Raw genomic sequence first — 52463 nt, 5'->3', positions numbered from 1 at the left:
GCGCAAGGCGGTCACCACGCTTGCCGCCTGGACCGTCGCCCTGCTGATCTTCTTCCCCGTCCTCTGGATGGTCCTGACCAGCTTCAAGACCGAGGCTTCCGCCGTCGCCATGCCGCCGCAGTTCCTGTCGGCCGACTGGACCACCGCCAATTATGCCGAGGTCTGGGCGCGCTCCGACTATCCGCGCTTCTTCCTGAACTCGGTGATCATCTCGCTCGGCTCCACCCTCCTCGGCCTCGCCGTGGCGATCCCCGCCGCCTGGGCCATGGCCTTCGTGCCCGGCAAGCGCACCAAGGACCTGCTGATGTGGATGCTGTCCACCAAGATGATGCCCGCGGTGGCGGTGATGATCCCGCTCTACTTGGTGTTCCAGCGGCTCGGCCTGTTCGACACCCGCATCGGCCTTGTGATGGCACTGATGCTGATGAATCTGCCGATCATCATCTGGATGCTCTACACCTATTTCAAGGAAATCCCGGCCGAGATCCTGGAGGCCGCCCGGATGGACGGCGCCTCGCTCTGGAACGAGATCGTCCATGTCCTGACGCCGATGGCGATCCCCGGCATCGCCTCGACGCTGCTCCTGAACGTCATCCTCGCCTGGAACGAGGCGTTCTGGACCATCACCCTGACCACCACCAAGGCGGCGCCCCTTTCGGCCTTCATCGCCAGCTTCTCGGCGCCGCAGGGGTTGTTCTACGCAAAACTCTCGGCGGCCAGCACCATGGCGATCGCGCCGATCCTGATCCTCGGCTGGTTCAGCCAGAAGCAATTGGTCCGCGGCCTGACCTTCGGCGCGGTGAAGTGAGGTAAAGATGGGCAAGATCCAGCTCCGCGCGGTCCGCAAGTCCTTCGGCGACGTGCATGTCATCCCCGGCATCGACCTCGACATCGAGGATGGCGAATTCGTGGTCTTCGTCGGCCCCTCCGGCTGCGGCAAGTCCACCCTGCTGCGCCTGATCGCCGGGCTGGAGGACACCACTTCCGGCACCATCGACATCGACGGCAAGGACGCCACCAACCTGCCGCCGGCGAAACGCGGCCTCGCCATGGTGTTCCAGAGCTACGCGCTTTACCCGCACATGACCGTGCGCAAGAACATCGCCTTCCCGCTGAAGATGGCGGGCATGGACCAGGCCGAGCAGGACCGCCGGGTGGAGCGCGCCGCCAAGGTGCTGAACCTCGCCTCCTACCTCGACCGCCGGCCGGGGCAATTGTCCGGCGGCCAGCGCCAGCGCGTCGCCATCGGCCGCGCCATCGTCCGCGAGCCGGCGGCCTTCCTGTTCGACGAACCGCTCTCCAACCTCGATGCCGCCCTGCGGGTGGGGATGCGGCAGGAGATTTCCGAACTGCACCAGTCTCTTAAGACGACGATGATCTACGTCACCCACGACCAGGTCGAAGCCATGACCATGGCCGACAAGATCGTGGTGCTGCACGCGGGCCGGATCGAGCAGGTGGGCTCGCCGCTGGAGCTTTACCGCAACCCGCGCAACATCTTCGTCGCCGGCTTCATCGGCAGCCCGAAGATGAACTTCATCGAAGGGCCCGAGGCCGAGAAGCACGGCGCCTATACCATCGGCATCCGCCCCGAGCATATCACCGTGGGAGACGGCCCTTGGGAAGGCACGGTCGGCCTGTCCGAACACCTCGGCTCGGACAGCTTCATCAAGGTGAACGTCGAGGGCCTGGGCGTGATCAACGTCCGCGGCACCGGCGAGCTGGACGTGCACCACGGCGACCGGATCCGGCTGGCGCCCGCCGGCAAGATCCACCGCTTCGACAAGGAAGGGCTGGCGCTGTGAGGCTTTCCGGCAAGACAGCCCTGATCACCGGCGCCGCCCGCGGCATCGGCCTTACCTTCGCCCGCGCCTATGCGGCCGAAGGGGCGCAGGTGACCATCGCCGACATCAACCTCGACGCGGCCCGCAAGGCGGCAGAGAGCATCGGCCCGCAGGCCCATGCCGTCGAGATGGACGTGACCCGGCAGGACAGCATAGACGCCGGTTTCGCCGAGGCCATCGCGCGGGTGGGCCACCTCGACATCCTGATCAACAACGCCGCCCTGTTCTCCGCCGCCCCCATCGCCGAAATCGCCCGCACCGACTACGACCGGCTCTTCGCCGTCAATGTCGCCGGCACGCTGTTCTCCATGCAGGCCGCCGCCCGCCACATGATCCCGCGCGGGCAGGGCTGCATCATCAACATGGCGTCCCAGGCCGGCCGCCGCGGCGAATCCCTCGTGGCCGTCTACTGCGCCACCAAGGCCGCGGTGATCAGCCTGACCCAATCCGCCGGGCTGAACCTGATCCGCCACGGCATCAACGTCAACGCCATCGCCCCCGGCGTGGTGGAGGGCGAGCATTGGGACGGCGTGGACGCCCTCTTTGCCCGCTACGAGGGTAAACCCTTGGGGCAGAAGAAGCAGGAGGTCGGCGCCGCCGTTCCCTTCGGCCGGATGGGCAGGGCGGAGGACCTGACCGGCATGGCGGTCTTCCTCGCCACGCCGGAAGCGAAATACATCGTCGCCCAATGCTTCGGCGTGGACGGCGGCAACTGGATGGCCTGATCCGATGACCCCTTCCCCGACCGTCGACCTGCCCCGCTACGACCGCGCCCGGCTTACCCCCGGCATCGTCCATATCGGCCTCGGCAATTTCCACCGTGCCCATATGGCGGTCTATCTGGACGACCTGTTCAACCTGGGCCTCGGGCACGACTGGGCGATCCTCGGCGCCGGCGTCCGCGCCCCCGACGCCGCCATGCGCGACGCGCTGAAGGCGCAGGACTGCCTGTCGACGATCATTGAACTGGACCCGACCGGCAAGCGCGCCCGCCGCGTCGGCGCGATGATCGACTTCCTGCCGGTGGAGGAGAACAACGCCGCGCTGATCGCCGCCATGGCGCGGCCGGAGATCCGCATCGTCAGCCTGACCGTCACCGAGGGCGGCTATTTCATCGACCCCGCCACCGGCAAATTCGACCCGACGGACCCGGCCATCGTAGCGGATGCCAGGGACCCGCACCGCACCGCCTTCGGCGCCATCCTCGCCGCGCTGAAGGCCCGCCGCGCCGCCGGCATCCCGCCCTTCACCGTGATGTCCTGCGACAACCTTCCCGGCAATGGCGAGGTGACCCGCGCCGCCGTGGCCGGCCTCGCCCGGCTGTCGGACCCGGCGCTGGCCGACTGGGTGGAGGCGCAGGTCGCCTTCCCCAACGGCATGGTCGACCGCATCACCCCCGCCACCGGCCCGCGCGAGCGCGACATGGCGGCAGGCTTCGGCCTGGCCGACGACCCGGTCCCGGTGACCTGCGAGCCGTTCCGGCAATGGGTGGTGGAGGACCATTTCCCGCAGGGGCGGCCCCCGCTGGAAAAGGTGGGGGTGACCTTCACTCCGCATGTCTATGCCTTCGAGAAGATGAAGATCCGCATCCTCAACGGCGGCCACGCCACCATCGCCTATCCCGGCGGGCTGATGGGGATCGAATACGTCCACCAGGCGATGGCGCATCCGCTGATCCTGGGCTTCCTGAACAAGGTGGAGACCGAGGAGATCATCCCCTATGTCCCCCCGGTCCCGGACACGGCGCTCCCGGATTATTACCGGCTGATCGTGCAGCGCTTCTCCAACCCCGAGGTGGCGGATACCGAACGCCGGCTCTGCCTCGACGGGTCGAACCGGCAGCCGAAGTTCATCCTGCCCTCGCTCCGCGACGCGCTGGCGGCGGGTGGGCGGATCGAGGGGCTGGCGCTGGTCTCGGCGCTGTGGTGCCGCTACTGCGCCGGGACCGAGGACGACGGCGCCCCGATCCCGCCGAACGACCCGAACTGGGACCGGCTGCAGCCGCTGGCGCTGGCGGCGCGGACCAATCCCGCCGCCTGGCTGGACGGGCTGACCACCGTCTATGGCGAGACCGCCGCCGACCCGCGCTTCCGGGCCGCCTTCGGCCGCTGGCTGCCCCGGCTCTGGTCCGAAGGCACCGCCGCCTGCCTTTCGGCTTATGTCGAGGGGAAAAGCTGAGCGGCGCAAGACCCGGATTTTTCGTCGAAAAATCGCCATGAGCAACCGCAGGACCTTGCGCGGGGTCATGCCTGCACCGCCCGCCCGCGCCCGGCGTTTTTCGCCGCATAGAGCGCACGGTCGGCCTCTGCCAGCACCCGCGCCGGGTCGGCCCCCGCCCCCGGCGGCATCAGCGCGAAACCGATGCTGGCAGAAACCCGGCATTCGCCGCCCTCCCAGGCGATCGGCTGCGACAGTTGGGCGATCATCCGCTCCGCCACCGCCCGCACCGCCCGCGCCTCCGCCGCGCCGGGCAGCAGCATGACGAATTCGTCGCCGCCGACCCGCGCCAGGCAATCGTCGGCCCGGCTGGCCGCCTTCATCACCCCCGCGGCATGGACCAGCACATGGTCGCCCGCGGCATGGCCCAGCCGGTCGTTCACCGCCTTGAAATGGTCGAGGTCCATGTGCAGCAGCGCGAAGGCCTCGCCGTCGCGGCAGAGCCGCGCCAGCACGGAATCGCAGGCCCGCCGGTTGCGCAGCCCGGTCAGCGGATCGGTCTCCGCCTCCTCGCGCGCCTGCCGGCGGGCGCCGTCCAGCCGCTGCGCCAGCGCACGCAACTCCCCCGTCACCGCCTCGTTCGCCTCGGCCAGGCAGAGCAGTTCCATCGCCAGGTCGGTCGGCGCGAAATCGGCGTCGGTCAGGTGCAGCAGCACCACCGCGCGCGGCAGGTCGATGCCGAAGGAGAGGTTGACCACCCAGCCCTTCGCCACTGGCAGCATCACCCCGCGCAGGCGCAGGCCCCAGGCTTCGCCCCGCAGCGCCATCCGCAGCTTCTGCCCGGCGATCCCCGGAAAATCCGCGGCCGAGCGCAGGCCAGGCGGACTGCGCAGGTCGAAGAGGTCCAGGAACGCCCGCCCCTTCAGCCCGCCGGGGACCAGCCGCGCCAGCGTCGGCCCGTGCGACAGCACCCTGCCGCCGGCATCCAGCAGCAGGTGCATCGGCATCAGCCGGTCCATCACGTTGACGCAACCCGCCTCAGCGCCCATCGGCGGGCCCTCCGGCCAGCGCGAAACCCCGCCCCGCGCCATGCGCGGCCTCCAGCAGCTGCACGGTCAGCGTGGCTCGATCCCCTTCCGCGGCGAGGTCGATCAGCACCAGCGCGCCATAGTCGTCCGCCATCGCCCGCAGCGCGCCGAGGGCGACCGGGAACAAGGCCGGCAGGGGGCTGGCGATCGCCAGCCGGAACCGGCCGGGCGCGGCCTCGGTCAGGGCGATCTGCGGCAGGTCCAGCCCGGGCAGCGACAGCCGGGCGCGGTCGGGCAGTTCCTCCAGCGAATGCAGGAAATCGGCGAAACTGGCACCGCCGAAGCGCAAGAGCCGGCGCAGGGCGCGGTGGCCGGGATCGGCGACGAGGAAGGTGCCGACATCCTCCAGCATCGCCTCGGCCGGGCGGTGCAGCTCCTGCGCGGCGGCGGCGAGGACCCGGTCCACCACCGCGGCGTCATAGGGCAGCATCGGCTCGAACCCCTCGGGCGGCTGGCCGGCGGCGCGCAGCACCCGCGCCCAGAGGGCCGGGCCGAAGGTCCCGCGCAGATAGGCCTGGATCGAGCGCAGCAGCAAGCCGAACATGGATGGCGCATCCCCTGATTCCGCGCCAGCCTGACAGACAATCCTTAACGACTGCCTGCGCCGTTCCGTTCGACGGGCCGGCTCAGAAGTCGGTGGGCGCCCCGCCCTCCTGCTTGCGCCGCGCGACGAAGCGGCGCAGTTCCTCCTGGTGGTCGCCGTTCATCTCGGGCGGCTCGAATTCGGCGATGATCTGCTTGTAGAGCCGGTGCGCGCGTTCCTGCGTCCAGACCGCGCCGTCCAGGTTCCAGGCCTCGTAGTTGCGCCAGTCGCTGACGAAGGGGGCGTAGAAGGCGGTCTGATAGCGGTCCTGGGTGTGCTGGACGCCGAAGTAATGGCCGTTCGGGCCCACCTCGCGGATGGCGTCGATGGCGATGTCCTCGGGGCCGGTGGCGAAGGTCGCCTCCTCGAAATAGCGCTGGATCATCTGCAGGACCTCGCAATCCATCACGAATTTCTCGGGGCTGGCGATCAGCCCGCCCTCCAGCCAGCCGGCGGCGTGATAGACCATATTGGTGCCCGACATCACCGCCGACCACAGCGAGTTGCAGGTCTCCCACATCGACTGCCCGTCCGGCACGTTGGCGGCGCAGACGCCCGAGGCCCGCATCGGCACGCCGTAGAAGCGCACCAATTGCCCGGTCATCTGGGTCGCCCGCATGTATTCCGGGGTGCCGAAGGCGGGGGCGCCCGACTTCATGTCGACGTTGGAGGTGAAGGTGCCGATGGCCACCGGGCAACCGGGGGCGATCCATTGCAGCAGCACCACCGCCGCCAGCGCCTCGGCGATGGACAGCGTGACCGCCCCCGCCATCGTCACCGGGGCCATGGCGCCGGCCAGGGTGAAGGGCGTCACCACCACCGGCTGGCCGCGTTTCGCCAGCCGCATTGCGCCGTCGAGCATCGGGTAGTCGTGCTTCAGCGGGCTGACCGAGTTGATGTTGGTATACATCCGCGGCTTGGCCCGGAACTCCTCTTCCGACAGGCCGCCGGCGATGCGGACCATCTCCATCACGTCCTCGACCCGCTCGGCCCCCAGCGAATAGGCGTGGCAGACCTTGTCGGTCAGCGTCAGCTTCTCGTAGAGGCAGTCGAGGTGGCGGACAGAAGGATGCACGTCCACCGGCTCCACCGGGTAGCCGCCGGCGACGTGGATGCAGTTGAAATACTGCGTCAGCTTGACGAATTCCCTGAAGGTCTCGAAATCGCCGGTGCGCTTGCCGCGCTCCATGTCCCAGGCGTTGGGGGGCGAGGAGACGTTGACGAAGACCATGTGCTTGCCGCCGATCACGATCTCGCGCTCGGGGTTGCGGGGGGTAATGGTGAAGGAAGACGGCGCGCGGCGCACCATCTCCATCACGAAATCCTCGTCCATGCGGACATTGGTGCCGTTCACCCGGCAGCCGGCGGCCTTCAGATGCTCCACCGCCTCAGGGTTCAGGAATTCGATGCCGATCTCGGACAGGATGCGCATCGCGCCCCTGTGGATGCGCTGCACGCCCTCGGCATCCAGCGGCTCGGTCGGCCGGTCGGGGTTCACCGGGATCCGCCAGGGCATCTGGTCGATCGCCGCGGTCCCCGCCCGGATCTTCATCCCGGCCCGGCCGCCCGCCCGCTTGCGGCTGCGTTCCTGTTCGCTCATGGCACTCTCCCGTCCTTTGCCCCAAAATGGCGAAGGATGGCGGGGATGCGCCCTGCGCCAGCGACATGAAAGCGTCGTTTTTGGCCTTGGGCCGGTTTATCCTGCCGTTTGCGCGTCCAGCCAGGCCGGAAGCGCGCCGATGTCGGGCAGCACCGCCTCGGCATGGGGGGCAAGGTCGCCCGCGCGGGCGATCCCGGTCAGCACGGCGACGGGGCGCATTCCGGCCGCCCGCCCGGCATCGAGGTCGTGCAGGCTGTCGCCCACCATCAGCACCTGCGCGGGTTCGAGCCCGGCGGCGGCGGCGAAGGCCAGGCACATGCCGGGCGCGGGCTTGGCGCCATGGCCGGAATCCCAGCCGGCGATGAAATCCAGCAGACCGGTCAGCCCGTGCCGGTCCAGATGCGCCCGCGCCGGCACCTCGCTGTCGTTGGTGGCGATGCCCAGCTTCAGCCCGCGCGCCTTCAGCGCGGTGAACAGCGGCACCAGCGGCACCGCCTCGGCCATGGCGACGCCGGCGGCGGCCTCGTCGATGGCCTCGGTCAGGCTGGCTTGGGTCTGGCCCTCGACATGGGGCAGCAGCGCGGCGGCGATGTCGACCGCGGTGGCGGCGATCACCGGGCTGTCGGCGGCGAAGCCGTTGGTCTGCGGCAGGTAGCCGATGGCATCGGCCAGCAGGCGGGCATGGTCCTCGTCCCGCGCCAGCTGGGCGAGGAAGCCCTGCGCCCACCGGCCCCAGCTGGCCCGGAAGTCGAACAGCGTGCCATCCTTGTCGAAGACGATGCCCCGGATCATCCCTGTCCCCGCGAAACCCCTGCGCGCCAGTCTTGGCGCGGCGCGGGGCAAAAGTCCATCACGTCCAGTCGGGCACCGCGCCGCCCGGCAGCAGGGCGCGGGCGCGCATCGGCTCCTCGGGCGCGAAGCCCGCCTCGGCGCAGAAGCGCAGCAGGAGCTGCTCGTCCGACAGCAGGAAATCCAGCACCGCCCCCAGCATCTCCGGGTCGCCTGCGCGGGCGCGAAGGGTGGCGGCGTCGCTGCCGCTCTGCGCCAGGAAGGCCCCGAAGGCCTCGTCCTGCCCCGCCAGCCAGGCCAGCCCCTGCAGGGCCAGGCTCTCGGCGGATTCCTGCCGGTTTTTCATCCTTTTCTCCCGTCCTTGCCCGTTATCCCCCGAACCGGGCGGTTTACCCACAAATAATCCGAGTCCTTCAGGCATATTGCAGCTATCAGGGAAAGGAATTCTTAACTTTCTCGGTAACACTCTACTTACGAACCGCAAGGGCGAACGGCCGTTGTAATCGGTGCAGGAAGCGGCAGTTTTCGGAATGCATGGACGTATTCTCATCGCGGATGACGTGGCGGCCAACCGCATCATCTACAAGGTCAAGTTCGGTGACGCCTTCTACGAGCCGCTGCTGGCGGCCGACGCCCGGACCTGCCTTGCGATGGCGCGGACGGAGCGGCCGGACCTGATCCTGCTGGACCTGGCGCTGCCCGACATGCCCGGCCCGCAGGTGCTGCGCGAGCTGCGGGCCGATCCGGCGACGCGGGCGATTCCGGTGGTGGTGCTGACCTCCTCGCGCGATGCCGAGGAACGGCTGACGGCGCTGTCAGCCGGCGCGGACGAGGTGATGTCGAAGCCGGTGCTGGACCAGGTGCTGCTGGCGCGGGTGCGCAACCTGCTGCGGGCGCGGGGCGAGCAGGGCTTCGTCGCCTCGGCCTGGGGGATGCCGGCGCATTCCGTCCTGGGCCTGTCGGAGGCGCAGGCGGGGTTCGAGACGCTGGGAACCGTGGCGCTGGTCTCGGCCCGGCCGGAGACCGCGCTGCGCTGGAAGACCGCGCTGAAGCCGGTGCTGCGCGACACGCTGGCGGTGATGACGCCGGACCAGGCGATGAAGGTGCAGCCGTCGGAGGCCGGCGCGGTGCCGGATGTCTTCGTGATCGAGGCCGATCTGGACGGCAGCGGCGGCGGCCTGCGGCTGATGTCGGAACTGGCCAGCCGCCCCGCCACCCGCCATGCCGCCGCCTGCATCGTCACCCCGATGCAGGAGGGCGAGGCGACCGCCACCGCCTTCGACCTCGGCGCCGACGACGTGGTGGCCCGCGGCGTGGGCGCGCGCGAACTGGCGCTGCGGCTGCGCATCCTGATCCGCCGCAAGCGCCAGGCCGACCGGCTGCGCGCCACGGTGGAGGACGGGCTGAAGCTCGCCGTGATCGACCCGCTGACCGGCATCTACAACCGCCGCTACGCCATTCCCCGCATGGCCGGCATCGCCGCGCAGGCGGCGGCCGAGGGCAGCGATTTCGCGGTGATGGTGGTGGACCTCGACCGCTTCAAGTCGGTGAACGACCGCTTCGGCCATGCCGCGGGCGACCGGGTGCTGGCCGAGGTGGCCCGCCGCCTGTCCGAGAACCTGCGGATGAGCGACCTTCTCGCCCGCATCGGCGGCGAGGAATTCCTGGTGGCCCTGCCGCAGACCGCGCTGGAGGATGCCGAGCGGGTGGCCGACCGGCTGTGCCAGGTGATCGCCGAGCATCCCGTCACCCTGCCCTCCGGCCGCGCGCTGCGCGTCACCGCCTCGATCGGGGTGGCGATGGGGCAGCGGGCCGGGGACGGGCCGGAGGACGTGGCGGCGCTGATCGACCGCGCCGACCGGGCGCTGTTGCGGTCCAAGTCCGCCGGCCGCAACCAGGTGACCTTCGCCTGCCGCAGCGCCGCCTGAGGCGTCAGCCCTTCGACTTGTGCCCCACCCGCTTCTCCAGCCGGTCGGCAAAGGCCGCGCGTTCCTCCGCGGTCATCGCCTTCAGCCGCTCGGCCACCAGTTCGCGCCCGGTGTCCAGGAGCGACTGGTTGCGCGCGGCGATGGCGGCCAGCGCCCCGTCCAGCGCCGCCGGGTCGAAGGGATCGGCCCGCAGCGCGGCCACCACCGCCTCGAACTCCGCCCGCATCTGCCGGCGCGCGTCGCGGATGTCGGGGTGGCGGGCGACGAAATCCTTGCGCAGCGCCTTGCGGTCCTCGTGCGACAGCGCCTCGCTCAGCGGGCCGAGGCCGAAGTCCCGCCCGCCGCCGCGCGGCGGCCCGTCGCGCAGCATCACCCCGCAGATCACCCCGATGATGCAAAGATTGAAGGCCAGGGACAGCGCCAGCGCGATCTTCAGCCTGCGGTTGCCACGGGGCTTCCCCGCCGCTTCAGCCATTGCTCAGCCCTCCCCCAGGAACAGGTCGCTTGCCGCCATCAGCTGGATCTCCGCGCCGCCCGAAACAGCGCCGGCCAGCCAGTCCGAGGTGACGGGCCCGGCATAGCCGATCGCCACCCCCGCCACCACGGCCGAGGCCAGCCCCGCCGCCATCGGCCCGCCGCCGAACAGCGCCGCGGCCGCAGCCAGCCAGCGCCGCCGGGGCGGAGGCGCCGACGGGCCGGGCACGGCCGCCCGCGGCATCGCCGCCTCGGCATCGGCCAGCACCCGCGCCGCCAGCGCCTCGGAAGGCCCGGGCCCCGCGGCGCGCGCGGCGGCGAAAAAGCCGTCCAGATCGTCGGTCATCTCTCAGCCCTCCGCATAGCCCAGGTCGTCCCGCCTGGGCGCCAGCGCGGCCGCAAGCGCCCGCTTGCCCCGCGCCGTCAGACTTTCCACCGCCTCGACCCCGACGCCGAGGATCTCGGCGATCTCGGGGTTCGACAGGCCCTCGATATGGCGCAGCACCACCGCCTCGCGCTGGCGTTCCGGCAGGGCGGCCAGGGCCGCATCCAGGGCCGCCGCCCGCGCCGCCTGCACCAGCCGCGCCTCGGCCCCGGGGGCGCCGTCCTCGGCCTCGGGCAGGTCGTCGCCCATCGGCTGCGCCCGGCGGGCGGCGGCGCGGCGGCAGTCGGTGCAGAGGTTGGTCGCCACCCGGTAGAGCCAGGTCGAGACCTTGGCCTCCCCCGGCCGCCAGCCCGGCGCCATCCGCCACAGCCGCAGCATCGCCTCCTGCGCCACATCCTCGGCCTCGGCCCGGTCGCCGCCCAGAAGGCGGGCGGCATAGGCCAGCACCCGCGGCAGCAGCCGGTCCGTCAGCAGCCGCGCCGCCATCCGGTCGCCCGCGGCATACATCGCCAGCAGGTCGTCGTCGGTCACCGTTGCTGATCCTGCGTCGAAAGCCATCGTCATCCCGGGCGCAGCCTATCCGAAACCGGCCGCGCGAGGCCATCCCCGCGCGGCCGGGACACACCGCCTCAGTCGATGTCCCACCACCAGCCGCCGCGGTCGTGCCCGCGGTCGCGGTCATGGCCGCGCTTGCCGTGCTTGCCGGCCTTGCCCATCGCCGCCTGCGCCTCTTCCTTCGACACGCCGCCATCGCCGTCGGCATCGGCGCGCTGGAACGGGGTCTCGCGCTTGCCCATCTGCGCCAGTTCCTCCTGCGACAGCTGGCCGTCGCCGTTGCCGTCCAGCTTCTCGATCATCTTCTGCGACCGCACGGCCAGCCGCTCCTGCATCCGGGCGACCTGCATCGCCGTCAGCTCCTCGGCCGAAAGCGTGCCGTTCTTGTCGGCATCCGCCGCCGCGAAGCGGGCGTCGTGCCAGGCGCGGATTTCCGCCTCGGTCACCTTGCCGTCCTTGTCGGCGTCCAGTTCGTCGAAGCGCTGCAGCATCATCGGGCCGTCGTCGGGCGCGCCCTTCGGCGCCTTCTCGGCCAGGGCGGCGGTGGCCAGCGCCGCCGCGGCGATGCCCGCCAGCGCCAGGGCGGAAAGCGTCCTGCCCGTCATCTTGCCTGTCATGTCGTCTTCTCCTTCATGCTCCGCGGGCGGGCCTGCCGCCCCGATGCTCCAGATACGCCGGAGCCCCGGGTTTCCGTCGCGGCGACCGGCGGTCCCTTGCGACATGCCGACACATCCGCCGCCGCAGGGCTTTGGTTCGGCGCAGACTCAGGTTATGTAAGCCCGGTTGCCGCCAACCCATAAGGTCCGCCGCCCGTGTCCCAAGATCACGTCTCCTCCGCCGCCGGTCACGCTCCGCTTCCCGACGACGACCGCCCGGTGCGGCCCGCGCTGCTGCGCGGCTGGCGGCGGCGCTGCCCGAACTGCGGCGCCGGGCCGATGATGCGCGGCTACCTGAAGGTCCGCGACACCTGCCCGGTCTGCACCCAGGAGCTGCACCATCACCGCGCCGACGACGGGCCGGCCTATCTGACCATCCTGATCGTCGGCCACCTGATGGCGCCGCTGATCCTGATCATCTACACCAAGCTGCGGCCCGATCCGCTGACCGTCTCGGTGATCTTCTCGGTCTGCTGCGTGGCGCTGTCGCTCTGGCTGCTGCCGCGGCTGAAGGGCGCGCTGGTGGCGCTGCAATGGTCGCGCCGGATGCACGGCTTCGCCGGTGCACCGGAGCCTGCGGCCGCGCCGGTTCCGGCCCCTGCCGCCGCCACCGCCACCGAGTAGCCCCGTGGAAGAGGCGCAGCCGATCCGCCCCGCCGCCACCGTGGTCCTGACCCGCGCCCTGCCCGGCGGCGGGCATCAGGTGCTGATGGGCCAGCGCGGGGCGGGGGCGGCCTTCATGCCGTCGAAATACGTCTTCCCCGGCGGCGGGGTGGATGCGGGCGACGATTTCGCCGGGCCCTTGCCGCTGCCGGACGACTGCGCCCGCCGGCTGGCGCTGGCCGGTCCGCCCGGCCCGCTGGTCGCCGCGGCCCTGCGCGAACTGGCCGAGGAGACCGGGCTGGCGCTGCGCGCCGACCGGCCGGTGATGCGCTTCGTCTTCCGGGCGATCACGCCCCCCGGCCGCAGCCGCCGCTTCGACGCGCGGTTCTTCCTGGCCGATGCCGCCGACGCCTCCGGCGACGCCGAGGGCTTCTCCGCCGCCTCGGCCGAACTCTCGCATCTGCACTGGATCGGCCTGGCCGAGGCCCGGGCGCTGGACCTGCCCTTCGTCACCGAGGTGGTGCTGGCCGAGGTGACCAACCTTCTGGCCGGCGGCACCCAGCCCGGCGTGCCCTTCTTCGACAACTCCGGCCCGGTGCCCACCTTCCGGCGGATCGTCTGACCCCGCCCTACTCCCCGCGCTTCCGCACCGGCCAGACCGGATGCGGCACCGGGTCCTTGGCCTTCAGCAGGTGGTCCCGGAAGATCTGCCCGTAGGAGCGGTAGAGATAGCCCTCGTTCCGGCGCAGGTAATGGTCGCGGTTGGACCGATACAGCGCCGGCAGGTCATACCAGGGCACCTGCGGGTGGCTGTGGTGGACCACATGCAGGTTGTTGTTCAGGAACAGCAGCGCCAGCGGTCCGCGGTCCTCGATGATCACCGTGCGGGCCCGCGCCGCCTCATGCGCGCGATGCTCCAGATAGGTGCGGATCTTCAGCAGCGAGCCGCCGAGATAGGCCGCCAGCAGATAGGCACCCAGCGGCATCCGCCCCGGCCCGGCCCACCACCAGGCCGACAGCAGCGCCAGCCCCGCCGCGTGCAGCGCATAGGCCAGCGCGATCCGGCGGTCGCCGCGGGCGATGGCGCGCAGGTCGCCGGCGATGAAGGTCACGGCGCCGATGGCCGGCCCCAGCAGCATCCGGCCCAGAAGCGTGTTGTTCGCCCGCAACAGCGCCCGCAGCGGCGCCGACATCCGCGCCCAGACCGCCGGGTCCTGATAGTTCGACTCCGGGTCGTCGTAGGGGTCGGTCAGGATCGGGTCGTGGTGATGCGCCAGATGGGTGTCGCGGAAGCGGAGATAGGGATAGACCAGCCCCAGCGGCAGGAAGACCAGCACATGGTCCATGTGTTCGTTGCGGAACGGGTGGCCGTGCAGCGCCTCGTGCTGGAGCGAGGAGTGCTGCGCCACCGCGACGGCGGTCAGCAGGACCGCCAGCACCGGCGACCCGTCCCAGGCCAGGGTCGTCCCCAGGGCCCAGAGGGCATAGGTTGCCGCGAGAAGCAGCAGGGTCGGCCATTCGGCGGGGCGGGGCTTGTGTCTCAAGATCGGGCCTGCAAGGGGTTTTCTGCCGCGATGATATCGCTTGCAACGATCCGCCGGAACGCGGACAATGCGCAGCATAAAGTCACACCTGTTGTGTAAAGTCACCCTATGCCGAAAATCATGGACAAGCGCGACCGCGCCGCCCTGTTCCGCCTGCGGCTTGCCGAGGCGATGGCGCGGCGCGGGATGACGCAGGCGGCGCTGGCGCGGGCCTGCGGGGTGGACCGCTCCACCCTCTCGGCGCTGCTGTCGCCCTCGGTCCGGATGCCGAACGCCCAGCTGGCCGCCGATTGCGCCGCGGCGCTTGGCGTCTCCAGCGACTGGCTCCTCGGCCTGTCGCCGCGGCCCGAGCCGGTGGCGGACCTGCTGGCGACCTCCCTGACCATCACCGAGGCGCCGCGGGCGCTGATCGACGAGACCATCTTCGGCTGGCACCGCGAGGCGGCGGGCTACAAGATCCGCCATGTCCCGGCGACGCTGCCCGACATGCTGAAGACGCGGGAGATGGTGGACTGGGAATACGCGCCCCAGCTGGGCCGCAGCGCCGGCCAGGCCATCGGCGCCTTCGAGGATCGGCTGGCCTGGATGCGCGGCGCGCGGTCGGACTACGAGATCGCCCTGCCGCTGCACGAGCTGGACGCCTTCGCCGAGGCGACCGGCTATTACCGCGGGCTGCCGGCCGAGGTGCGGGCCGGGCAGATCGACCGGCTGGTGGAGCTGTGCGAGCAGCTCTACCCCTCGCTGCGGCTGTGCCTGTTCGACGCGCGGCGGGTGTTTTCCGCCCCGGTCACGGTGTTCGGGCCGCTCTTGGCGGTGGTCTACCTCGGCCGCAGCTACATCGCCTTTCGCGATGCGGCGCGGGTGCAGGCGATGACCGAGCATTTCGACTGGCTGGTGCGCGAGGCCGAAGTCGGGGCCCGCGACGCCGCGCGGCACCTGCGGGCGCTGAAACTGCGGCTCTAGGCTCATCGCTTGCCTTCGGCGCTCTTCGCACGACGAGGAGCCGAAGGCGAACGAGGAGCGGTCAGAACCCCTTCAGCCGCGCCCCGGAATAGCCGTTGAAGTCGAACACGTCCCGCGCCGCGGCCAGCCGGTCGGCGCCGATCCTTCCGCGGTCCAGCACGAAGCCGAAACTGCCGTCCGGCGTGCCCACGGCCAGGGTGCGGTAGCCGCTGTCGACCCAGATCACCCACCAGTCCGCCATGCCCGGCACCGCCATCCGCCCCGGCCCGGTCATCTTCAGCGGTCCCGCCGCGCGGACCTCGCGGCCGTTCAAGCACAGCCGCGCGGCGATCTCCAGCCCCGCGGGTCCGCGCCGGACCTCGGCGCCGCCGGGTTTGCAGCCGGGGGTCTCGCCGGCCGAGAAGGCGGCGGCCTGCTGCCAGCGGCCCTCGATCCGGGCTGGATCGAAGGCGGCGGAGGACCAGATCGGCGCGCCCTCGGGCCGGAACGCCGCCCGCTCCGGCGCAGATTTCACGCAGGCCGCCAGCAGCAGGACGAGGGCGGGGGCGAGGCTCAGTCGAGGCATAATGTCATCCTGACCCCGTTGTCCTGGAGGATGTCGTTGCAGCCGAACAGCGGCTGGTAGGGCGCGCAGGTGCCCGAGCGGGCGAGGCATTCGCCCTGGCACTGCTTGCCGGTGGTGCAGCGCTTGCCGGCGTCCTTGGTGCGCTTGACGCAGGCGAAGGCGCCGGAGGTGCCGGCCTTGACCCAGAGGTCGCCCTTCTTCTCGCAGGCCAGATGCGCGGCGCTCTTCTGCTCCTCCGGCAGCGGGGCGGCGGCCTCGGGCGGGATGTCCTCCTTGGCCGCGGCCCCGGGCGTCTCGGGCCGGGGCTTCGGAGCGGCGGCGGGCCGGTCGGCGGGCGGGGCTTCCGCGGCGGAAGGCGCGGCAGGCTTCGCCGCGGGCGGCGCATCCAGCGCGGTCACCTCGATCTCGCCGCCGGTGATCGGGTTCGGCGCCTTGGCCTTGCCGCCGCCGGAGCCGGCCCCGACGCAGGCCGCCAGCGCCAGCGCGCCGGCCAGGACCGCCATGTTCCGCAAGATCGACCGCATGGTCCGCACCTACCCGTTACCGCCCAGGGTTTGTGGACCGAACCGGGCTGTGCCGCAAGTGATAGCCGATCCGGCCGGGCGGGAGAAGGCGAGGCACTGCCTCGCCCCCGCCCGTGCGCGGCGGGTGCACCCGGAAACGCTGGCAGCTCTTAACCCCGAGAGGCCAGCGCCCGACCCGGCGGGCGAGAAGCGCCCGCCGAGGGCGGGGCGGGCGCTGGCCGGGCCTTTGGGGCCCGGCCGGTCTAGGCTGAACCGTTGCGCTGTGGCGAAGGCGATGGCCTTCGCCAAGGAAGCCGGGTCGGCAGAGCGGCCCCCCTCTAATACGGCATCGGATGTTCCCGGTGCGCCTCGGCGATCTCCTCCTGCACCTCGGCCGACAGCACCAGCCCCACCGCGCCGAGGTCGGACTCCAGCTGCTCCAGGCTGGTCGCGCCGAGGATCGGGATGGTGGTGAAGGGGCGCGAGCGGCAGAAGGCCAACGCCATCCGGCAGGGGTCCAGCCCGTGCCGTGCGGCGATGCCCAGGTAGGCGGCGACTGCCGGGAACACCCGCGGCGTGATCCGGCCGCCCAGGTCGGGCGTGTGGCTGCGCCTTGTGCCCTCGGGCGTCACGTCGCCGGCGTATTTGCCCGACAGAAGCCCCGCCGCCAGCGGCGAGAAGGCCAAGAGCGGCATGTTCTCGGCCATCGACAGCTCGGCCCAGTCGGTGTCGAACTGGCGGCAGAGCAGGCTGTATTCGTTCTGCACCGTCGCCATCCGCGGCAGGCCCAGGCTGTCGGCCAGGTGCAGCCAGCGCGCCGCGCCCCAGACGGTCTCGTTCGACAGGCCGATGGCGCGGATCTTGCCCTCGTCGATCAGCGCCTTGGCGGTGGTCAGCACGTCCTCCATATGCGCGGTCTCGGCATCGCGGTCGAGGCCGTGCGGCGCATAGGCCCAGTTCTGGCGGAAGTGATAGCTGCCGCGGTTGGCCCAATGCAGCTGGTAGAGGTCGACGTAGTCGGTCCGCAACCGCCGCAGCGAGCCTTCCAGCGCCGCCCGCATCGCCCGGCCGGTGATCTTCTCGCCGGGGCGGATGATCTGGCCCTTGCCGGCGATCTTGGTGGCGATGACCAGCCGCGACCGGCCGCCGCGGTCGGCCAGCCAGCGGCCGATGATCTCTTCGGTGCGGCCCGCCGTCTCGGCCCGCACCGGGTTGGTGGGATACATCTCGGCGGTGTCCCAGAAGGTCAGCCCGCGCTCCAGCGCCAGGTCGGCCTGGGCATGGGCCTCGGCCTCGGGGGTGTGGCTGCCCCAGGTCATGGTGCCGAGGCAGAACTCCGGCACGGTCAGGCCCGAGCGGCCGAGCGGAATCATCTTCATGGCGCGTTCCTTTTGCGCCCCAGCCTATCCGCCCCGGCGCGGCGCACAAGCGGCCCGCTTGCGCCAGGTCAAGCCGCCGCCCCTTCGGCGTGTGGTAGACTGCTGCGGCACAAGCGACAGGAGAGATTCGGATGGAGATCCAGTTCCACGGCAAGACCGCCCTCGTCACCGGCGCGGGCTCGGGCATCGGCGAGGCCATCGCGCTGGACCTCGCGGCGGCAGGGGCGACAGTTGTCGTCGCCGACCTGAAGCAGGAGGTGGCGCAGAAGGTGGCGGACCGGATCGCCGCGCAGGGCGGCCGGGCGGCGGCGGTGTCGGGCGACGTGGCCGACCCCTCGGTGGTAGAGGCGCAGGTGGCCGCGGCGATGGCCCATGGCGGGCTGCACCTGATGGTGAACAACGCCGGCATCGGTGGCCCCTCGGCCCCGACCGGGGACTATCCGCTGGACGGCTGGAACCAGGTGATCGGCGTCAACCTGAACGCGGTGTTCTACGGCCTGCGCTTCGGCATCCCGGCGATGCTGCAATCGGGCGGCGGGTCCATCGTCAACATGGCCTCGATCCTCGGCTCGGTCGGCTTCGCGACGGCACCGGCCTATGTGGCGGCCAAGCACGCAGTGGTCGGGCTGACCAAGACCGCGGCGCAGGAATATGCCACCCAGGGCATCCGCATCAATGCGGTCGGCCCGGCCTTCATCGACACGCCGCTCCTGTCGGGCTTCGACGAGGCGGCGCGGGACTGGCTGATCGCCAAGCACCCGGTGGGACGGCTGGGCCGGGCGGCGGAGGTCTCGGCGCTGGTGCTGTTCCTGCTGTCGGAGCAGGCCAGCTTCATCACCGGCAGCTATCATCTGGTCGACGGCGGCTATACCGCGCTGTGAGGGAGAGAGGGGGCGCCGCCCCCTCGCCCGTTCCGGGCTCACCCCCGGGATATTTGTCTTCTGAAAGAGGATGCCCTCTTTCAGAACGGAAATATCCCCGCCGGAGGCACGATAAAAGACTTGTGGCCCAGCCGCGCGGTTTCCCGGTTCCGCAAGGCTCTGGCCCTTCCCCCCCGGGCGCGGTAAACCCGCGCCCGAACGGGACGAAAGGCGCTTTTCATGGCACGGATTCTGATCACCTCGGCCATTCCCTACATCAACGGGATCAAGCATCTGGGCAACCTGGTCGGCAGCCAGCTGCCGGCCGACCTGTTCGCCCGCTACATGCGCGGCCGCGGCCATGAAGTGATGTTCATCTGCGCCACCGACGAGCACGGCACCCCGGCCGAGCTGGCCGCCGCCAAGGCGGGCCAGCCGGTGGCGGAATATTGCGCCGAGATGCATCAGGTGCAGGCCGAGCTGGCCCGCGGCTTCCGGCTGTCCTTCGACCATTTCGGCCGCTCCTCCTCCACCCGCAACCACCGGCTGACCCAGCATTTCGCCGGGCGCCTGGACGAGGCCGGGCTGATCCGCGAAGTATCGGAAAAGCAGGTCTATTCGGTGGACGACGGCCGCTTCCTGCCCGACCGCTACATCGAGGGCACCTGCCCGAATTGCGGCTACGATTCCGCCCGCGGCGACCAGTGCGACAACTGCACCAAGCAGCTGGACCCGACCGACCTGATCAACCCGCGCTCCACCATCTCGGGCTCCACCAACCTGGAGGTGCGCGAGACCAAGCACCTTTACCTGCGGCAAAGCCTGATGCGGGAAAAGCTGCGGGAATGGATCACGTCGAAGACCGACTGGCCGGTGCTCACCACCTCCATCGCGCTGAAATGGCTGGACGACGGCGACGGCTTGCAGGACCGCGGCATCACCCGCGACCTGCACTGGGGCATCCCGGTGCAGAAGGGCGACCAGCCCTGGCCGGGGATGGAGGGCAAGGTCTTCTACGTCTGGTTCGACGCGCCGATCGAATACATCGCCTGCACCGCGGAATGGGCCGACGCCCATGGCAAGCCCGATGCGGAATGGGAACGCTGGTGGCGCACCGACAGGGGCGCGGCGGACGTGACCTATTACCAGTTCATGGGCAAGGACAACGTGCCCTTCCACACGCTGTCATTCCCGGTCACCATCCTCGGCTCGGGCGAGCCGTGGAAGCTGGTCGACTACCTGAAGTCGTTCAACTACCTGAATTACGATGGCGGCCAGTTCAGCACCTCGCGCGGGCGGGGGGTGTTCATGGACCAGGCGCTGTCGATCCTGCCGGCCGACTACTGGCGCTGGTGGCTGCTGTCCCATGCGCCGGAAAGCAGCGACAGCGAGTTCACCTGGGAGAATTTCCAGGTCTCGGTGAACAAGGACCTGGCGGATGTGCTGGGGAACCTGGTCAGCCGGGTGACGAAATTCGCCCGCTCGAAATTCGGCGAGACGGTGCCGGAAGGCGGCAGCTTCGGCCCGCAGGAAACCGCGCTGATCGCCGAGATCGGCGCGCGGATCCGCGACTACGAAGGCTTCATGGACGCGATGGAGATCCGCAAGGCGGCGGGCGAGCTGCGGGCGATCTGGGTCGCCGGCAACGAATACCTGCAGGCCGCCGCGCCCTGGACCGTGGTGAAGACCGATCCCGAGCAGGCGCAGGCGCAGATCCGCCTGGCGCTGAACCTGATCCGGCTTTACGCCGTGCTGTCGCGCCCCTTCATCCCCGACGCGGCCGAGGCGATGATGCAGGCCATGGGCTCGGACGACTGGAGCTGGCCCGGGGACGCCGCCGGGGCCTTGCGGGTGCTGCCGCCGGGACATGGATTCTCGGTCCCCGAGAACCTGTTCCGCAAGATCACCGACGAGGAACGGGCCGAATGGCAGACCCGCTTCGCCGGAAAGCGCGACTGATCGGAGGAGAATGGCGGGGTGAACTCCGTCCTACATCCGGCCCGTCCGGCGGCCGCGTAGCGTAGGGCGGGGTTCACCCACCGCTCCCACCCGGCAGGCCCGCCCCGCCGGGAAACGCGACTGGCTCCCGCACACCTCGCGCAAAGGTTGCAAAGCGGTCTTCGCGCATCGGGTTTTCCCAACCCCGCGGCAAGATGACAGGCAATTTCATTTGCCCGTTTCTCCGCGGTGTAGCAGTCTGATCCTGCATCCGGCCCAGAGGTCATTGAACCGGGTAAAGGGCCCTTGCGGGAACACTTTCTTGGGAGAATGAAATGAAGCGTATTCTTGCAGCCCTTGCGCTGAGTGCCGCCGTTATGTCCGCCGCCCCCGTTCTGGCGCAGGAGACCAAAGAACCCGACGCCGTGGCCCAGGCCGAGGCGAAAAGCACCCTGACCACCGCCAACGCGATGATCAACTACGGCCGCGCCCACAAGGACGCCCTGGCGATGATCGCCGGCGTGCAGATGATGGTCTCGGTCGCCGAAGGCACCACCATCGAGGCCGGCGGCACGCCGATGGACCTCGGCGCCATCCTCGACGAGGCGGTGGCGCTGGCCCCGGATGACGAGTTGATCAAGGCCAAGGCCGACGCGCTGCGCGACGACGCCGAAGCCAAGTCGCGCGGCGCCTGCTACTGGGAATACTGGTGCGACTGGTATGGCTACTGCGAATACTGGTATGTCTGCTACTGATCCCCTGCTCTGAAGGGACAGGCGGCCGGCCCGGCACCCCGGGCCGGCCGTTTCCGTTCCGGGCGAGTCGGCGGCGGCTTTCGCAGTTGCAACATCATTCCGGGTTGCAGGTGCAGAAAGCCCGTCCGGCGGGACATTATTCTGCCGATTCCAGAGAACACAGGACCATTCTCCTGCACACACGCATAAGTTTAGAAGACTCCGCTCCCCTGCCGGTGCTAGACTGCGGGCATTCGGCCCCCCGCTTTCGGCCCCAACGCTGCCCCGAAGGGAGAACGGAATGACCGAGATCCTGCGCCCGAAGCGCAACTACGCGCTTGCCGCCACCGTATTGTTCTTCGCCGCCTATGCCGCGATCATGGTGTTGATCCTGGCCCCGAAGGACACGTTCCAGGCCATTCCCGCCAGCATGGTCCAGCCCGCCGAGTGATGCGCCTCAGGGCGCCTCGCAAGCCTGCGGCACGAACCAGGGCCCGCGTGCGGGCACGGTGTTCAGCGCCACCCTGCAACCATAGGCCCGCTCCAAGAGGGCCGGGGTCAGCACCTCGGCCGGCGGGCCTTCGGCGGCCAGCCGCCCGTCGATCAGGAAGGCCAGCCGGTCGGCGAACATCGCCGACAGGTTCAGGTCGTGCATCACCGCCACCACGCCGCCACCGTCGTCGGCATAGGCCCGCGCCAGCCGCATCACCTGCAGCTGGTGGCCGAGGTCGAGGCTGGCCACCGGCTCGTCCAGGAACAGCCAGCGCGGGCCCTGTGGCCCCATCGGCTGCCAGACCTGCGCCAGCGCCCGGGCCAGGTGGCTGCGCTGGCGCTCGCCGCCGGACAGGGTCTGGAACGACCGCGCGGCATGGGCCTGCAGGCCCACGGCGGCAAGCGCTTGGTCGATCAGGTTCGGGTCGGCGGCGAAATCGCCGGCCTCCTGCCCCATGGCGACGATCTCGGCTACGGTGAAGGCGAAGGCGACCTGGGTGTCCTGCGGCAGCACCGCACGGATGCGGGCCATCTCGGCCGGGCGGGCCTTGCCCACGGCATGGCCGTTCAGCCGGATATGGCCCTGCGTCGGGATTTCACCCAGAGCCGCGCGGAGAAGCGTGCTTTTCCCCGCCCCGTTCGGGCCGCAGATCGCCAGCACCTCGCCGGGCCTTGCGGTCAGGGAAACCCCGTGCAGCACCTCGCGGCGGCCGAGGCTGGCGTGCAGGTCGGCGATTTCCAGCATCTCAGCCCCGCAGCGCGCCCTTCTGGCGCAGAAGGATCCACAGGAACACCGGCGAGCCGAACAGCGCGGTCAGGATGCCGATCGGCAGCTCGGCCGGGGCGACGATGGTGCGCGAGACCAGATCGGCCAGCACCAGCAGCCCCGCCCCCAGCAGCGCGGCATGGGGCAAGAGCCGCCGGTGGTCGGGCCCCATCGCCAGCCGCAGCAGGTGCGGCACCACGATGCCGATGAAGCCGATGCCGCCCGAGACCGCCACCGCCGCCCCGGTCGCCGCGGCGGCGCCGAAGATGGCCCGCCGCTTCACCCGCTGCACGTCCTGCCCCATGTGGACCGCCTGCGCCTCGCCCAAGGCCAGCGCGTTCAGCCCGCGGGCCAGGCCGGGGGCGATCAGCATGACGAGGCCGATCAGCGGCAGCGCGGCGGCCAGCTTGGCCCAGGTGGCACCAGCCAGCGATCCCATCGACCAGAAGGTCAGGTCGCGCAGCTGGCGGTCGTCGGCGAGATAGACCATCACCCCGGTCACCGCCCCCGCCAGCGCCGCCAGCGCGATCCCGGCCAGCAGCATGGTCGCCACATCCGTTCGCCCGCCCGCGGTGGCGGTGCGGTAGAGGATCAGCGTCGCCGCCCAGCCGCCCAGGAAAGCGGCGACCGGCACCAGGTGCATTCCGATGAGGTCGGACAGCCACAGCGGCAAGAGCCCGCCCAGAACGATGGCCATCACCGCCCCCAGCCCCGCGCCGGAACTGATGCCGACGATGCCGGGATCGGCCAGCGGGTTGCGGAACAGGCCCTGCAACAGGACGCCCGAGACGGCGAGCGCCGCCCCCACCGCCAGCCCCATCGCCAGCCGCGGCAGCCGGATGTCATACAGCACCACGGCGTCACGCTTCGACAGCCCCTCGCCGAACAGGGCTGACAGCAGGTCGCCGAAGCCCAGCCCCGCCGCGCCCGAGGTCAGCGACAGCGCCGAGGCGGCGATCACCAAGAGGACCAGCCCCGCGGTCAGCCCCCAGGGCACCGGCCGCAGGCCGGGCCGGGTCAGGTCTGGCGACAGGGCCACCATCGGCTCAGCCCCCGGTGCCGTAAAGCGCCTGATACAGCGCGTCCGCCGCCTCGGGGGTGCGGGGGCCGAAGCCCAGCATCAGCATCCCGTCCATGCGGATCACCTTTCCGGCCTTGCCCGCCAGCGTCTCGGCCAGCGCCGGATGGGACAGGACCTCGGCATCGGCCACGGCCAGGTCGCCCTCGCGGTCCATCGTCAGGATGGCGTCGGGGGCAGCGGCGATCACCGCCTCGTCCGTCATCGGCTTGTAGCCCTGGAAGCCGGTGGCGGCATTCACCCCGCCCGCCAGCCGGATGATGCCCTCGGCCTCGGTGCCCTCGCCGCCCGCCATCACCCTGCCGCCTTGCAGCGACAGGATGAAGAGGACACGCTTCGGCTCGGTCACCTCGGCGGCGCGGGCCTTGGCGGCCTCCAGCCCGGCGGAGACGGTAGCGGACAGCGCCTTGCCTTCCTCGACCTTGCCCAAGGCTTCGGCCACGGCGGCGATCTTGGCCGGAATGGCGTCCGGCCCGTTCGCCTCGGGCATCAGGGCGAAGGGGATGCCGGCGGATTTCAGCACCTCGACCGCCTCCGGCGGGCCGGCATCGCCTTCGGCGATGATCAGGTCCGGCGCCAGCGCCAGCACGTTCTCGGGCGAAAGCGCGCGGATATAGCCCACGTCGGGCAGCGCCTCGATCTCGGGCGGGTAATTGGAGGTGGTGTCGCGCGCGACCAGCCGGTCCTGCGCCCCGAGCGCCACCGCGATCTCGGTCACCGACCCGCCGAGCGAGATCACCCGCTGGCCGTCCTGCGCCAGCACCGGCGCGGCCAGCAGCGACAGGGCGAAGGCCCCGAGGGTCAGCCGGATCATGCCGTCACCTCTTCCAGCCGCGGCAGGGCGGCGGTCAGCGCGTTCCACGGCTCGGCCGGGGTGTCCTTGCGGTAGCCGAAGATCTGCAGGATCAGTTCGCCGTCCGCGGCGAAGCCCTCGATGCTGTAGACATCGCCGGTGCGGGTGGGCTTCCAGACCCGGTAGACCTCGGCCAGGCGGTCGGCGCGCAGGTGCAGGTTGAAGCGCGGGTCCATGACGTTGATCCAGGGACCCATCGGCACGATCTTCTCGACCTTGCCGCCGTGGATCTGGATGCAGCCGGCATTGCCGACGAAGATCATCACCGGGATGCCGCCTTCCGCCGCGCGTTCCAGCGTCAGCGTCACCGCCTGCGGGTCCAGCCGTTCGGCATAGGGCGCGCCGGCGACGCGATAGGCGCCGAGGCGGTTCATCCCCTGCTCCTTCACCAGGCCGAGGAACTGGTGGGTGTCGGTCATCGCGTCCCAGGCCCGGCGCAGCGCCGGGGCGCGGGCCGCATCGGCCTTGGCGGCTTCCACCGGCTTGCGCGCGGTCAGGTCCAGCGCCTGCGCCTGTTCGGGCAGCCGCATGTTGGCGATCAGGTCGCCCCAGAGCGCGTGGTTCGACTGCGGCTTCAGGTGGATCTTGTGGACGGCATCGCCCGCGGCGTCGAAGACCTGCAGGCTGCGCTTCGGCCCCTCTTCGCCGGGTTCCTCCACCGCGAAGGCATGGACCCAGTGCTTGCCGAAGACCCGAAGGTCGATCTCCGGCCCCAGCACCATCGCGGCGAAGGCGCCGGTGCGGTAGTCGAGGTATTCGCCGCGGCGTTCATGCACGCAATGCTCGTTGCGGGTCAGCGCCATCACGTCGCCCAGCTTGCCCGCCCAGGGCAGCAGCCGGTCGGGATCGGCGACGATGGCGGTGGCGCCATGGCCGACATGGGCGGCCACCAGATCGGCCTCGGAAATCCCCTGGACCATGGCGAAATCGCGGGCGCGGGCTTTGGTGTTCTCGGCGCGCAGCGCGCGGATCTGCTCGGGGCCGGGCTTGGCCATGATGGGTCCTTCCAGTCGTTGTTCGGGAACGCGCATCTCTGGCAACGGGCTGGGGCGCGGCTTTGCCAGACCTGCCGACGAGGGAGGCGGCAGATACTTGACAATTACAGTAGGCATTTCTAGAAGCCATGCCCTGACAGTTCAAGTCAGAATCTTCTGCCCGCCAGCTGCGTCCCGTGGCCCGGCCAGCCGGAAAACAGCAGAAAACCCGAGGGGAATCGACGCCGATGCACCGGCCTTCCGCCACCTGCCGGAGCCCGACGCCCGCCTGCCCGCCCGGGACACCGAAAAGTGACCGCATTTCTCCCGTTACCCGCCGGAATCTGCCCGGTGCGCCGGGGCCGGACTGCGGTAAAGGCCGGGCGGATGTCCGGTAAAGGCATGAGATGTTGAAGACGCTTCCGCTTATCCTGGCCGTTTCGATGGCCGCCCTTCCGGCCCTGGCGCAGGAGGGCGAGGCGCCCCCCGTCGTTGCCCCCGAGGCCCCGGCGCTGGACCAGCCCGGCAGCCCGGCCGAGACCGCCCCCGCCGCGCCCTCGGCCGATACCGCGCCCGAAGCCGCCGCACCGGAACAGCCCGCCGCCATCGGCGACGCGCCCGCGGCCCCGGCGACAGCGCCCGACGGGACTGGCGGGGCCGAGGCCCCGGATGCCGCGGCTCCGGCCGAAGACGCCGGCGCCGACGCGGCCGCGCCCGACGCGGCGGAGGCCGCCGCCAACCCCGCACCCCTTCCGCTGGCCGAGACGCCGGTGGAGACCGATCTCTCCTCGCTGGTGCTCAAGGCGCATCCGGTGGTGCAGGCGGTCATGGCGCTGCTGGCGGCCTCGGTCTTCGCGGTGCTGACGATCTTCCTGTTCAAGGCGGTGGAGTTCCAGCTGGCCTTCGGCCGGATGGCGCGCACCGCCCGCGCTATCGCCGCAGCCGAGGGCGTGCCCGCCGTGGCGGGCGACGGCCCGCTGGCCGAGACCGCCCGCGCCGCCGCCGCCGAACTGGCCGCCCTGCCCGAGCGGCTGACGCCCGACCTGCGCGCCTCGGCCCGCGAGCGGCTGGACCTGTCGCTGGAGCGGATCGAGGCCGGCGCGGTGCAGCGGCTGCGCGGCGGCACCGGGCTTCTGGCCTCGATCGGCGCCGTGGCCCCCTTCGTCGGCCTGTTCGGCACCGTCTTCGGCATCATGAACAGCTTCCTCGCCATCGCCGAGACCAAGACCACCAACCTGGCCGTGGTCGCCCCCGGCATCGCCGAGGCGCTGCTGGCCACCGGCATCGGCCTGGTCGCCGCCATTCCGGCGGTGCTGCTCTACAACCGCACCATGCGGCGGATCGCCGCCTTCCGCCATCGCCTCGCCGATGGCACGGCTGACGTGCTGCAACGGTTCAGCCGGGCGCTGGACGCCCGGATGGGGGGCTGAGATGGCGGTCAGGCTGGACGATGGCGACGACGAACTGAGCGAGATCAACGTCACGCCCTTCATCGACGTGATGCTGGTCCTCTTGATCGTGTTCATGGTGGCGGCGCCGCTGTCCACCGTCGACGTGGCGGTGAACCTGCCCGGCTCCTCCGCCCCGCCCGCCGACCGCCCGCAGGACCCGCTCTGGCTGACCTTCACCGCGGAGAAGGCGCTGCTCTTGGACGAAACGCCGCTGGACCGCACGGCGGTGGGCGCCGCGCTGGATGCGCGCACCGAAGGAAACCGCGAGACCCCGGTGTTCCTGCGCGCCGACCGCAGCGTGGACTACGGTGCGCTGATGGGCGTCCTCGATGCGCTTCGCAACGCCGGCTACCTGAAGGTGGCCCTTGTCGGACTGGAGGGTGCGCCATGACCCGATCCCCTGCCCGTTCCCGGACCCTCGGCTGGCTGATGGCCGGGGTGTCCTCGGCCGCGATCCTGTCGGGGGCCGCCGCGCTGGCGCTGGTGGCCGAGGCCCGCGAGGAACCGGCGCCGATGATGCTGGACCTGTCGATGATGCCCTCGACCGCGCCCAACGTCGCCGCGGTGGCCGAGGAGGCGCCGGAGGTTCTGGACGAGGTGACCCAGCAGTCCGAGCCGCCGGAGATGGAGCCGCCGCCCGAGCTGGAGACCGACACCCCGCCCGACCTGCCGGTGCAGACCGCGATGTCGCTGCCCGAGATCGACAAGCCGGTGGTCGCCGACCTGTCGCTGCCGCCCCCGCCGGAAGAGCCGGAGCCGGAGCCGGAGAAGAAGGTCGAGCAGGTGCAGAAACCGAAGCCGAAGCCCGAGAAGAAGCCGGAGCCGGAGAAGAAGAAGGAAAAGCCGAAGAAGAAGGTCGAGACCGCCGAGAAGGTGGAGAAGACCGAGAAGCCGAAGGAAGAGGCGCAGGCCGCCGCCAAGGCCGGCGCCGCGGGCGCCAAGGCCGGCAAGGCCAAGGGCGGGTCGAAGATGTCGCCGGCAGCCTATTCCAAGGCGGTGATGAAGAAGGTCCGCTCGACCAAGAAGAAGAAGGTCAAGGCCAAGGGCGTGGCCGTGGTGGCCTTCAGCGTCGGCAGGGACGGCAGCCTGGCCGGGGCGCGGATCGCCCGCAGCTCGGGCGACGCCGATCTGGACCGGGTGGCGGTGGAACACATCCACCGCGCCGCCCCCTTCCCGGTGCCGCCCGAGGGAGCGGAACGCAACTTCCAGATCGAATTCGCGGGCAGGTAGGCGCGGGACGCTCCCAGGCAGCTTTCGTTTTACCACTGTCGTCCCGGGCGAGGATAAGAACAGCCGCTTCTTTCCTTCCGAGGTGAGCGCGGAAAACCAGTATTGCACCGCCAAGCGATTGCCGCGCGCGGGTGCACCCGGAGACAGCGGCAGCCCGAGAACCCGAGAGGCCAGCGCCCGACCCGGCGGGCGAGAAGCGCCTGGCCCAAGGGCGGGGCGGGCGCTGGCCGGGCCTTGAGGGCCCGGCCGGGACAAGGGGAAGCGTTGCGCTGTGGCGAAGGCGATGGCCTTCGCCAAGGCAGACGTAGGGCGTTACTCCGCCGTCTCCACCACCGCGGCGGAGGGGGTGGGCAGCAGCTGCCCCGGGGCCAGCACCAGCATCATGGCGAAGAGATAGGCCAGGGCGAAGACCGCAAGCGCGGCGTAGCCCATGAAGCCCCGGTCGGGCTGTCGGAACAGTCGGTTCAAGCGGCACTCCTTTGCAACGGGCAGCGCCGCCGGGAGGAAGGGGGCCGGAGCAGTCCGGCCCGGGCCCTCGGCCTCCGGGCGACTCGTCGCTGGGTTAATCTAGCAAGATACTCGTGATTAATCATTCCAAAAATCCGCAGGCCCGGAGAATCTGGTTCTCCGCGGCCGCGGATTTCCTATCTGTTCCTGGTGTCCACCGGATAGGCGGTGGTGTATTTCATCCGCTCCATGGCGAAATGGCTGGTGACGTTCTTGATCGGCACCGCATCGGTCAGCCGCTTGTAAAGCCCGTCATAGGCCGTCATGTCCTGCACCGCGACGCGCAGCAGGTAGTCCATCTCGCCGGCCATCCGCCAGCATTCCATGATGCCGGGAATCGATTCCACCGCCGCCAGGAAGGTCTCGCGCCACTCCGGCGAATGGTCGGGCGCCTCGATGCCGACGAAGACGGTGAGGCCGAAGCCCAGCTTGGCCGGGTCGGCCAGCGCCACCCTTGCGGTCAGCACCCCCGTCGCCTCCAGCTTCTGGATGCGCTTCCAGCACGGGGTCTGCGACAGGCCCGCGCGGTCGGCGATGCGGGCCACCGGCTGGGTCGCATCCGCCATCAGTTCCGCCACGATCTTGCGGTCGATCAGGTCCAGATCGGTCATCGCACCCTTCCTTTCCGGGACAGCAGGTTCCTTCCCTTCAGGATGCAGAGAATGGATCAAATGTCTAGCGTCTTTATCGTGTATGATTGAAGGCAGGCGCGGACCGGCCTGCGGCGCCTGTCCTCTGCGGTCTTTCCGCGACAGGTCCACCCTGCGATTGCCGCCGGGGAAGGCAGAGATTGATTCCCCGCCCCATGGGCCGTAACGCTGCTTCATGATCACGCAGAAGATGAAATACGCGCTGAAGGCGCTTCTGGCGCTGGCCGACGAGGCGGCGAAGGAGAAGCCGCAGGCGCTGACCATCGAGGAGATCGCCCGCCGCTCCGGCACGCCGAAGCGGTTCCTGGAGCATATCCTGCTGGAGGTGCGGAACGCCGGCGTCATCGCCTCCACCCGCGGCAGGGCCGGCGGCTACAGCCTGATCAAGAAGCCGGCGGAGATTTCCATCTCCGAACTGCTGCGCACCATCGACGGCCCGATCGCGCCGCTGCCCTGCCTGTCGCGCCGGGCCTACCAGCGCTGCGAGGATTGCTCCGACGAGGCCGCCTGCCGCATCCGCAAGGTCTTCGCCGAGGTGTTCTGGTCCTACCTGCTGATCATCGACTCGCTGACGCTGGAGGACATGCTGCGCCAGGGCAGCATCGCAGATCAGGTCCTCGGCGTGGAAGCGCAGGCTTAAACCCCTGTAATTCTTTCATTTCCTTGAACCACCCCGCCGGACCACCCCGGCGGCCGGAGAAAACCATTCCAAAATCACGACCCATTTCGGCGTGAATTTTCCTTTGAAATACTCGACTTCATCTGTCGTTATTAAGGGGAAGCCGGGCGCTGCTCCCGGCAGGACAGAGGAGTATCGCCATGACCGCCCTCCCCCTTCCGCAGACCATCCTGGGCATCCTGCCCTTCCGCCCCGTCCGGCCGCGTCCGGCGCGGGCCACAAAGGAGAAGACCATGTTCGCCACCATCCAGCTTGCCGGGACCGTCTCGGCGCAGGGCCCCGTCGTGCAGGACCATGCCGACGGCCGCCTGACCATCGCCGACGGCGCGCTGCGGCTGACCGGCTGGCCGGTCGGCCGGGCGCTGAGGGGGGCGCTGTCGGCCATGGCGCTGGCGCTGCTGGCCTTGGGCGGCACCCCCTCGGCGGTGCAGGCCGAGGCGCTGTTGAACGTCAGCTACGATCCGACGCGCGAGCTTTACCGCGAGGTGAACGAGGCCTTCTCCACCTGGTGGGTGGCGCAGGGCAACGAGGCGCCGGAGATCGAGGTCAGCCACGGCGGCTCGGGGTCGCAGGCGCGGGCGGTGATCGACGGGCTGGAGGCGCAGGTGGTGACGCTGGCGCTGGCCAGCGACATCGACAAGATCGCCGAGGCCGGCAAGCTGCCGACCGACTGGCAGACCAAGCTGCCGCACAATTCCAGCCCCTATACCTCGACCATCGTCTTCCTGGTGCGCGAGGGCAATCCCAAGGGCGTGAAGGATTGGGGCGACCTGGTCGCCGAGGGGGTGGAGGTGATCACGCCCAACCCGAAGACCAGCGGCGGCGCCCGCTGGAACTACCTCGCCGCCTGGGCCTGGGCCGAGAAGAACGGCCAGGACCCGCAGGCCTTCGTCAAGGCGCTGTTCGAGCATGTGCCGGTGCTGGACTCGGGCGCCCGCGGCTCGACCACCACCTTCGCGCAGCGCGGCGTCGGCGACGTGCTGCTGGCCTGGGAGAACGAAGCCTATCTGGCGCTGAAGGAACTGGGCGAGGACCAGTTCGACATCGTCGTTCCCTCGGTCTCGGTGCTGGCGGAGCCGCCGGTGGCGCTGGTGGAGGGCAACCTCAAGACCGACGAGCAGCGCAAGCTGGCCGAGGCCTATCTGAACTTCCTCTACTCGCCCGAGGGGCAGGCGCTGGCCTACAAGCACTTCTACCGCGCCTGGGACAATTCGGCCGCGGCGCCGGAAGACGTGGCGCGCTTCCCCGAGCTTGAACTGGTGGACATCTCGCATTTCGGCGGATGGGCCAAGGCGCAGCCCGAGCATTTCGGCGACGGCGGCATCTTCGACCAGATCTACGTGCCGAAGTGAGTGCACAGATGGGCAGGCGACCCTTGATCCACCGCTCCCCGATGCCCGGACTCGGGCTGTCGATGGGGATCACGCTGACGATGCTGTCGATCGTCGTCCTCCTGCCCATCGGCGCCCTTCTCCTGAGGGGCGCCGTCTTCGGGCTTGACGGCATCTGGGACACGGTGAACCGCGAAAGGGTCTGGAAGGCGCTGTTCCTGTCGTTCCGGCTGTCCTTGTTCGCCGCGGTCTTCAACCTGGTCTTCGGGGTGCTGCTGGCCTGGGTGCTGGTGCGCTACCGCTTCCCCGGCCGGCGGCTGCTGGACGCCGCGGTGGACCTGCCGTTCGCGCTGCCGACCGCCGTCGCCGGCATCGCTCTGACCGCGCTTTATGCGCCCAACGGCGTGTTCGGAGCGCTGGCGAAGGAGGTCGGCTGGAAGATCGCCTATTCGCAATGGGGCATCTTCCTGGCGCTGGTCTTCGTCGGCCTGCCCTTCGTCACCCGCACCGTGCAGCCGGTGGTCGAGGAGATCGAGCGCGAGGTCGAGGAAGCCTCCGCCACCCTGGGCGCCGGACGGCTGCACACCATGGCCCATGTGATCCTGCCGATGCTGACCCCCGCCGCACTGACCGGCTTCGCGCTGTCGCTGGCGCGGGCGGTCGGCGAATACGGCAGCGTGATCTTCATCGCCGGCAACATCCCGCTGCTGACCGAGATCGCGCCGCTGCTGATCGTGATCCGGCTGGAAGAGTTCAAATACGACGAGGCGGCCGCGATCGGCATCGCCATGCTGGCGATCAGCTTCGCCATGCTGCTGGCGATCAACCTGATCCAGATCTGGAGCCGCCGGAGGATCGGTCATGTCTGACATCTCCCCCCCGCATTTCCGCGCCGCCACCGAGGAGCCGCCGCTGGCCCGCTGGGCGCTGATCGGCATCGCCGCCCTCGGCCTGGCCGTGCTGGTCTTCGCGCCGCTGATCGTGGTCTTCGCCGAGGCGCTGGCCAAGGGCTGGCTGGCCGCGGTGAAAAGCCTCGGCAACCGCGACGCGCTGTCGGCGATCCGGCTGACGCTGACCATCGCCGCCATCGCCGTGCCGCTGAACGCCGCCTTCGGCATCGCCGCCGCCTGGTTCATCACCAAGTTCGACTTCCGCGGCAAGGCCTTCCTGATCACCCTGATCGACCTGCCCTTCTCGGTCAGCCCCGTGGTCGCCGGCCTCTGCATCGTGCTGATGTTCGGGGCGAATTCCTGGATGGGCGGCTGGCTGGTCGCCAACGGCTATCCCATCGTCTTCGCCCTGCCCGGCATCGCGCTCGCCACCATGTTCGTGACCTTCCCCTTCGTCGCGCGCGAGCTGATCCCGGTGATGATCGAGCAGGGCCGGGCCGAGGAAGAGGCGGCGCTGACCCTGGGCGCCTCGGGCTGGCGGATCTTCCGCACCGTCACCCTGCCCAACATCCGCTGGGCGCTGCTTTACGGCGTACTGCTGTGCAACGCCCGGGCGATGGGGGAATTCGGCGCCGTCGCCGTGGTCTCGGGCAAGATCCGCGGCCAGACTGCAACCATGCCGATCACCATCGAGATGATGTACAACGAATATCTCTCGGTGGCGGCCTTCTCGCTGGCCGCGGTGCTGACGGCTCTTGCCCTCATCACCCTGCTTCTGAAGGCCCTGCTCGAACACCGCCACGCCGGCGACCTCGCCGCCGCGCGGCGGCATTGAGCGGGAACAGGCCGATGCCGTTTCATCCATCCCCAAATATCCCGGGACCCCGGGGGCCGGCCCCCGGTCCGGCACCCGCCAGAAGGACCACCGCCATGCACATCGAAATCGACGAGATCTCCAAGACCTTCGGCACCACCGCGGCGCTGCATCCGGTCTCGCTCGCCATCCCCTCGGGCGCGCTGGTGGCGCTGCTCGGCCCCTCCGGCTCGGGCAAGACCACGCTTCTGCGCATCCTCGGCGGGCTGGAGTTTCCCACCTCGGGCCGCGTCCTCTTCGACGGGCAGGATGCCACCGGGCTGACGGTGCAACAGCGCCGGGCGGGCTTCGTGTTCCAGTCCTACGCGCTTTTCCGCCACATGACGGTGTTCGAGAACATCGCCTACGGGTTGAAGGCCCGCCCCCGCGCCAGCCGCCCGCCCCGGGCCGAGATCGCCCGGCGGGTCCAGAAGCTCCTGGAACTGATCCAGTTGCCCGACATCGGCGCCCGTTTCCCCAGCCAGCTGTCCGGCGGCCAGCGCCAGCGGGTCGCGCTGGCCCGGGCGCTGGCGATCGAGCCGCGGATGCTGCTGCTGGACGAACCCTTCGGCGCGCTGGACGCCAAGGTGCGGAAAGAGTTGCGGCAGGGCCTGCGCGACATCCACGACGAGACCGGGCTGACCACCGTCTTCGTCACCCACGACCAGGACGAGGCGATGGAACTCGCCGACCTGGTGGTGGTGATGTCCGGGTCGCAGTCGGGGGGCCGGATCGAGCAGATCGGCAAGCCGCAGGACATCCGCGCCCGCCCGGCCACTCCCTTCGTGCGCGACTTCATCTCGGCCTGAGTCACTCTTTCGCCGGGTCGAGGACCAAGAGCCGCAGGGCGTTCAGCGTCACCAGCACCGTCGCCCCGGTATCGGCCAGGATGGCGATCCAGAGGCCGGTGAGGCCGAGGACCGAGGTCACCAGGAACACCGCCTTCAGGCCGAGCGCGATGGTCACGTTCTGGCGGATGTTGCCCATCGTCGCCCGGGCCAGCCGGATCAGCGCCGGCACATCGGTCACCCGGTCGCGCAGGATGGCGGCATCCGCCGTCTCCAGCGCCACGTCGGTGCCCGATCCCATCGCCACGCCGACGCCGGCCTGTTTCAGCGCCGGGGCGTCGTTGATGCCGTCGCCGATCATCATCACCCCGCCGGTGGCGGCCATGCCGCGGATCGCCTCCAGCTTGTCCGCCGGCAGCATCCCGGCGCGGTAGTCCATGTCCAGGCCGCCGGCGATGGCCGCCGCGGTGCGCGGGTTATCGCCGGTCAGGATGGTGGCGCCCACCCCCATCGCCTTCAGCTGCCGGACGGCCTCGGCCGCATCTGCGCGCGGCTCGTCGCGCAGCGCGATCAGGCCGAGCGGCCGGCCCGCGCGCCAGACCGCGACCACGGTCTTGCCCTCGGTCTCCAGCGCCTCTGCCCGCGCCGCGTCCGACAGCCCGACCGCCTCCGCCGCATGGCGGGGCGAGGCGACCCAGGCGTTTTCGCCGCCGACCACGGCCTCCGCCCCCTTGCCGGGGATCGCCCGGCCCTCCCGCGCCGGCAGCGCGGCCACTCCGGCCTCCTGCACCTTGCGCAGGATCGCCAGCGCCAGCGGGTGGCTGGAACCCGCCTCCACCCCGCCCGCCACCGCCAGCAGTTCGGCCTCGCCGACGCCCGGAGCGGGCACCAGGTCGGTCACCATCGGCCGGCCATGGGTCAGCGTGCCGGTCTTGTCGAAGGCGACCTGCACCACCTGCGCCGCCGCCTCGATCACCGCGCCGCCCTTCATCAAGAGACCCCGTTTCGCGCCCGAGGACAGCGCCGAGGCGATGGAGGCGGGGACCGAGATCACCAGCGCGCAGGGGCAGCCGATCAGCAGCAGCGCCAGCCCGCGGTAGAGCCAGGTGCCCCAGTCCTGCCCGAAGGCCAGCGGCGGCACCAGCACCACCAGCGCCGACAGCGCCACGATGGCGGGCATGTACCAGCGGCTGAAGCGGTCGATGAAGCGCTCGGTCGGGGCGCGGGCCTCCTCGGCCTCCTCCACCAGCCGGACGATGCGGGCGATGGTGTTGTCGGCGGCGGCCCGTGTCACCCGGACCCGCAACGCCGCCTCGGCATTGATCGCCCCGGCGAAGACCGCATCGCCGGGGGCCTTGGCCACCGGCACGCTTTCCCCGGTCACCGGGCTTTCGTCCACGCCGCCCGCGCCCTCGACAATCTCGCCATCCGCCGGGATGCGGTCGCCGGGGCGGACCAGCACCACCTGGCCGATCTCCAGCGCCTCGGCCGGAACTTCCCGCGTGCCGCCGTCGATCTCCAGCAGCGCCGTCTTCGGCACCAGCGCCGCCAGCGCGCGGATGCCGTCACGGGCCTTGCCGGCCGCCACGCCCTCCAGCACCTCGCCCACGGCGAAGAGGAAGACGACCAGCGCCGCCTCCTCCGCCGCGCCGATGAAGAGCGCGCCGACGGCGGCGATGGTCATCAGGCTTTCGATGGTGAAGGGCTGGCCCATGCGCAGGGCCTCGAAGGCGCGTTTCGCCACGGGTGCGACGCCGATCAGGCAGGCGACAAGGAAGGCCCAATAGCCCAACTCGGCCGAGGTCAGCAGTTCGAACGCCCAGGCCAGCGCCAGCAATGCCCCGGTCAGGATCACCAGCCGCCCCTTGCCGGTGCGATACCATGGCTTGCCCCGGTCGGCCGGGTCGTCGTGGACATGGCCGGGGGTGCCGTGGCCGGCATCGTCCGCCGTGGCGGGGGAATCCTGATCGTGACCCGGGTGGTCATGGCCTGCGTGGTCGGCCCCGGGTGCTGAGCCGGGCAGCACGAACGCCGTCTTGCGCGCTGCGGCCTCGCCTTTCGGGGCGATGCCATAGCCCAGCCTGCGCACGACCTCCTCGATCTCCCCGGTATCGGTGCCGCCGGGTTCTAGGTTCAGCGACAACCGCTCCGCCATCAGCGCGACCTTCACGTCGCTCACCCCCGGCAGCCGCTCCACCGCCCGCGTCACCTTCACCGTGCAGGCGGCGCAATCCATCCCGGTCACGGTCCATTCCCGCTTCGTCCCTTGCCCCGCCATGGCCTGCCTCCTGCACTTGCCTTCATCGAATCGGCAACCTAAGTGCTCTAGCAACTAGAGCTTCAAGAGGTTTCCCATGATCCCGATCGGAAAACTGAGCGAGGCGACGGGCGTGAAGGTCCCGACCATCCGCTATTACGAACAGATCGGCCTCCTGCCCCAGCCCGGCCGCAGCGCCGGCAACCAGCGCCTCTACGGCCGGCCCGCGCAGGAAAGGCTGGCCTTCATCCGCCACGCCCGCGACCTGGGCTTCCCGCTGGGGGCGATCCGCGAGCTGCTGAGCCTGTCCGACGACCCCGACCGCCCCTGCGCCGCCGCCGACGACATCGCCCGCCGGCAACTGCGCGCGGTCAACGCCCGCATCGACCGCCTGCTGGCGCTGCGGGCCGAGTTGGAGCGGATGGTGGAACATTGCGCCCGCGGCACCATCGCCGACTGCCGGGTGATCGAGGTCCTCGGCAACCATGCCCTCTGCGAGGAAGACCATGCGGAAGAGGAGGACTGAGCCAGAATCCACCTCGCTCTTGCCCGACCGAACCGATCAGCGGCCGCCTGCGCCAGTTCACCCAAAAAATGCCAAGATTCTCAGTAAGATTCGGCGCATGTCCCCGAAGGTGACCCCTTTGCCGCCAACTCGTCTACGATCGGTCAGTGAGGAAAGGCTGATCGAGCGCCCGCTGTCTGTTCACCGGCTGGGCGTCACGCATCTGCCCACCCGAAAGCGGCCCGGGCCGATGGTTTGGCTCATCGCGTTTCTCATGGCCGCGGCCTTCCTTGCACTCGGCTGGTGACCGGAAAACCAGAGTCCCGCGGTAATTCCTCGGCCTCGCCCCCGAGGGGGGCCGCGCCTCTGCCATGAACACAAGAATAGCATCAGGCCCTTGATACAAGGAGCTTTCAAGATGGAGGAGGAAAATGGTGCTGCAAGAGAGGATTGAACTCTCGACCTCTCCCTTACCAAGGGAGTGCTCTACCACTGAGCTACTGCAGCGCCGTCGGTGGCGGGGGAGATAGACGATGCCCGCGGCCGGTGCAACCCCCTTTTCGCCCGGGCGGGCGCCGCGCTCTGGACCGCCGCGCCGGGCTGGGATATTCACCCTGCAATGCGCGATCCCGACCAGAAGCGTGCCCCCGCCAGCCCCCGCAAACCAGCGGCCGGGATGACGCGGGAAGAGCGGCTGAAGGCGGCGCTCAAGGCCAACATGGCGCGGCGCAAGGCACAGGCGAAGGCGCGGGCGGGGTCCGGCGCGGACAACAACAAGAACGAGTGAGGCGGGCATGGATTCGATTCTGGTCAAGGGCAACGGGGCGCTGAACGGGGTGATCCCGATCGCCGGGGCCAAGAACGCCTGCCTGGCGCTGATGCCGGCCACCCTGCTCTCGGAAGAGCCGCTGACGCTGACCAATGCGCCGCGGCTTTCCGACATCCGCACCATGACCCAATTGCTGCAAAGCCTGGGGGTGGAGGTCTCGGCGCTGCAGGACGGCAAGGTGATCACCATGTCCTCGCATGGCACCCTGGACCCGCGGGCGGATTACGACATCGTGCGGAAGATGCGGGCCTCGAACCTGGTCCTCGGGCCGCTCTTGGCGCGGCTCGGCCATGCGGTGGTCTCGCTGCCCGGCGGCTGCGCCATCGGCGCGCGGCCGATGGACATCCATATCGACGCGCTGACCGCGCTCGGCGCCGAGATCGAGCTGAAGGACGGCTACCTGCATGCGAAGACGCAAGGCGGGCTGAAGGGCGCCGTGCACGAGATGCGCTTCGCCTCCGTCGGCGCCACCGAGAACTTCGTGATGGCGGCGACGCTGGCCAAGGGCACCTCGGTGCTGAAAAACGCCGCGCGCGAGCCGGAGATCGTCGATCTGGTCCGCTGCCTGCGCCGGATGGGCGCCGAGATCGAGGGCGAAGGCACCCCGACCATCACCATCGAAGGCGTCACCGCGTTGCGCGGCGCCACCCATCCGGTGGTGACCGACCGGATCGAGTTGGGCACCTACATGCTGGTCCCGGCCATCGCCGGGGGCGAGGTCGAATGCCTCGGCGGCAGGATCGAGCTGGTCGGCGCCTTCTGCGAGAAGCTGGACGCGGCGGGGATTTCGGTCTCCGAAACCGAGCGCGGCATCAAGGTCTCGCGCCAGAACGGCAGGGTGAAGGCGGTGGACGTGGTGACCGAGCCTTTCCCGGGCTTCCCCACCGACCTGCAGGCGCAGATGATGGCGCTTCTGTGCACCGCCGAGGGCACGTCGGTGCTGGAGGAGAAAATCTTCGAGAACCGCTTCATGCACGCGCCGGAACTGATGCGGATGGGCGCGAGGATCGAGGTCCACGGCGGCCATGCCACCGTCACCGGGGTGGAGCGCCTGCGCGGCGCGCCGGTGATGGCGACGGACCTGCGCGCCTCGGTCAGCCTGATCCTGGCGGCGCTGGCGGCCGAGGGGGAAACCGTGGTCAGCCGGGTCTACCACCTCGACCGCGGCTACGAGCGGGTGGAGGAGAAGCTCTCCGCCTGCGGCGCCAAGATCGAACGGATCAGGGCGGCGGGATGACGGACGCGCGCTTCCGCGACGGCGAGGAAGGCCCGCTGCGCCTCTTGGCGCAGGAGGCGGCGGATGTGCCGGTGCTGTCGGCGCTGGTGCAGGACGCGGTGCTGGCGGCGGGCGAGATGCGCTACGACCGCCGCCGCCGCCGCTTCGCCGCGCTGGTGAACCGCTTCCGCTGGGAGGACCGCGACGAGGCTGCTCGCGAGGGCCGCCCCTATGAGCGGGTCCGTGCCCTGCTGACGGTGGAGGACGTGCTGGCGGCGAAGGTGATGGGCGTCGATCCGGGCCGCAAGGACGAGATCCTGTCGGTGCTGTCGCTGGCCTGGGAGCCGGGCGAGGACGGCACCGGCCGGCTGGTCCTGACGCTTGCCGGCGACGGCGCGGTGGCGCTGGAGGTCGAGACGCTGGACGCCCGGCTGGAAGATGTGACCCGGCCCTACATCGCCCCCTCGCGCCGCGCCCCCGACCACGGGGAATGATTGCGCGCCTTGCGGCGCAAGCCTTTTGTCTCGCCTCTGCGCGCAAGCGCGCAACCGGCTCGGGCTGCCTCCGGCGGAGATATTTATGGGACAGGTGAATTGGAAGAAGCGTTCTTCTTCAAATTCACCTGTCGATAAATATCCTCAGGGGGGTTGGGGGCAGAATGCCCCCATCAGGTGACAGCAGCCACGGGAGACTTCGCTGGCCGCAACGATAAAGCCTTGCGCCGGCAGGCGCGCAATTTGACAGCGGCGGGCGGCTCCCCTATCCGGGGGCCGGGTTTGCCGGAGGGCCGATGATGCCGCTGTTCCTCGACACGAAAGACGCCGGTTTCGAGGCCGGCTTCGCCGCGCTCCTCGGCATGAAGCGGGAAGAGGCCGAGGATGTCGATGCCGCCGTCGCCGCCATCATCGCCGAGGTGCGGGCGCGGGGCGATGCGGCGGTGATCGAGCTGACGGCGCGCTACGACCGGATGGAGCTGACGCCGGATCGGCTGGCCTTCTCGGCCGACGAGATCGCGGCCGAGGTGGCGAAGGTCGGGGCGGAGGAGCGGGCGGCGCTGGACCTCGCCGCCGGGCGCATCCGTGCCTATCACCAAAGGCAGAAGCCCGAGGATGCGATGTGGACCGATGCCGCGGGCGCCACGCTGGGCTGGCGCTGGACCCCGGTCTCGGCGGCGGGACTCTATGTGCCGGGCGGGACGGCCTCCTACCCCTCCTCGGTGCTGATGAACGCCATCCCGGCCAAGGTGGCGGGGGTGGAGCGGCTGGCGATCTGCTGCCCGACGCCCGGGGGGGCGGTGAACCCGCTGGTGCTGCTGGCGGCGCAGTTGGCCGGGGTGGATGTCGTCTACCGGATCGGCGGTGCGCAGGCGGTGGCGGCGATGGCCTATGGAACGCAGACCATCGCCCCGGTCGACAAGATCACCGGGCCGGGCAACGCCTGGGTGGCGGCGGCCAAGCGACGGGTGTTCGGCCGGGTCGGCATCGACATGATTGCCGGGCCGTCGGAGGTGCTGGTCATCGCCACCGGCGAGCAGGACCCGGACTGGGTGGCCATCGACCTGCTGTCGCAGGCCGAGCATGACGAAAGTGCCCAGTCGATCCTGATCACCCCCGAGGCCGCATTCGGCCGGGCCGTGGCGGCGGCGGTGGAGGCGCGGCTGGAGACCCTGCCCCGCCGCGCCATCGCCGGCGCCTCATGGGCGCAGAACGGCGCGGTGATCGTGGTGCGCGATCTCGATGAGGCGGCAGCACTGTCCAACCGCATCGCGCCGGAACACCTGGAGATCCTGACGCCGGACCCCGAGGCGGTGGCGGAGCACTGCGTCCACGCCGGCGCCATCTTCCTCGGCCCCTTCACGCCCGAGGCGATCGGCGATTACGTCGGCGGGCCGAACCATGTGCTGCCGACCGCGCGCTCGGCCCGGTTCTCCTCGGGCCTGAACGTGCTGGACTTCATGAAACGCACCACCCTGGCCCGGATGACGCCCGAGGCGCTGAAGGCCATCGGCCCGGCGGCCGAGGCGCTGGCGGCCTCGGAAGGGTTGCAGGCCCATGGGCTGAGCGTGAAGGCCCGGCTCGACCGGCTGAACAGGTGAAGGCGGGCGAAGCTTGCCCCTGCCGGCCGGCGCCGCGATAACGATCCCCTGTCCCCGACACGAAAGGCCGATCCGATGAAACCCATCTTCGCCGCCGCCCTGCTTGCCCTTGCCGCCGCCCCCGCCACGGCGGCGCTTTCGGGATTCTACGACAGCGCCGAGCAGATCGGGACCATCCTCGGCAGCAGCGAGGTCGCCGATGCGCTGCGCCAGGCGCCGGTCGACAAGCTGGAATACGAGGGCAGCACCGCCGACGGGCTGCTGGAATGGGAGATCGAAAGCCGCGACTGCGAACTGTCGGTCTACCTGCGCGCCGCGGAGCCGGCATCGGCCGACGGCACGCCGGCCACCGGCAAAACCACTTACGGCATCGAACGGATCGGCCCCTGCCGCTGAGCCCGACGCGTCTTGTGCGGCAGGGGCCGGTCGGGCATCAAGTGCCGAAGGGTGAAGGAAGAGTGATGACCAACCGCATCTGTCACATCGAGATCGACGAGAAGGGGCTGGCGCGGCCGACGCCCGAGATCGAGCAGGAACGCCGGGTGGCGATCTTCGACCTGCTGGAGGAGAACGTCTTCGGCCTGCCCGTCCGCGACGGCCGCGACATCCCCGCCGGCCCCTACCGCCTGCATCTGGCGATCCGCGAGGGGCGGCTGGTCTTCGGCATCGCCACCGAGGCCGAGGCCCCGGTGGGCGAGTTCCACCTGTCGCTGGGGCCCTTCCGGCAGGTGGTGAAGGATTATTTCCAGATCTGCGAAAGCTATTTCGAGGCGGTCAAGCGCCTGCCGCCGTCCCAGATCGAGGCCATCGACATGGCCCGGCGCGGCATCCACAACGAGGGCGCCTCGATCCTGCAGGAGCGGCTTCAGGGCAAGGCGGAGGTGGATCTCGATACCGCCCGGCGCCTGTTCACCCTGATCTGCGTGCTGCACTGGGGGTGATCTTGGGCTCCTTCCCGCAGTCCGTGCTGTTCTGTTGCGACCACAATGCGGTGCGGTCCCCGATGGCCGAGGGTTTGATGAAGCAGCTTTACGGCCAGCGGGCCTATGTCCAGTCGGCCGGGGTGAAGAACGACATGGAGATCGACGGCTTCTCGGTCGCGGTCTGCCAGGAGATCGGGGTGGAGCTGTCGCGCCACCGCTCGCGGTCGTTCGAGGAGATGCAGGAATGGGGCGACGACCTCGGCCAGTTCGACCTGATCGTGGCGCTGTCCCCCGCCAGCCAGCGCCAGGCGCTGGAGCTGACCCGCTACCACCATCTCGAGGTGGAATACTGGCCGATCCTCGACCCCACCGGCCTGGGCGAGACGCGGGAGGCCAAGCTGTCGGCCTATCGCCAGGCCCGCGACCAGATCCGCGCCCGGATGATCGATAGATTCGGGCCGCCGGTGGAGGCCGAGGACGGGGAAGCCCCTTAGGCGGGTCGTCGTTGCATTTCATGCACTCCTCGCGGGACGAGCGAGGAGGAACGAAGTTCCCGACGAGCGGGGCGAAGCCCCCCTAAGAAGAGGCGGCGCCCTGCCCCGCCGAGGGAATGCGGCCCAGGTTCCCTTCGATCCAGCCGATCAGCGGGATCAGGTGGCGGGCGGCCTCCTGCCCCAGCGGGGTCAGCTCATAGTCGACATGCGGCGGCACCACCTCATGCGCGGTGCGCAGGACCATGCCGTCGGCCTCCAGCTCCTTCAGCGTCTGGCTCAGCATCCTTTCGCTGACCCCGCCCACCGCGCGCCGCAGCTCGGCGAAGCGGTGGCGGCGGGTCGCCAGCGCCACCATCACCAGCGCGCCCCAGCGGCTGGTCAGGTGCTGCAGCACCGGGCGCGAGGGGCAATCGGCGGCCATCACATTGCCGCGCTGCCAGCGGGACAGCAGGTCCTGTGCGTCTCTGTCGGAACTCATGTGCGGGCCTTGGGGATACTTACGGAAATGTGCGCACTTCCCTTTCGTAAGTATCGTCGTATTCAGGACGGGTCAAGACCTGCATCTGAAGGAGAACCGAGATGACGACGATTGCCGTGACCGGAGCCACCGGCCAGCTGGGCCGCCTCGCCGTGGCGGCGCTGAAGGCGAAGGGGGCCGCCCCCGTCGCGCTGGCCCGCAGCCCGGAGAAGGCCGCCGACCTGGGGGTGGAGACCCGCGCCTTCGACTACACCAGACCCGACCCCGCCGCGCTGAAGGGAGTGGATGTGCTGGTGCTGATCTCGTCGAACGACTTCACCGACCGGGCAGGCCAGCACAGGGCCGTGATCGCCGCGGCGAAACAGGCGAGGGTGGGGCGGATCGTCTACACCTCGATCCTGAAGGGCGCGGGCAGCCCGATGCTGCTGGCGCAGGACCACATCGCCACCGAGGCGGCTCTGGCCGAAAGCGGTGTCCCGCACACCGTGCTGCGCAACGGCTGGTATACCGAGAACTTCACCGGCGCGCTGGACGCTGCGGTCCAGCACGGCGCCATCCTCGGCGCGGCGGGGGAAGGCAAGGTGTCCTCGGCCTCGCGCAAGGACTATGCCGAGGCCATCGCCGTGGTGGCCACCAGCGCAGGCCATGAGGGCCGCGTCTACGAACTGGCCGGCGACACCGCCCATACCGGGGCCGAGCTGGCGGCGGCGGTCTCGGCCGCGGCGGGCAAGCCGGTGGCCTATGTGAACATGCCGCAGGCCGACTATGCCAGGGCGCTGGAGGGCTTCGGCCTGCCCGCCGGTTTCGCCGCCGTGCTGGCCGACAGCGATGCGCAATCCGCCCAGGGCGCGCTTTATGACGACAGCCGCACCCTCAGCCGGCTGATCGGGCGGCCGACCACGCCGATGGCGGAAACGGTGGCCGCGGCGCTGTGACAGGTCGCAATCGGCGGCCATTGCGTCCCCCGCGTCTTGGCGCGGCCTGCGCGGGGGGCTAGTCTGTCCGGCGGACCGACAGAAGGAGACGCCGATGCCCCGCGCCGAGACCATTGCCCTGATCCAGCGCTATTACGATGCCTTCAACGCGGGCGACGCCGCCGGAATGCTGGCCTGCCTGACCGACGGCATCGAGCATCGGGTGAACGAGGGCGCGCACCGGATCGGAAAAGAGAAATTCGCCGAGTTCTGCTCGCACATGGGCGTCAGCTACCGCGAGCAGCTGAAGGACATGGTGATCTTCGCCAATGACGCAGGCGACCGGGCGGCGGCGGAATTCACCGTGCATGGCGAATACCTGAAGACCGACCCCGGCCTGCCCGAGGCGAAGGGCCAGCGCTATGTCCTGCCCGCCGGCGGGTTCTTCGAGGTCAGGGACGGCAGGATCGCCCGCATCACCACCTTCTACAACCTGAACGACTGGATCGCGCAGGTGTCGGCATGATCGAAGGCGTCACCGTCCGGGCGCTGACCGGCGCCGATCTGGAGGCGGCGCTGGACGGGGTGGCGGCGCTGCGGATCGCCGTGTTCCGCGACTGGCCCTATCTCTACGACGGCTCGCTCGACTACGAACGCGAATACCTGCAGACCTACCGCGACAGCCCCGGCGCGCTGCTGGTCGGCGCCTTCCACGGCGACAGGCTGGTCGGCGCCTCCACCTCCACCCCGATGGAGGACCATGCCGAGGCCTTCGCCGGCCCGCTGAAGCAGATCGGCCTGCCGGTGGAGCGCATCCTCTACGGCGCGGAATCGGTGCTGCTGCCGGCCTATCGCGGCCAGGGCCTCGGCCACCGCTTCTTCGACCTGCGCGAGGATCATGCCCGGAAGCTGGGCCGCACCCATGTCGCCTTCTGTTCGGTCAAGCGCCCCGACGACCACCCGATGCGCCCCACCCATTTCCGCACCAACGACGCCTTCTGGACCGGCCGCGGCTACCGCCCGCTGGAGGGCGTCTTCGCCGAATTCGGCTGGAAGGACGTGGGCGACAGCGCCGAGTCGGTGAAGCCGCTGCAGTTCTGGATGCGGGAGCTGTAAGCCCCCTGTAACCGGGCCGCGGCAGATTCCCCTTGAACACCGGCCCTTTCGGGCGCATATGCCCGGCCAGAAAGGCCTGCGGCTTCCGCGGGCCTGACCCCTATCGGAGTGACCATGGCCAAGGAAGACATTCTCGAATTCCCCGGTGTCGTGAAGGAACTCCTGCCCAATGCGACATTCAAGGTCGAACTCGACAATGGCCATGAACTGATCGCAACGATGGCAGGCAAGATGCGCAAGAACCGCATCCGGGTTCTGGCGGGCGACAAGGTTCAGGTGGAGATGACGCCCTACGATCTGTCGAAGGGCCGCATCAACTACCGCTTCAAGTAATCCGCTTTGCGGCTGATCCTGGGTTCCGCCTCGCCGCGCCGGAAAGAGCTTCTGGCGCAGATGGGCCTCGTGCCCGACGCGATCCTCCCCCCCGACATCGACGAGGACCCCCGCAAGGGCGAGTTACCCCGCCCCTATGCCGCCAGGCTGGCGCGGGAGAAGGCGCTGGCGGTGCCGGCCGGGCCGGAGGATGTGGTGCTTTGCGCCGACACCACCGTCGCGCTCGGCCGCCGCATCCTGGGGAAACCGGCGGATGCGGGCGAGGCGGCGGCCTTCCTGACCCTGCTCGGCGGGCGGCGGCATCAGGTGATCACCGCGGTGGCGGTGCGCCGGGGCGAGAAGGTCTGGGCGCGGGAAAGCCTCAGCGCGGTGAAGATGAAGCGGCTGTCTGACGACGAGTTGAACGCCTATCTCGCCAGCGGCGAATGGCAGGGCAAGGCCGGAGGCTACGGCATCCAGGGGCTGGCCGGCGCCTTCATCCCGTGGATTTCCGGGTCGTTCACCGGCATCATGGGCCTGCCGGTGGCCGAGACCGCAACGCTTCTGTCCGCGGCGGGCTGGCCGGTCTGGAGGCGCGCATGAAGGGCCGGGTTCTCTGCCTCGACCGGATCGGCGACCGCCCGGCGGCGGCGCTGCTGGTCGATGGGCGACTGGAAGAGCTGTGCATCGACCCCGAGGAGGACGAGCCGATTCCGGGCGCGATCTACCGCGCCGTGGCCGACCGGCCGGTGAAGGGCCTGGGCGGCATGTTCGTGAAACTGCCCGGCGGCAGCGGCTTCCTGCGCCAGACCGCGGGCATCGCCCCCGGGCAAAGGGTGCTGGTGCAGGTCTCCGGCCCGGCCGAGCCGGGCAAGGCCACGCCGGTCACCACCCGGCTGCTGTTCAAGTCGCGCTTCGCCATCGTCACCCCCGGCGCGCCGGGGCTGAACATCAGCCGCCGCATCCGCGACGAGGCTGCACGGCAAGGGCTGGAGGCAATGGCGACCGAAGGCATGGCCGGGGCGGACGACTCGCTCGGCCTGATCCTGCGCTCCGCCTGCGAAGACGCGGAACCCGAGGCGGTGACCGAGGACATCGCCGCCATGCGCGGCCTGGCCGAGGCGGTGCTGGCCGACCTGACCGGCGGGCCGGAGCTGCTGGTGGACGGGCCTTCCGCCCATGACCTCGCCTGGCGCGACTGGCTGAACCCGGCGCCGGACGAGGTGCTGGAAGAGGGCGGGTTCGCCGAGCACGGCGTGATGGAGGAAATCGAGGCGCTGCTGGCCCCCCGGGTGGATCTGGGCGAGGGCCACATGGCGATCGAGCCCACCCGCGCGCTGGTGGCAGTGGACGTGAACACCGGCCCCGACACCTCGCCCGCCGCGGCGCTGAAGGCCAACGTGGCGGCGGCGCGCGAGCTGCCCCGCCAGCTGCGGCTGCGCGGCCTGGGCGGGCAGGTGGTGATCGACTTCGCCCCGATGCCGAAGCGCGACCGCCACATCCTCGACCAGGTGCTGAAGGCCGCCTTCAAGGCCGACGGCGAGGCCAACCTCGCCGGCTGGACCGCGCTCGGCCTCTACGAGATGACCCGCCGCCGCGACCGGCTGGCGCTGAGGGACCTGCTGTGACCCAGGCTGCCCCCTGCCCGATCTGCGGCAAGCCCTCCGAGCCGCGCTACCGCCCCTTCTGTTCCCGCCGCTGCGCCGACGTCGACCTGGCGCGCTGGCTGAACGAAAGCTACCGCATCCCCGACGAAGCCGCGGGCGAGGACGACGCCCTGCCCGACTTCGACGGCGAGACGCCCCCCACCGGAAAACCGCCGCATTGAGGGACGTTTTCCCTCTGGACAGCCCCCGCGCCCTTGGGTATCACCCGCCAGACCAAGCGTGCCCAGATAGCTCAGTTGGTAGAGCAGCGGATTGAAAATCCGCGTGTCGCTGGTTCGATTCCGGCTCTGGGCACCACCTTTCCCCTCATCGCCGAACCGCTGCTGCGACGCTGCTTCCTAGCGCCCCGCCGTCTCCACGCGGACGATCACCGAAAGGCCCGGCGCCAGGTATTCGGCCATCTCCTGCCCCGGGTCGATGGCGATGCGGACCGGCAGGCGCTGCGCGATCTTGGTGAAGTTGCCGGTGGCGTTGGCGCCGGGAAGCAGGCTGAACTCCGAGGCGGTGGCGGGCGAGAAGGCCTCGACGCGGCCGGTGAAGCTGCGGTCGGCGATGGCGTCCACGGTGAAGGCGACCGGCTGGCCGAGGCGCATCCCGTGCAGGCCGGTCTCGGCGAAGTTGGCGATGATCCAGAGATCGTCGCCGACATGCGAGACCAGCGCCGTGCCGGCGGTGACATATTGCCCGACCCGCACGGTGACCTGCCCCAGCGTGCCGTCCTCCGGCGCATGGATCACCGTGTTGTCGAGGTCGATCCGCGCCAGCTGCACCGCCGCTTCGGCATTGGCGATCGCCGCATCGGCCGAGATCAGCTGGGCCTCGGCGCTGGCGATGCTTTCGCGCTGCACGTCCAGCTGCGCCTCGGCCTGGCTGACCAGCGCCTCGGCCTGCTGCACCGCCAGACGGGCCTGCTCGAAGGCTGCCTGAGTCATCGCCCCGCGCTCGCTAAGCGCGGTGGCGCGGTCGTGCTCGGCCCGGGCGGTCTCCAGGGCGGAGGTCGCGGCCGACAGCGCCGCCTCGTCGGCGCGGGCCACCGCCTCGGCGGAATGCACGTTCTGCTCGGCCACCGCCCGGGCGGCGCGGGCGGCGGAGAGGGCCGCCTCGGCCTGGGCCAGCTTCTGCTGGTAGATGCGGTCGTCGATCCGCGCGATCACGTCGCCCTTGGCGACCTGCTGGAAATCCGCCGCCTCGACGGCCGAGACATAGCCGGCCAACTGCGGCGCGATCACGGTGATCTTGCCGCGGATATAGGCGTTCTCGGTGGTCGGCATCGCCGGCCGGAACGGCGGCAGGTGCCAGGCGAACAGCAGCAGAAGCACCCCGGCGATGCCGATGACGGTGGCGATCAGGGTGGGCAGGACTTGCGGTCTGGTCATGGCGGGGACTCGGCTTCGGGTTTGGCGATCCGGGCGGCCAGCCAGTCCCGGAAGACATGGAGGAGAAGCGCCGCGGCGGCCGCGGCGGAGATCAGGAAGGTCAGGAAATAGGCGTCGTTATAGGCCATGACATAGGCCTGGTTGGCCGCATCCTGCGCCAGCAGCGCCACCGCCTGGGCGCGGCGCAGCGCCGGGTCGGCGATCTGCGGCGCCAGCGCCGCCATCCGCCCGGCCAGATCGGCCGCGGCCAGGGGGCTGGTCGCCGGCACCTGCTCGGCCAGCAATTGCAGGTGCTGCGCCTGCCGTCCGTTGATCAGCGTCGAGAAGGCGCCCGAGCCCAGCATCCCGCCGATCGACTGCGTGGAGAGGAAGACGATGACGAAGGACAGCAGGTAGTTCGGCCCCTTCCGCATCGCCGCCCCCAGCCCCGCCATCATCGCCGGCGGCAGGAACAGCATCCCGGCGAAGCTGATCATCGCCTGGCTGACCAGCAGCTGCTCGGGCCGGGTGTCGATGGTGGACTGCGCGTCCATCCAGGCCCCCGCCGCCACCAGCAGCAGCGCGACGAGGTGGAACTGCGGCTCGCGCCCGGCCCGCATCCAGCCGACGCAGGCCAGCGCGCCCAAGAGGCTGGCCAGGCAGATCACCGCGAAAAGCCCGGTCATCTGCGACGGCGCCACGCCGAGGATCTGGAACATCCGCGGCGCGCCGGTGCTCTGCTCGGACAGGATCAGCCGGAACAGGAACAGCGCCACGGTCAGGTGGACGATCTCGGGCGAGGCCAGCCAGCGCACGTCGAACAGCGGCGCCTTGCGGTGCAGCTCGATCACCACCACCGCGGTCAGCGAAGCCACCGCCGCGGCCAGCATCCAGCCGATCCAAGGCGCGGCGGTCCACCAGTGGATCGGCCCCATCACGCAGGCGATGATCACCCCGCCGAACCCCACCGACAGCAGCGCGAAGCTGACGAAATCCATCGGCCGCAGCACCTTCTCGTGCGGAACCGGGGTCAGCGGCAACCGGAACACCACCGCCAGCGAGACCATCGCCAGGCCGAGCGCGGTGAGGTGCATCCAGGTCAGCCCGCCGTCGCCCAGCAGCGCCGGCGAGATCACCCGCGCCAGCAGCGGCCCGGCAGAGATCAGCGCCAGCGCCATCGGCAGGCCGAGCCGCATCTTCCAAGCCGGCCCCAGCGGCTCCAGCATGTAGAGGAAGGCCAGGGTGGACAGCGGCGCCGAGGCGATGCCCGACAGCGCCTGCACCACCACGGCCGAGCGCAGGTCGCTGATCCAGACCGCCGCGAAGGAGACCAGCAGATAGGCGACGATGCCGACCTCGGCAAAGCGGCGCAGGCCGAACTGGGTGCGCAGCTTGATCAACATCAGCGGCAGCGTCGCCCGCGGGATCATGTAGACCGCCATCAGCCAGCTGGCCTCGGTGGCGGTGATGCCCAGGTCGCCGGCGATCTGCGGGATGTTGACCGAGACGAAGCCCTGTCCCAGCCCCTGCGTCAGCGCCAGGATCGCCGAGGCCGCCGCATAGGGCAGCGCCCGCCGCAGCTGCAGCCCCGGGGGCGGTGCGGGTGCCGCGGCCTGTCCGCTCATGGCTTGTTGAGCGTCCCGGCGTTTTCCGCGATCCGCTCCAGCGCCGCCCGCAGCACCGATTGCTGCTCGGGCGAGATGCCGTCGAGGATCTGCTCGCGGATGTTCTGGGTGAACAGGCTGATCCGGGCGGAGCGGCCCTTACCGGTCAGGAACAGCGCGCGCTTGCGGGCGTCGTCGTCCAGCCCGCGGCGTTCCAGGAAGCCCTCGGCGGCCAGCGCGTCGATCTGGCGCTTCAGCGTCGGGGCCTCGATCCCCAGCTCCGCCGCCAGCTCGGCTTGGGTCGCCCCCTCCATCCGCGCCAGGGCGGAGATCACCCGTGCCCGCGACAGCGTGAGGCCCAGTTCGGCGGCGCATTGGTCGTAATGCCGCCGCAGTTCGCGCATGGTGCGGAACAGGGCCTCGACCAGGAGCTGGCTTTCCATTCGATAGCACGCTAAGCAGTTTTCACGCTAAGCAGATAGCGCAGCGCCGGACCGCCCGCAAGCCCCGAAGCGGGTCAGCCCTGCCGGGCGGCCTCGCGCATCTCCGCCGCCTTCGCCGTGGCCGCCGCCAGCCCGGCCTTGACCGCGGCGGTGAAGCCCGCGGCCTCGGCGGCCTCCAGCCCGGCGCAGGTGGTGCCGCGGTAGGCGATGAAGGTCTGCACCAAGGCCGGGGCGCCGGCCACCCGCCCCTCCAAGAGCCGGGCCGAGGCGCAGACCACCGCCTCCACCGCCCGCGCCGCCACGTCCGGAGCGACGCCCCGCTCGGCCAGGAAGCCCAGCATCGCCTGCGCCAGCAGCGCCGGATATCCGCCTGCGCAGCGTGGACACGGCGACAATCCGTGTTAGGTCCAGCGTCAAGAGTTTGACGGAAAGCGGGGGCTGACGCCGCTCCGCAAAGGGTCGCTCTACACCCGGAAAGCCCCGCGTCGCATCGGCGGCCTCTACAAGATCAACCTGTTCGCTGATCTGCCTGATCAGACCGACCGCAGGGTATAAGCCGTGGGAGAAATTTTCTCAAATCTGGCGCTGATCACACCTCACGCGATCAGTGTTCAGATCGGTGTCAACGTGTTAGCCGCGTTCGATCAGGTGGCGCAGGTTGTCGAGGTGCTGCACCTTCTGGCTGTCTGCCGACAGTCCAGCGGAGCGGTCTACGATGTGGTCGAACGCGAGTAAGCATTCCGGGTTCAGCCGGTGCCGACCGCGGCGATCTACATAGCACGACCGATCAAGCAGTCTCCCGCCACCTCAACGCCGACCATGGTCCTCAGCAGCCCAACAGTGCGGGGCTATTCCGATCCTGAAGTCGGAGCAGGTGGTGACGCCACCCTCGAGTTCACGCTGACGCTGACGACCGACCGCAGCAACCTCGCCGGTGGCGAGCCCGACCTATGATCTGGAAATGACGGCGCTGTGATGTCGCGCGAAGATCTGCTCACCATCACACTCACCGTCGGCCTCATCATCTACGCATGGCTTGATCTGGTCCTCTGGTGGGGAAGGTGATGGCAGAGGAAGCCGGAGCACTTTCCAAGGATCCACCCCCTCTGCCGCCATGCTGTCGATAACCGCATGGCATTGGCAATCCTAGCACCTTCTGTGGGCTGGGAGCAACTCGGCCCAGATTGCAACCCAAAGGCCCGCCCCGGCGGCCGTTTCCATGCGCAGGAGGCCGACATGCCTGACACCCCGCCCGGCCTGCTGGCATCATCCAATCCGTCTGGGCGCAGCGGCTGGCGCTAGTGGGTCTGAGCGTCTGGCCGAGCCGATCAAAGCGATGATCGAGTAAAACCCTTCTTTCGGCTATCGGACCGTAGCCTTCCTGCTGGGCTTCAACAAGAACACGGTGCAACGGATATTCCAGTTGAAGGACTGGCAGGTCCGCAAGCGGCCCGTGGGAATGCAGCCAAGGATCCAGGCGCTGCCATCTGTCGCCACCGCGCCCAACGAACGCTGGTCCACTGACCTATGTCGCGTCTGGGCGGGCAAGGACGGCTAGGCCTCCCTCGATTCCGCGGGGTCGATACACCCGCGCCAACCCCAGCCCGACAATATTCCCTTTCTCGATCGATCCGCCTGACAGCCCGGATCTGGTCTGTCAATCGGCAAGCGTCGCGGCCGTGGCCGCGCCGTCGGCACCGAGAACGATCGAGGCCGAGTTGCGCAATGACTGACTATCTGCCCGGCGATATCATTGACCTTTCTCTCTATCGTGGCAGGCGCAACGCTGCGAGACCGAAAGTCGCAAGGACCGACCTCCTGTTTCGCTTTGATTACAAGCTGCCGAGCGGCAAGCATCGCATCCATCTAGTGCTGATTACCGCGGATCGCGTCATCCGGGAGCGCCGAGGTGCGCCGCCAACATCACCAACCACGTTCCCCTGCCAAGGACACTGGCCCAGCTTCGCGAATCTGTACGAGGGTATCTATTCCACCGTCACCGATTTCGCCAGGTTGCGCGGCTGGTCCACGTCGGTGCCCTTGGCGATGGCGGTGTGATAGGCCAAAAGCTGCGCCGGCACCGCATAGAGGATCGGCGCCCATTCCGGCGCCACCTGCGGCAGGGTCAGCACCTGCCAGCTGCCGCGCCCGGCTTCTTGGACCCCCGCGGCATCGGAGAGCAGCAGCACCTTGCCGTGCCGGGCCATCACCTCCTGCATGTTGGAGACGGTCTTGTCGAACAGCCCGTCCTTCGGCGCCAGCACGATCACCGGCACCGCGGCGTCGATCAGCGCGATCGGGCCGTGCTTCAGCTCGCCCGAGGCATAACCTTCGGCGTGGATGTAGCTGATTTCCTTCAGTTTCAGCGCCCCTTCCAGCGCCAGCGGGAACATCGCGCCGCGGCCGAGGAAGAGGATGTCCTGCGCCTTGGCCAACTCCTCCGCCACCCGCGCCACCGCGTCGGACAGGCCGAGGGCGGCGTTCATCAGCCCCGGCAGCGCCCGCAGCCCGGCCAGATGCCCGGCCAGCGCGGCGGCGTCGATCCGGCCGCGGTCCACCCCGGCC

At 70.0% G+C, this 52463-nt stretch carries 62 protein-coding genes and 2 tRNA genes (1 of these 64 running past the window's edge); 37 read left to right on the top strand and 27 right to left on the bottom strand.

Going from position 1 to position 52463, the window contains the following annotated elements:
* The 4 genes in view from G5B31_RS12560 to G5B31_RS12545 are tightly spaced (at most 7 nt apart) and all read left to right on the top strand, a layout consistent with a single transcriptional unit that may run on beyond the window.
* Positions 1-808 carry the 3' portion of a carbohydrate ABC transporter permease gene (locus G5B31_RS12560; RefSeq protein ID WP_165018174.1) on the top strand. Its footprint begins 23 nt before the window's first position, so the window shows 808 of its 831 coding nt (coding positions 24-831); its start codon lies beyond the left edge, outside the window; the stop codon is at positions 806-808.
* A gap of 7 nt (positions 809-815) precedes the next feature.
* Complete coding sequence (locus tag G5B31_RS12555) at positions 816-1805, top strand: ABC transporter ATP-binding protein (protein ID WP_165018172.1); 990 nt, start codon at positions 816-818, stop codon at positions 1803-1805.
* On the top strand, positions 1802-2569 hold the full coding sequence (locus tag G5B31_RS12550) for an L-iditol 2-dehydrogenase (protein WP_165018170.1): 768 nt from the start codon (positions 1802-1804) through the stop codon (positions 2567-2569). The genes G5B31_RS12555 and G5B31_RS12550 overlap by 4 nt, the downstream gene beginning before the upstream one ends.
* A 4-nt stretch (positions 2570-2573) precedes the next feature.
* Positions 2574-4022, top strand: coding sequence for a mannitol dehydrogenase family protein (locus G5B31_RS12545; protein WP_165018168.1), 1449 nt, complete (start codon positions 2574-2576; stop codon positions 4020-4022).
* Positions 4023-4087: 65 nt separating this feature from the next.
* On the opposite strand, the gene G5B31_RS12540 is transcribed toward G5B31_RS12545, so the two are convergent.
* The 5 genes from G5B31_RS12540 to G5B31_RS12520 all read right to left on the bottom strand — a co-directional run bounded on the left by G5B31_RS12540 (position 4088) and on the right by G5B31_RS12520 (position 8407).
* Positions 4088-5050, bottom strand: a complete 963-nt coding sequence (locus G5B31_RS12540; protein WP_240904405.1) for a diguanylate cyclase — start codon at positions 5048-5050, stop codon at positions 4088-4090.
* Complete coding sequence (locus G5B31_RS12535; protein WP_165018166.1) at positions 5040-5633, bottom strand: heme NO-binding domain-containing protein; 594 nt, start codon at positions 5631-5633, stop codon at positions 5040-5042. Before G5B31_RS12535 ends, G5B31_RS12540 begins: the two co-directional genes overlap by 11 nt.
* An 82-nt stretch (positions 5634-5715) precedes the next feature.
* Positions 5716-7272 (bottom strand): trimethylamine methyltransferase family protein, encoded by a 1557-nt coding sequence (locus tag G5B31_RS12530; RefSeq protein ID WP_165018164.1) that lies wholly within the window; start codon positions 7270-7272, stop codon positions 5716-5718.
* A 96-nt stretch (positions 7273-7368) separates the two neighbouring features.
* On the bottom strand, positions 7369-8064 hold the full coding sequence (locus G5B31_RS12525; protein ID WP_165018162.1) for an HAD family hydrolase: 696 nt from the start codon (positions 8062-8064) through the stop codon (positions 7369-7371).
* Positions 8065-8122: 58 nt separating this feature from the next.
* Positions 8123-8407 carry a DUF3572 domain-containing protein gene (locus G5B31_RS12520; protein ID WP_165018160.1) on the bottom strand — a complete coding sequence of 95 codons (285 nt, stop codon included), beginning with the start codon at positions 8405-8407 and terminating at the stop codon, positions 8123-8125.
* A 184-nt stretch (positions 8408-8591) separates the two neighbouring features.
* Between G5B31_RS12520 and G5B31_RS12515 the strand changes: the two genes are divergently transcribed.
* Positions 8592-9989 (top strand): diguanylate cyclase, encoded by a 1398-nt coding sequence (locus G5B31_RS12515; protein WP_165018158.1) that lies wholly within the window; start codon positions 8592-8594, stop codon positions 9987-9989.
* Positions 9990-9993: 4 nt separating this feature from the next.
* On the opposite strand, the gene G5B31_RS12510 is transcribed toward G5B31_RS12515, so the two are convergent.
* The 4 genes from G5B31_RS12510 to G5B31_RS12495 form a co-directional block, all read right to left on the bottom strand.
* Positions 9994-10464, bottom strand: a complete 471-nt coding sequence (locus tag G5B31_RS12510; protein WP_165018156.1) for a periplasmic heavy metal sensor — start codon at positions 10462-10464, stop codon at positions 9994-9996.
* A gap of 3 nt (positions 10465-10467) precedes the next feature.
* The gene (locus tag G5B31_RS12505) at positions 10468-10809 is read right to left on the bottom strand and encodes a dihydroorotate dehydrogenase (RefSeq protein ID WP_165018154.1); all 342 of its coding nucleotides are present in this window, start codon (positions 10807-10809) and stop codon (positions 10468-10470) included.
* A gap of 3 nt (positions 10810-10812) precedes the next feature.
* Complete coding sequence (locus G5B31_RS12500) at positions 10813-11412, bottom strand: RNA polymerase sigma factor (protein WP_165018152.1); 600 nt, start codon at positions 11410-11412, stop codon at positions 10813-10815.
* A 65-nt stretch (positions 11413-11477) separates the two neighbouring features.
* Positions 11478-12020, bottom strand: coding sequence for an EF-hand domain-containing protein (locus G5B31_RS12495; protein WP_240904404.1), 543 nt, complete (start codon positions 12018-12020; stop codon positions 11478-11480).
* A 195-nt stretch (positions 12021-12215) separates the two neighbouring features.
* Here G5B31_RS12495 and G5B31_RS12490 point away from each other — a divergent pair, with 195 nt between their 5' ends.
* Positions 12216-12683, top strand: a complete 468-nt coding sequence (locus G5B31_RS12490) for a DUF983 domain-containing protein (RefSeq protein ID WP_346763912.1) — start codon at positions 12216-12218, stop codon at positions 12681-12683.
* A gap of 4 nt (positions 12684-12687) precedes the next feature.
* Complete coding sequence (locus G5B31_RS12485) at positions 12688-13284, top strand: NUDIX hydrolase (protein ID WP_346763911.1); 597 nt, start codon at positions 12688-12690, stop codon at positions 13282-13284.
* A 7-nt stretch (positions 13285-13291) separates the two neighbouring features.
* On the opposite strand, the gene G5B31_RS12480 is transcribed toward G5B31_RS12485, so the two are convergent.
* On the bottom strand, positions 13292-14206 hold the full coding sequence (locus G5B31_RS12480; protein ID WP_240904403.1) for a fatty acid desaturase: 915 nt from the start codon (positions 14204-14206) through the stop codon (positions 13292-13294).
* Positions 14207-14314: 108 nt separating this feature from the next.
* Here G5B31_RS12480 and G5B31_RS12475 point away from each other — a divergent pair, with 108 nt between their 5' ends.
* Positions 14315-15169: a helix-turn-helix domain-containing protein gene (locus tag G5B31_RS12475; protein WP_165018149.1), complete on the top strand. Its 855-nt coding sequence runs from the start codon at positions 14315-14317 to the stop codon at positions 15167-15169.
* Positions 15170-15230: 61 nt separating this feature from the next.
* On the opposite strand, the gene G5B31_RS12470 is transcribed toward G5B31_RS12475, so the two are convergent.
* From G5B31_RS12470 to G5B31_RS12460, 3 genes are all read right to left on the bottom strand, one after another.
* A complete protein-coding gene (locus G5B31_RS12470) occupies positions 15231-15734 on the bottom strand; it encodes a lipocalin (RefSeq protein ID WP_165018147.1) in 504 nt (167 codons plus the stop codon).
* Entirely contained in the window at positions 15722-16258 is a 537-nt protein-coding gene (locus G5B31_RS12465) for a hypothetical protein (protein WP_240904402.1), read from the bottom strand. The genes G5B31_RS12470 and G5B31_RS12465 overlap by 13 nt, the downstream gene beginning before the upstream one ends.
* 317 nt (positions 16259-16575) lie before the next feature.
* Positions 16576-17616, bottom strand: coding sequence for an aldo/keto reductase (locus G5B31_RS12460; RefSeq protein WP_165018145.1), 1041 nt, complete (start codon positions 17614-17616; stop codon positions 16576-16578).
* A 131-nt stretch (positions 17617-17747) separates the two neighbouring features.
* Here G5B31_RS12460 and G5B31_RS12455 point away from each other — a divergent pair, with 131 nt between their 5' ends.
* The 4 genes from G5B31_RS12455 (at position 17748) to G5B31_RS12440 (ending at position 21599) form a co-directional block, all read left to right on the top strand.
* A complete protein-coding gene (locus tag G5B31_RS12455) occupies positions 17748-18497 on the top strand; it encodes an SDR family NAD(P)-dependent oxidoreductase (RefSeq protein ID WP_165018143.1) in 750 nt (249 codons plus the stop codon).
* A 219-nt stretch (positions 18498-18716) separates the two neighbouring features.
* On the top strand, positions 18717-20435 hold the full coding sequence (metG, locus tag G5B31_RS12450; RefSeq protein ID WP_165018141.1) for a methionine--tRNA ligase: 1719 nt from the start codon (positions 18717-18719) through the stop codon (positions 20433-20435).
* Between the two features lie 314 nt (positions 20436-20749).
* On the top strand, positions 20750-21169 hold the full coding sequence (locus G5B31_RS12445; protein WP_165018139.1) for a hypothetical protein: 420 nt from the start codon (positions 20750-20752) through the stop codon (positions 21167-21169).
* A 280-nt stretch (positions 21170-21449) separates the two neighbouring features.
* Complete coding sequence (locus tag G5B31_RS12440; RefSeq protein ID WP_165018137.1) at positions 21450-21599, top strand: hypothetical protein; 150 nt, start codon at positions 21450-21452, stop codon at positions 21597-21599.
* Between the two features lie 6 nt (positions 21600-21605).
* Here the strand turns inward: G5B31_RS12440 and G5B31_RS12435 are convergent, their stop codons facing one another.
* From G5B31_RS12435 to G5B31_RS12420, 4 genes are read right to left on the bottom strand one after another with little or no spacing between them, the layout of a single operon-like run.
* Positions 21606-22385, bottom strand: a complete 780-nt coding sequence (locus G5B31_RS12435) for a heme ABC transporter ATP-binding protein (protein ID WP_165018136.1) — start codon at positions 22383-22385, stop codon at positions 21606-21608.
* Position 22386: 1 nt separating this feature from the next.
* Positions 22387-23448, bottom strand: coding sequence for an iron ABC transporter permease (locus G5B31_RS12430; RefSeq protein ID WP_165018134.1), 1062 nt, complete (start codon positions 23446-23448; stop codon positions 22387-22389).
* 4 nt (positions 23449-23452) lie between these two features.
* Positions 23453-24298, bottom strand: coding sequence for a hemin ABC transporter substrate-binding protein (locus G5B31_RS12425; protein WP_165018132.1), 846 nt, complete (start codon positions 24296-24298; stop codon positions 23453-23455).
* Positions 24295-25332 carry a hemin-degrading factor gene (locus G5B31_RS12420; RefSeq protein WP_165018131.1) on the bottom strand — a complete coding sequence of 346 codons (1038 nt, stop codon included), beginning with the start codon at positions 25330-25332 and terminating at the stop codon, positions 24295-24297. Before G5B31_RS12420 ends, G5B31_RS12425 begins: the two co-directional genes overlap by 4 nt.
* Before the next feature lie 422 nt (positions 25333-25754).
* Here G5B31_RS12420 and G5B31_RS21385 point away from each other — a divergent pair, with 422 nt between their 5' ends.
* Genes G5B31_RS21385 through G5B31_RS12405 form a run of 3 tightly spaced genes read left to right on the top strand, consistent with a single transcriptional unit; the run spans position 25755 to position 27992 of the window.
* On the top strand, positions 25755-26741 hold the full coding sequence (locus tag G5B31_RS21385) for a MotA/TolQ/ExbB proton channel family protein (RefSeq protein ID WP_165018129.1): 987 nt from the start codon (positions 25755-25757) through the stop codon (positions 26739-26741).
* A gap of 1 nt (position 26742) precedes the next feature.
* Positions 26743-27153: a TonB system transport protein ExbD gene (gene exbD, locus G5B31_RS12410; protein ID WP_165018127.1), complete on the top strand. Its 411-nt coding sequence runs from the start codon at positions 26743-26745 to the stop codon at positions 27151-27153.
* On the top strand, positions 27150-27992 hold the full coding sequence (locus G5B31_RS12405; RefSeq protein WP_165018126.1) for a TonB family protein: 843 nt from the start codon (positions 27150-27152) through the stop codon (positions 27990-27992). The genes exbD and G5B31_RS12405 overlap by 4 nt, the downstream gene beginning before the upstream one ends.
* A 312-nt stretch (positions 27993-28304) precedes the next feature.
* Here the strand turns inward: G5B31_RS12405 and G5B31_RS12400 are convergent, their stop codons facing one another.
* Both G5B31_RS12400 and G5B31_RS12395 read right to left on the bottom strand, forming a co-directional pair.
* Positions 28305-28460 carry a hypothetical protein gene (locus G5B31_RS12400; RefSeq protein WP_165018124.1) on the bottom strand — a complete coding sequence of 52 codons (156 nt, stop codon included), beginning with the start codon at positions 28458-28460 and terminating at the stop codon, positions 28305-28307.
* 176 nt (positions 28461-28636) lie between these two features.
* Complete coding sequence (locus G5B31_RS12395; RefSeq protein ID WP_165018123.1) at positions 28637-29110, bottom strand: Lrp/AsnC family transcriptional regulator; 474 nt, start codon at positions 29108-29110, stop codon at positions 28637-28639.
* Positions 29111-29324: 214 nt separating this feature from the next.
* On the opposite strand from G5B31_RS12395, the gene G5B31_RS12390 reads away from it, so the two are divergent.
* The 5 genes from G5B31_RS12390 (at position 29325) to G5B31_RS12370 (ending at position 33711) form a co-directional block, all read left to right on the top strand.
* On the top strand, positions 29325-29789 hold the full coding sequence (locus G5B31_RS12390; protein ID WP_165018121.1) for an Rrf2 family transcriptional regulator: 465 nt from the start codon (positions 29325-29327) through the stop codon (positions 29787-29789).
* A gap of 422 nt (positions 29790-30211) precedes the next feature.
* The gene (locus G5B31_RS12385; RefSeq protein ID WP_205911935.1) at positions 30212-31180 is read left to right on the top strand and encodes a sulfate ABC transporter substrate-binding protein; all 969 of its coding nucleotides are present in this window, start codon (positions 30212-30214) and stop codon (positions 31178-31180) included.
* A gap of 8 nt (positions 31181-31188) precedes the next feature.
* Positions 31189-32028 carry a sulfate ABC transporter permease subunit CysT gene (gene cysT / locus G5B31_RS12380; RefSeq protein ID WP_165018120.1) on the top strand — a complete coding sequence of 280 codons (840 nt, stop codon included), beginning with the start codon at positions 31189-31191 and terminating at the stop codon, positions 32026-32028.
* Positions 32021-32884 carry a sulfate ABC transporter permease subunit CysW gene (gene cysW / locus G5B31_RS12375; RefSeq protein ID WP_165018118.1) on the top strand — a complete coding sequence of 288 codons (864 nt, stop codon included), beginning with the start codon at positions 32021-32023 and terminating at the stop codon, positions 32882-32884. The genes cysT and cysW overlap by 8 nt, the downstream gene beginning before the upstream one ends.
* Positions 32885-32979: 95 nt before the next feature.
* The gene (locus G5B31_RS12370; protein ID WP_165018116.1) at positions 32980-33711 is read left to right on the top strand and encodes a sulfate/molybdate ABC transporter ATP-binding protein; all 732 of its coding nucleotides are present in this window, start codon (positions 32980-32982) and stop codon (positions 33709-33711) included.
* A gap of 1 nt (position 33712) precedes the next feature.
* Here the strand turns inward: G5B31_RS12370 and G5B31_RS12365 are convergent, their stop codons facing one another.
* Positions 33713-35968 (bottom strand): heavy metal translocating P-type ATPase, encoded by a 2256-nt coding sequence (locus G5B31_RS12365; protein ID WP_165018114.1) that lies wholly within the window; start codon positions 35966-35968, stop codon positions 33713-33715.
* A gap of 76 nt (positions 35969-36044) precedes the next feature.
* Here G5B31_RS12365 and G5B31_RS12360 point away from each other — a divergent pair, with 76 nt between their 5' ends.
* Positions 36045-36473, top strand: coding sequence for a helix-turn-helix domain-containing protein (locus tag G5B31_RS12360; RefSeq protein ID WP_165018112.1), 429 nt, complete (start codon positions 36045-36047; stop codon positions 36471-36473).
* Positions 36474-36884: 411 nt separating this feature from the next.
* On the opposite strand, the gene G5B31_RS12355 is transcribed toward G5B31_RS12360, so the two are convergent.
* Positions 36885-36959 (bottom strand) — tRNA-Thr (locus G5B31_RS12355).
* A 112-nt stretch (positions 36960-37071) separates the two neighbouring features.
* Between G5B31_RS12355 and G5B31_RS21075 the strand changes: the two genes are divergently transcribed.
* From G5B31_RS21075 to G5B31_RS12325, 7 genes are all read left to right on the top strand, one after another.
* A complete protein-coding gene (locus G5B31_RS21075) occupies positions 37072-37239 on the top strand; it encodes a hypothetical protein (protein ID WP_205911923.1) in 168 nt (55 codons plus the stop codon).
* Between the two features lie 7 nt (positions 37240-37246).
* Positions 37247-38518, top strand: coding sequence for a UDP-N-acetylglucosamine 1-carboxyvinyltransferase (gene murA, locus G5B31_RS12350; protein ID WP_165018109.1), 1272 nt, complete (start codon positions 37247-37249; stop codon positions 38516-38518).
* Positions 38515-38991 (top strand): DUF2948 family protein, encoded by a 477-nt coding sequence (locus G5B31_RS12345; RefSeq protein ID WP_165018108.1) that lies wholly within the window; start codon positions 38515-38517, stop codon positions 38989-38991. The genes murA and G5B31_RS12345 overlap by 4 nt, the downstream gene beginning before the upstream one ends.
* A 299-nt stretch (positions 38992-39290) precedes the next feature.
* Positions 39291-40592, top strand: a complete 1302-nt coding sequence (gene hisD, locus G5B31_RS12340) for a histidinol dehydrogenase (protein WP_165018546.1) — start codon at positions 39291-39293, stop codon at positions 40590-40592.
* A 75-nt stretch (positions 40593-40667) separates the two neighbouring features.
* Entirely contained in the window at positions 40668-40988 is a 321-nt protein-coding gene (locus G5B31_RS12335) for a hypothetical protein (protein ID WP_165018106.1), read from the top strand.
* Between the two features lie 65 nt (positions 40989-41053).
* Positions 41054-41533, top strand: coding sequence for a UPF0262 family protein (locus G5B31_RS12330; RefSeq protein ID WP_165018104.1), 480 nt, complete (start codon positions 41054-41056; stop codon positions 41531-41533).
* 2 nt (positions 41534-41535) lie between these two features.
* A complete protein-coding gene (locus tag G5B31_RS12325) occupies positions 41536-42009 on the top strand; it encodes a low molecular weight phosphatase family protein (RefSeq protein WP_205911922.1) in 474 nt (157 codons plus the stop codon).
* A gap of 82 nt (positions 42010-42091) precedes the next feature.
* On the opposite strand, the gene G5B31_RS12320 is transcribed toward G5B31_RS12325, so the two are convergent.
* Positions 42092-42487 carry a helix-turn-helix domain-containing protein gene (locus tag G5B31_RS12320; RefSeq protein ID WP_165018103.1) on the bottom strand — a complete coding sequence of 132 codons (396 nt, stop codon included), beginning with the start codon at positions 42485-42487 and terminating at the stop codon, positions 42092-42094.
* 101 nt (positions 42488-42588) lie between these two features.
* Here G5B31_RS12320 and G5B31_RS12315 point away from each other — a divergent pair, with 101 nt between their 5' ends.
* The 8 genes from G5B31_RS12315 (at position 42589) to G5B31_RS12280 (ending at position 46793) form a co-directional block, all read left to right on the top strand.
* Positions 42589-43422 carry an SDR family oxidoreductase gene (locus tag G5B31_RS12315; protein ID WP_165018101.1) on the top strand — a complete coding sequence of 278 codons (834 nt, stop codon included), beginning with the start codon at positions 42589-42591 and terminating at the stop codon, positions 43420-43422.
* Between the two features lie 94 nt (positions 43423-43516).
* Positions 43517-43927, top strand: a complete 411-nt coding sequence (locus G5B31_RS12310; RefSeq protein ID WP_165018099.1) for a ketosteroid isomerase-related protein — start codon at positions 43517-43519, stop codon at positions 43925-43927.
* Positions 43924-44517 (top strand): GNAT family N-acetyltransferase, encoded by a 594-nt coding sequence (locus G5B31_RS12305; protein WP_165018098.1) that lies wholly within the window; start codon positions 43924-43926, stop codon positions 44515-44517. The genes G5B31_RS12310 and G5B31_RS12305 overlap by 4 nt, the downstream gene beginning before the upstream one ends.
* 114 nt (positions 44518-44631) lie before the next feature.
* Positions 44632-44850 (top strand): translation initiation factor IF-1, encoded by a 219-nt coding sequence (gene infA, locus G5B31_RS12300; RefSeq protein WP_045389309.1) that lies wholly within the window; start codon positions 44632-44634, stop codon positions 44848-44850.
* A 6-nt stretch (positions 44851-44856) separates the two neighbouring features.
* On the top strand, positions 44857-45432 hold the full coding sequence (locus G5B31_RS12295; protein ID WP_165018096.1) for a nucleoside triphosphate pyrophosphatase: 576 nt from the start codon (positions 44857-44859) through the stop codon (positions 45430-45432).
* Positions 45429-46457 carry a ribonuclease E/G gene (locus G5B31_RS12290; protein ID WP_165018094.1) on the top strand — a complete coding sequence of 343 codons (1029 nt, stop codon included), beginning with the start codon at positions 45429-45431 and terminating at the stop codon, positions 46455-46457. The genes G5B31_RS12295 and G5B31_RS12290 overlap by 4 nt, the downstream gene beginning before the upstream one ends.
* Positions 46454-46657, top strand: a complete 204-nt coding sequence (locus G5B31_RS12285; RefSeq protein ID WP_165018092.1) for a DNA gyrase inhibitor YacG — start codon at positions 46454-46456, stop codon at positions 46655-46657. The genes G5B31_RS12290 and G5B31_RS12285 overlap by 4 nt, the downstream gene beginning before the upstream one ends.
* A gap of 60 nt (positions 46658-46717) precedes the next feature.
* Positions 46718-46793, top strand: a tRNA-Phe gene (locus G5B31_RS12280).
* Between the two features lie 41 nt (positions 46794-46834).
* On the opposite strand, the gene G5B31_RS12275 is transcribed toward G5B31_RS12280, so the two are convergent.
* From G5B31_RS12275 to G5B31_RS12260, 4 genes are all read right to left on the bottom strand, one after another.
* The gene (locus G5B31_RS12275) at positions 46835-47872 is read right to left on the bottom strand and encodes an HlyD family secretion protein (RefSeq protein WP_165018090.1); all 1038 of its coding nucleotides are present in this window, start codon (positions 47870-47872) and stop codon (positions 46835-46837) included.
* On the bottom strand, positions 47869-49476 hold the full coding sequence (locus tag G5B31_RS12270) for an MFS transporter (RefSeq protein WP_165018087.1): 1608 nt from the start codon (positions 49474-49476) through the stop codon (positions 47869-47871). The genes G5B31_RS12275 and G5B31_RS12270 overlap by 4 nt, the downstream gene beginning before the upstream one ends.
* Positions 49473-49898 carry a MarR family winged helix-turn-helix transcriptional regulator gene (locus G5B31_RS12265; protein WP_165018085.1) on the bottom strand — a complete coding sequence of 142 codons (426 nt, stop codon included), beginning with the start codon at positions 49896-49898 and terminating at the stop codon, positions 49473-49475. Before G5B31_RS12265 ends, G5B31_RS12270 begins: the two co-directional genes overlap by 4 nt.
* 74 nt (positions 49899-49972) lie before the next feature.
* Complete coding sequence (locus G5B31_RS12260; RefSeq protein ID WP_276616167.1) at positions 49973-50293, bottom strand: pyrroline-5-carboxylate reductase dimerization domain-containing protein; 321 nt, start codon at positions 50291-50293, stop codon at positions 49973-49975.
* A 163-nt stretch (positions 50294-50456) separates the two neighbouring features.
* Between G5B31_RS12260 and G5B31_RS12255 the strand changes: the two genes are divergently transcribed.
* Positions 50457-50633 (top strand): hypothetical protein, encoded by a 177-nt coding sequence (locus G5B31_RS12255; protein WP_165018081.1) that lies wholly within the window; start codon positions 50457-50459, stop codon positions 50631-50633.
* Positions 50634-51883: 1250 nt separating this feature from the next.
* On the opposite strand, the gene G5B31_RS12250 is transcribed toward G5B31_RS12255, so the two are convergent.
* The coding region (locus G5B31_RS12250; protein WP_165018079.1) for an SIS domain-containing protein at positions 51884-52463 on the bottom strand (580 nt) is incomplete at its 5' end.

Origin of the sequence: Rhodobacter sp. SGA-6-6, from assembly GCF_011043545.1 — a bacterium.
In the GTDB taxonomy this organism is placed as follows: domain Bacteria; phylum Pseudomonadota; class Alphaproteobacteria; order Rhodobacterales; family Rhodobacteraceae; genus Pseudogemmobacter.
This window is presented reverse-complemented; position numbering and strand designations above follow the sequence as displayed.

Bases quoted from the DNA above. Each gene is read 5' to 3' on its own strand.
- G5B31_RS12555 (WP_165018172.1), top strand. From the start codon at position 816: ATGGGCAAGATCCAGCTCCGCGCGGTCCGCAAGTCCTTCGGCGACGTG.
- G5B31_RS12545 (WP_165018168.1), top strand. From the start codon at position 2,574: ATGACCCCTTCCCCGACCGTCGACCTGCCCCGCTACGACCGCGCCCGG.
- G5B31_RS12540 (WP_240904405.1), bottom strand. From the start codon at position 5,050: ATGGGCGCTGAGGCGGGTTGCGTCAACGTGATGGACCGGCTGATGCCG.
- G5B31_RS12535 (WP_165018166.1), bottom strand. From the start codon at position 5,633: ATGTTCGGCTTGCTGCTGCGCTCGATCCAGGCCTATCTGCGCGGGACC.
- G5B31_RS12530 (WP_165018164.1), bottom strand. From the start codon at position 7,272: ATGAGCGAACAGGAACGCAGCCGCAAGCGGGCGGGCGGCCGGGCCGGG.
- G5B31_RS12525 (WP_165018162.1), bottom strand. From the start codon at position 8,064: ATGATCCGGGGCATCGTCTTCGACAAGGATGGCACGCTGTTCGACTTC.
- G5B31_RS12520 (WP_165018160.1), bottom strand. From the start codon at position 8,407: ATGAAAAACCGGCAGGAATCCGCCGAGAGCCTGGCCCTGCAGGGGCTG.
- G5B31_RS12515 (WP_165018158.1), top strand. From the start codon at position 8,592: ATGCATGGACGTATTCTCATCGCGGATGACGTGGCGGCCAACCGCATC.
- G5B31_RS12510 (WP_165018156.1), bottom strand. From the start codon at position 10,464: ATGGCTGAAGCGGCGGGGAAGCCCCGTGGCAACCGCAGGCTGAAGATC.
- G5B31_RS12505 (WP_165018154.1), bottom strand. From the start codon at position 10,809: ATGACCGACGATCTGGACGGCTTTTTCGCCGCCGCGCGCGCCGCGGGG.
- G5B31_RS12500 (WP_165018152.1), bottom strand. From the start codon at position 11,412: ATGACGATGGCTTTCGACGCAGGATCAGCAACGGTGACCGACGACGAC.
- G5B31_RS12495 (WP_240904404.1), bottom strand. From the start codon at position 12,020: ATGACAGGCAAGATGACGGGCAGGACGCTTTCCGCCCTGGCGCTGGCG.
- G5B31_RS12475 (WP_165018149.1), top strand. From the start codon at position 14,315: ATGCCGAAAATCATGGACAAGCGCGACCGCGCCGCCCTGTTCCGCCTG.
- G5B31_RS12470 (WP_165018147.1), bottom strand. From the start codon at position 15,734: ATGCCTCGACTGAGCCTCGCCCCCGCCCTCGTCCTGCTGCTGGCGGCC.
- G5B31_RS12465 (WP_240904402.1), bottom strand. From the start codon at position 16,258: ATGCGGTCGATCTTGCGGAACATGGCGGTCCTGGCCGGCGCGCTGGCG.
- G5B31_RS12460 (WP_165018145.1), bottom strand. From the start codon at position 17,616: ATGAAGATGATTCCGCTCGGCCGCTCGGGCCTGACCGTGCCGGAGTTC.
- G5B31_RS12455 (WP_165018143.1), top strand. From the start codon at position 17,748: ATGGAGATCCAGTTCCACGGCAAGACCGCCCTCGTCACCGGCGCGGGC.
- metG (WP_165018141.1), top strand. From the start codon at position 18,717: ATGGCACGGATTCTGATCACCTCGGCCATTCCCTACATCAACGGGATC.
- G5B31_RS12445 (WP_165018139.1), top strand. From the start codon at position 20,750: ATGAAGCGTATTCTTGCAGCCCTTGCGCTGAGTGCCGCCGTTATGTCC.
- G5B31_RS12440 (WP_165018137.1), top strand. From the start codon at position 21,450: ATGACCGAGATCCTGCGCCCGAAGCGCAACTACGCGCTTGCCGCCACC.
- G5B31_RS12435 (WP_165018136.1), bottom strand. From the start codon at position 22,385: ATGCTGGAAATCGCCGACCTGCACGCCAGCCTCGGCCGCCGCGAGGTG.
- G5B31_RS12430 (WP_165018134.1), bottom strand. From the start codon at position 23,448: ATGGTGGCCCTGTCGCCAGACCTGACCCGGCCCGGCCTGCGGCCGGTG.
- G5B31_RS12425 (WP_165018132.1), bottom strand. From the start codon at position 24,298: ATGATCCGGCTGACCCTCGGGGCCTTCGCCCTGTCGCTGCTGGCCGCG.
- G5B31_RS12420 (WP_165018131.1), bottom strand. From the start codon at position 25,332: ATGGCCAAGCCCGGCCCCGAGCAGATCCGCGCGCTGCGCGCCGAGAAC.
- G5B31_RS21385 (WP_165018129.1), top strand. From the start codon at position 25,755: ATGGCCGCCCTTCCGGCCCTGGCGCAGGAGGGCGAGGCGCCCCCCGTC.
- exbD (WP_165018127.1), top strand. From the start codon at position 26,743: ATGGCGGTCAGGCTGGACGATGGCGACGACGAACTGAGCGAGATCAAC.
- G5B31_RS12405 (WP_165018126.1), top strand. From the start codon at position 27,150: ATGACCCGATCCCCTGCCCGTTCCCGGACCCTCGGCTGGCTGATGGCC.
- G5B31_RS12395 (WP_165018123.1), bottom strand. From the start codon at position 29,110: ATGACCGATCTGGACCTGATCGACCGCAAGATCGTGGCGGAACTGATG.
- G5B31_RS12390 (WP_165018121.1), top strand. From the start codon at position 29,325: ATGATCACGCAGAAGATGAAATACGCGCTGAAGGCGCTTCTGGCGCTG.
- G5B31_RS12385 (WP_205911935.1), top strand. From the start codon at position 30,212: ATGGCGCTGGCGCTGCTGGCCTTGGGCGGCACCCCCTCGGCGGTGCAG.
- cysT (WP_165018120.1), top strand. From the start codon at position 31,189: ATGGGCAGGCGACCCTTGATCCACCGCTCCCCGATGCCCGGACTCGGG.
- cysW (WP_165018118.1), top strand. From the start codon at position 32,021: ATGTCTGACATCTCCCCCCCGCATTTCCGCGCCGCCACCGAGGAGCCG.
- G5B31_RS12370 (WP_165018116.1), top strand. From the start codon at position 32,980: ATGCACATCGAAATCGACGAGATCTCCAAGACCTTCGGCACCACCGCG.
- G5B31_RS12365 (WP_165018114.1), bottom strand. From the start codon at position 35,968: ATGGCGGGGCAAGGGACGAAGCGGGAATGGACCGTGACCGGGATGGAT.
- G5B31_RS12360 (WP_165018112.1), top strand. From the start codon at position 36,045: ATGATCCCGATCGGAAAACTGAGCGAGGCGACGGGCGTGAAGGTCCCG.
- G5B31_RS21075 (WP_205911923.1), top strand. From the start codon at position 37,072: ATGCGCGATCCCGACCAGAAGCGTGCCCCCGCCAGCCCCCGCAAACCA.
- murA (WP_165018109.1), top strand. From the start codon at position 37,247: ATGGATTCGATTCTGGTCAAGGGCAACGGGGCGCTGAACGGGGTGATC.
- G5B31_RS12345 (WP_165018108.1), top strand. From the start codon at position 38,515: ATGACGGACGCGCGCTTCCGCGACGGCGAGGAAGGCCCGCTGCGCCTC.
- hisD (WP_165018546.1), top strand. From the start codon at position 39,291: ATGCCGCTGTTCCTCGACACGAAAGACGCCGGTTTCGAGGCCGGCTTC.
- G5B31_RS12335 (WP_165018106.1), top strand. From the start codon at position 40,668: ATGAAACCCATCTTCGCCGCCGCCCTGCTTGCCCTTGCCGCCGCCCCC.
- G5B31_RS12330 (WP_165018104.1), top strand. From the start codon at position 41,054: ATGACCAACCGCATCTGTCACATCGAGATCGACGAGAAGGGGCTGGCG.
- G5B31_RS12320 (WP_165018103.1), bottom strand. From the start codon at position 42,487: ATGAGTTCCGACAGAGACGCACAGGACCTGCTGTCCCGCTGGCAGCGC.
- G5B31_RS12315 (WP_165018101.1), top strand. From the start codon at position 42,589: ATGACGACGATTGCCGTGACCGGAGCCACCGGCCAGCTGGGCCGCCTC.
- G5B31_RS12310 (WP_165018099.1), top strand. From the start codon at position 43,517: ATGCCCCGCGCCGAGACCATTGCCCTGATCCAGCGCTATTACGATGCC.
- G5B31_RS12305 (WP_165018098.1), top strand. From the start codon at position 43,924: ATGATCGAAGGCGTCACCGTCCGGGCGCTGACCGGCGCCGATCTGGAG.
- infA (WP_045389309.1), top strand. From the start codon at position 44,632: ATGGCCAAGGAAGACATTCTCGAATTCCCCGGTGTCGTGAAGGAACTC.
- G5B31_RS12290 (WP_165018094.1), top strand. From the start codon at position 45,429: ATGAAGGGCCGGGTTCTCTGCCTCGACCGGATCGGCGACCGCCCGGCG.
- G5B31_RS12275 (WP_165018090.1), bottom strand. From the start codon at position 47,872: ATGACCAGACCGCAAGTCCTGCCCACCCTGATCGCCACCGTCATCGGC.
- G5B31_RS12270 (WP_165018087.1), bottom strand. From the start codon at position 49,476: ATGAGCGGACAGGCCGCGGCACCCGCACCGCCCCCGGGGCTGCAGCTG.
- G5B31_RS12265 (WP_165018085.1), bottom strand. From the start codon at position 49,898: ATGGAAAGCCAGCTCCTGGTCGAGGCCCTGTTCCGCACCATGCGCGAA.